The 56,703-nt window shown below is 64.5% G+C and carries 47 protein-coding genes (2 of these 47 cut by a window edge); 31 read left to right on the top strand and 16 right to left on the bottom strand.

The window, feature by feature from the left end:
- On the bottom strand, positions 1 to 205 hold the 5' portion of the coding sequence (locus tag BRA1253DRAFT_RS15545) for a LysR family transcriptional regulator (RefSeq protein ID WP_007595822.1). The gene continues 734 nt to the left of window position 1, outside the view; only the first 205 of its 939 coding nucleotides appear in the window; the start codon lies at positions 203 to 205; the stop codon falls past the left edge of the window.
- 212 nt (positions 206 to 417) lie between these two features.
- On the opposite strand from BRA1253DRAFT_RS15545, the gene BRA1253DRAFT_RS15540 reads away from it, so the two are divergent.
- The 12 genes from BRA1253DRAFT_RS15540 to BRA1253DRAFT_RS15485 all read left to right on the top strand — a co-directional run bounded on the left by BRA1253DRAFT_RS15540 (position 418) and on the right by BRA1253DRAFT_RS15485 (position 12,687).
- On the top strand, positions 418 to 1,500 hold the full coding sequence (locus tag BRA1253DRAFT_RS15540; protein WP_007595820.1) for an ABC transporter ATP-binding protein: 1,083 nt from the start codon (positions 418 to 420) through the stop codon (positions 1,498 to 1,500).
- Positions 1,501 to 1,535: 35 nt separating this feature from the next.
- Positions 1,536 to 2,252, top strand: a complete 717-nt coding sequence (locus tag BRA1253DRAFT_RS15535) for an HAD family hydrolase (RefSeq protein WP_007595813.1) — start codon at positions 1,536 to 1,538, stop codon at positions 2,250 to 2,252.
- 16 nt (positions 2,253 to 2,268) lie between these two features.
- Positions 2,269 to 3,576: an FAD-binding oxidoreductase gene (locus BRA1253DRAFT_RS15530; RefSeq protein ID WP_007595812.1), complete on the top strand. Its 1,308-nt coding sequence runs from the start codon at positions 2,269 to 2,271 to the stop codon at positions 3,574 to 3,576.
- Between the two features lie 28 nt (positions 3,577 to 3,604).
- Positions 3,605 to 4,663 carry an ABC transporter substrate-binding protein gene (locus BRA1253DRAFT_RS15525; RefSeq protein ID WP_007595811.1) on the top strand — a complete coding sequence of 353 codons (1,059 nt, stop codon included), beginning with the start codon at positions 3,605 to 3,607 and terminating at the stop codon, positions 4,661 to 4,663.
- 193 nt (positions 4,664 to 4,856) lie between these two features.
- Positions 4,857 to 5,729, top strand: coding sequence for an ABC transporter permease (locus BRA1253DRAFT_RS15520; RefSeq protein WP_007595810.1), 873 nt, complete (start codon positions 4,857 to 4,859; stop codon positions 5,727 to 5,729).
- On the top strand, positions 5,726 to 6,511 hold the full coding sequence (locus tag BRA1253DRAFT_RS15515) for an ABC transporter permease (RefSeq protein ID WP_007595803.1): 786 nt from the start codon (positions 5,726 to 5,728) through the stop codon (positions 6,509 to 6,511). Before BRA1253DRAFT_RS15520 ends, BRA1253DRAFT_RS15515 begins: the two co-directional genes overlap by 4 nt.
- Before the next feature lie 197 nt (positions 6,512 to 6,708).
- Positions 6,709 to 8,370: a thiamine pyrophosphate-binding protein gene (locus BRA1253DRAFT_RS15510; RefSeq protein WP_007595801.1), complete on the top strand. Its 1,662-nt coding sequence runs from the start codon at positions 6,709 to 6,711 to the stop codon at positions 8,368 to 8,370.
- Between the two features lie 3 nt (positions 8,371 to 8,373).
- On the top strand, positions 8,374 to 9,639 hold the full coding sequence (locus tag BRA1253DRAFT_RS15505) for an FAD-binding oxidoreductase (RefSeq protein WP_007595800.1): 1,266 nt from the start codon (positions 8,374 to 8,376) through the stop codon (positions 9,637 to 9,639).
- Positions 9,640 to 9,648: 9 nt separating this feature from the next.
- On the top strand, positions 9,649 to 10,392 hold the full coding sequence (locus BRA1253DRAFT_RS15500) for an aspartate/glutamate racemase family protein (protein ID WP_007595798.1): 744 nt from the start codon (positions 9,649 to 9,651) through the stop codon (positions 10,390 to 10,392).
- Between the two features lie 325 nt (positions 10,393 to 10,717).
- Complete coding sequence (locus tag BRA1253DRAFT_RS15495) at positions 10,718 to 11,257, top strand: thiamine pyrophosphate-binding protein (protein ID WP_007595796.1); 540 nt, start codon at positions 10,718 to 10,720, stop codon at positions 11,255 to 11,257.
- Positions 11,257 to 11,847 carry a thiamine pyrophosphate-dependent enzyme gene (locus BRA1253DRAFT_RS15490; RefSeq protein ID WP_007595794.1) on the top strand — a complete coding sequence of 197 codons (591 nt, stop codon included), beginning with the start codon at positions 11,257 to 11,259 and terminating at the stop codon, positions 11,845 to 11,847. The genes BRA1253DRAFT_RS15495 and BRA1253DRAFT_RS15490 overlap by 1 nt, the downstream gene beginning before the upstream one ends.
- A 57-nt stretch (positions 11,848 to 11,904) precedes the next feature.
- Complete coding sequence (locus BRA1253DRAFT_RS15485; protein WP_007595793.1) at positions 11,905 to 12,687, top strand: SDR family NAD(P)-dependent oxidoreductase; 783 nt, start codon at positions 11,905 to 11,907, stop codon at positions 12,685 to 12,687.
- Between the two features lie 148 nt (positions 12,688 to 12,835).
- Here BRA1253DRAFT_RS15485 and BRA1253DRAFT_RS15480 read toward each other — a convergent pair whose 3' ends face one another.
- Genes BRA1253DRAFT_RS15480 through BRA1253DRAFT_RS15470 form a run of 3 tightly spaced genes read right to left on the bottom strand, consistent with a single transcriptional unit; the run spans position 12,836 to position 16,603 of the window.
- Positions 12,836 to 13,630 (bottom strand): IclR family transcriptional regulator, encoded by a 795-nt coding sequence (locus BRA1253DRAFT_RS15480; protein ID WP_007595791.1) that lies wholly within the window; start codon positions 13,628 to 13,630, stop codon positions 12,836 to 12,838.
- A gap of 17 nt (positions 13,631 to 13,647) precedes the next feature.
- Positions 13,648 to 15,381, bottom strand: a complete 1,734-nt coding sequence (locus BRA1253DRAFT_RS15475; RefSeq protein ID WP_007595778.1) for an FAD-dependent oxidoreductase — start codon at positions 15,379 to 15,381, stop codon at positions 13,648 to 13,650.
- Between the two features lie 7 nt (positions 15,382 to 15,388).
- Entirely contained in the window at positions 15,389 to 16,603 is a 1,215-nt protein-coding gene (locus BRA1253DRAFT_RS15470; RefSeq protein ID WP_007595777.1) for an ABC transporter substrate-binding protein, read from the bottom strand.
- A gap of 367 nt (positions 16,604 to 16,970) precedes the next feature.
- On the opposite strand from BRA1253DRAFT_RS15470, the gene BRA1253DRAFT_RS15465 reads away from it, so the two are divergent.
- The 9 genes from BRA1253DRAFT_RS15465 (at position 16,971) to BRA1253DRAFT_RS15425 (ending at position 28,100) form a co-directional block, all read left to right on the top strand.
- The gene (locus tag BRA1253DRAFT_RS15465) at positions 16,971 to 18,272 is read left to right on the top strand and encodes an MFS transporter (RefSeq protein WP_007595774.1); all 1,302 of its coding nucleotides are present in this window, start codon (positions 16,971 to 16,973) and stop codon (positions 18,270 to 18,272) included.
- 263 nt (positions 18,273 to 18,535) lie between these two features.
- Entirely contained in the window at positions 18,536 to 19,885 is a 1,350-nt protein-coding gene (locus BRA1253DRAFT_RS15460; protein ID WP_007595773.1) for a PotD/PotF family extracellular solute-binding protein, read from the top strand.
- Positions 19,886 to 19,940: 55 nt separating this feature from the next.
- Positions 19,941 to 20,870 carry an ABC transporter permease gene (locus BRA1253DRAFT_RS15455; RefSeq protein WP_007595771.1) on the top strand — a complete coding sequence of 310 codons (930 nt, stop codon included), beginning with the start codon at positions 19,941 to 19,943 and terminating at the stop codon, positions 20,868 to 20,870.
- Positions 20,867 to 21,769 (top strand): ABC transporter permease, encoded by a 903-nt coding sequence (locus tag BRA1253DRAFT_RS15450; RefSeq protein WP_007595770.1) that lies wholly within the window; start codon positions 20,867 to 20,869, stop codon positions 21,767 to 21,769. Before BRA1253DRAFT_RS15455 ends, BRA1253DRAFT_RS15450 begins: the two co-directional genes overlap by 4 nt.
- A gap of 7 nt (positions 21,770 to 21,776) precedes the next feature.
- Positions 21,777 to 22,883 (top strand): ABC transporter ATP-binding protein, encoded by a 1,107-nt coding sequence (locus BRA1253DRAFT_RS15445; RefSeq protein ID WP_007595769.1) that lies wholly within the window; start codon positions 21,777 to 21,779, stop codon positions 22,881 to 22,883.
- 21 nt (positions 22,884 to 22,904) lie between these two features.
- Positions 22,905 to 23,396, top strand: coding sequence for a (2Fe-2S)-binding protein (locus BRA1253DRAFT_RS15440; protein WP_198288252.1), 492 nt, complete (start codon positions 22,905 to 22,907; stop codon positions 23,394 to 23,396).
- Positions 23,397 to 23,398: 2 nt separating this feature from the next.
- Positions 23,399 to 25,786, top strand: coding sequence for a xanthine dehydrogenase family protein molybdopterin-binding subunit (locus BRA1253DRAFT_RS15435; protein WP_007595767.1), 2,388 nt, complete (start codon positions 23,399 to 23,401; stop codon positions 25,784 to 25,786).
- An 11-nt stretch (positions 25,787 to 25,797) separates the two neighbouring features.
- Positions 25,798 to 26,595 carry a xanthine dehydrogenase family protein subunit M gene (locus BRA1253DRAFT_RS15430; RefSeq protein ID WP_007595766.1) on the top strand — a complete coding sequence of 266 codons (798 nt, stop codon included), beginning with the start codon at positions 25,798 to 25,800 and terminating at the stop codon, positions 26,593 to 26,595.
- 17 nt (positions 26,596 to 26,612) lie between these two features.
- Positions 26,613 to 28,100, top strand: a complete 1,488-nt coding sequence (locus tag BRA1253DRAFT_RS15425) for an amidase (RefSeq protein ID WP_007595765.1) — start codon at positions 26,613 to 26,615, stop codon at positions 28,098 to 28,100.
- Between the two features lie 3 nt (positions 28,101 to 28,103).
- On the opposite strand, the gene BRA1253DRAFT_RS15420 is transcribed toward BRA1253DRAFT_RS15425, so the two are convergent.
- The gene (locus BRA1253DRAFT_RS15420) at positions 28,104 to 29,003 is read right to left on the bottom strand and encodes a LysR substrate-binding domain-containing protein (protein WP_007595764.1); all 900 of its coding nucleotides are present in this window, start codon (positions 29,001 to 29,003) and stop codon (positions 28,104 to 28,106) included.
- A 202-nt stretch (positions 29,004 to 29,205) separates the two neighbouring features.
- On the opposite strand from BRA1253DRAFT_RS15420, the gene BRA1253DRAFT_RS15415 reads away from it, so the two are divergent.
- Positions 29,206 to 30,003: a fumarylacetoacetate hydrolase family protein gene (locus BRA1253DRAFT_RS15415; RefSeq protein ID WP_007595763.1), complete on the top strand. Its 798-nt coding sequence runs from the start codon at positions 29,206 to 29,208 to the stop codon at positions 30,001 to 30,003.
- A gap of 99 nt (positions 30,004 to 30,102) precedes the next feature.
- Here BRA1253DRAFT_RS15415 and BRA1253DRAFT_RS15410 read toward each other — a convergent pair whose 3' ends face one another.
- Positions 30,103 to 30,954 carry a CoA ester lyase gene (locus BRA1253DRAFT_RS15410; protein WP_007595762.1) on the bottom strand — a complete coding sequence of 284 codons (852 nt, stop codon included), beginning with the start codon at positions 30,952 to 30,954 and terminating at the stop codon, positions 30,103 to 30,105.
- Positions 30,954 to 31,406: a MaoC family dehydratase gene (locus BRA1253DRAFT_RS15405; RefSeq protein ID WP_007595761.1), complete on the bottom strand. Its 453-nt coding sequence runs from the start codon at positions 31,404 to 31,406 to the stop codon at positions 30,954 to 30,956. Before BRA1253DRAFT_RS15405 ends, BRA1253DRAFT_RS15410 begins: the two co-directional genes overlap by 1 nt.
- 229 nt (positions 31,407 to 31,635) lie before the next feature.
- On the opposite strand from BRA1253DRAFT_RS15405, the gene BRA1253DRAFT_RS15400 reads away from it, so the two are divergent.
- Positions 31,636 to 32,802, top strand: coding sequence for an acyl-CoA dehydrogenase family protein (locus BRA1253DRAFT_RS15400; RefSeq protein WP_007595760.1), 1,167 nt, complete (start codon positions 31,636 to 31,638; stop codon positions 32,800 to 32,802).
- A 61-nt stretch (positions 32,803 to 32,863) separates the two neighbouring features.
- On the opposite strand, the gene BRA1253DRAFT_RS15395 is transcribed toward BRA1253DRAFT_RS15400, so the two are convergent.
- The 3 genes from BRA1253DRAFT_RS15395 to BRA1253DRAFT_RS15385 form a co-directional block, all read right to left on the bottom strand.
- The gene (locus BRA1253DRAFT_RS15395) at positions 32,864 to 34,447 is read right to left on the bottom strand and encodes an AMP-binding protein (protein WP_007595759.1); all 1,584 of its coding nucleotides are present in this window, start codon (positions 34,445 to 34,447) and stop codon (positions 32,864 to 32,866) included.
- A gap of 33 nt (positions 34,448 to 34,480) precedes the next feature.
- Entirely contained in the window at positions 34,481 to 35,116 is a 636-nt protein-coding gene (gene upp / locus BRA1253DRAFT_RS15390; protein WP_007595758.1) for a uracil phosphoribosyltransferase, read from the bottom strand.
- Positions 35,117 to 35,308: 192 nt separating this feature from the next.
- A complete protein-coding gene (locus tag BRA1253DRAFT_RS15385) occupies positions 35,309 to 35,776 on the bottom strand; it encodes a hypothetical protein (protein ID WP_007595757.1) in 468 nt (155 codons plus the stop codon).
- 484 nt (positions 35,777 to 36,260) lie between these two features.
- On the opposite strand from BRA1253DRAFT_RS15385, the gene BRA1253DRAFT_RS15380 reads away from it, so the two are divergent.
- From BRA1253DRAFT_RS15380 to BRA1253DRAFT_RS15355, 6 genes are all read left to right on the top strand, one after another.
- The gene (locus BRA1253DRAFT_RS15380; RefSeq protein WP_007595755.1) at positions 36,261 to 36,350 is read left to right on the top strand and encodes a K(+)-transporting ATPase subunit F; all 90 of its coding nucleotides are present in this window, start codon (positions 36,261 to 36,263) and stop codon (positions 36,348 to 36,350) included.
- A gap of 31 nt (positions 36,351 to 36,381) precedes the next feature.
- The gene (kdpA, locus tag BRA1253DRAFT_RS15375; RefSeq protein ID WP_007595754.1) at positions 36,382 to 38,085 is read left to right on the top strand and encodes a potassium-transporting ATPase subunit KdpA; all 1,704 of its coding nucleotides are present in this window, start codon (positions 36,382 to 36,384) and stop codon (positions 38,083 to 38,085) included.
- A gap of 49 nt (positions 38,086 to 38,134) precedes the next feature.
- Entirely contained in the window at positions 38,135 to 40,249 is a 2,115-nt protein-coding gene (kdpB, locus tag BRA1253DRAFT_RS15370; RefSeq protein WP_007595753.1) for a potassium-transporting ATPase subunit KdpB, read from the top strand.
- A gap of 106 nt (positions 40,250 to 40,355) precedes the next feature.
- Positions 40,356 to 40,958: a K(+)-transporting ATPase subunit C gene (locus tag BRA1253DRAFT_RS15365; protein WP_007595748.1), complete on the top strand. Its 603-nt coding sequence runs from the start codon at positions 40,356 to 40,358 to the stop codon at positions 40,956 to 40,958.
- Between the two features lie 37 nt (positions 40,959 to 40,995).
- Positions 40,996 to 43,719: a sensor histidine kinase KdpD gene (locus tag BRA1253DRAFT_RS15360; RefSeq protein ID WP_007595747.1), complete on the top strand. Its 2,724-nt coding sequence runs from the start codon at positions 40,996 to 40,998 to the stop codon at positions 43,717 to 43,719.
- Positions 43,716 to 44,405 carry a response regulator gene (locus BRA1253DRAFT_RS15355; protein WP_007595746.1) on the top strand — a complete coding sequence of 230 codons (690 nt, stop codon included), beginning with the start codon at positions 43,716 to 43,718 and terminating at the stop codon, positions 44,403 to 44,405. Before BRA1253DRAFT_RS15360 ends, BRA1253DRAFT_RS15355 begins: the two co-directional genes overlap by 4 nt.
- Positions 44,406 to 44,533: 128 nt before the next feature.
- Here BRA1253DRAFT_RS15355 and BRA1253DRAFT_RS15350 read toward each other — a convergent pair whose 3' ends face one another.
- Positions 44,534 to 45,418 carry a Ku protein gene (locus tag BRA1253DRAFT_RS15350; RefSeq protein WP_007595745.1) on the bottom strand — a complete coding sequence of 295 codons (885 nt, stop codon included), beginning with the start codon at positions 45,416 to 45,418 and terminating at the stop codon, positions 44,534 to 44,536.
- A 117-nt stretch (positions 45,419 to 45,535) separates the two neighbouring features.
- On the opposite strand from BRA1253DRAFT_RS15350, the gene ligD reads away from it, so the two are divergent.
- Positions 45,536 to 48,214, top strand: a complete 2,679-nt coding sequence (gene ligD, locus BRA1253DRAFT_RS15345) for a DNA ligase D (RefSeq protein WP_035993445.1) — start codon at positions 45,536 to 45,538, stop codon at positions 48,212 to 48,214.
- A 94-nt stretch (positions 48,215 to 48,308) separates the two neighbouring features.
- Here the strand turns inward: ligD and BRA1253DRAFT_RS41530 are convergent, their stop codons facing one another.
- A complete protein-coding gene (locus BRA1253DRAFT_RS41530) occupies positions 48,309 to 48,473 on the bottom strand; it encodes a DUF3309 family protein (RefSeq protein ID WP_007595743.1) in 165 nt (54 codons plus the stop codon).
- A gap of 184 nt (positions 48,474 to 48,657) precedes the next feature.
- Here BRA1253DRAFT_RS41530 and BRA1253DRAFT_RS15340 point away from each other — a divergent pair, with 184 nt between their 5' ends.
- Positions 48,658 to 48,975, top strand: a complete 318-nt coding sequence (locus tag BRA1253DRAFT_RS15340; protein ID WP_007595734.1) for a polyhydroxyalkanoic acid system family protein — start codon at positions 48,658 to 48,660, stop codon at positions 48,973 to 48,975.
- Positions 48,976 to 48,978: 3 nt separating this feature from the next.
- Here BRA1253DRAFT_RS15340 and treY read toward each other — a convergent pair whose 3' ends face one another.
- The 4 genes in view from treY to glgB are tightly spaced (at most 3 nt apart) and all read right to left on the bottom strand, a layout consistent with a single transcriptional unit that may run on beyond the window.
- A complete protein-coding gene (gene treY / locus BRA1253DRAFT_RS15335) occupies positions 48,979 to 51,765 on the bottom strand; it encodes a malto-oligosyltrehalose synthase (RefSeq protein ID WP_007595732.1) in 2,787 nt (928 codons plus the stop codon).
- A gap of 1 nt (position 51,766) precedes the next feature.
- Positions 51,767 to 53,521 carry a malto-oligosyltrehalose trehalohydrolase gene (gene treZ / locus BRA1253DRAFT_RS15330; RefSeq protein ID WP_007595730.1) on the bottom strand — a complete coding sequence of 585 codons (1,755 nt, stop codon included), beginning with the start codon at positions 53,519 to 53,521 and terminating at the stop codon, positions 51,767 to 51,769.
- Positions 53,518 to 55,596, bottom strand: coding sequence for a glycogen debranching protein GlgX (gene glgX, locus BRA1253DRAFT_RS15325; RefSeq protein ID WP_007595729.1), 2,079 nt, complete (start codon positions 55,594 to 55,596; stop codon positions 53,518 to 53,520). The genes treZ and glgX overlap by 4 nt, the downstream gene beginning before the upstream one ends.
- A 3-nt stretch (positions 55,597 to 55,599) precedes the next feature.
- On the bottom strand, positions 55,600 to 56,703 hold the 3' portion of the coding sequence (gene glgB, locus BRA1253DRAFT_RS15320; RefSeq protein ID WP_007595727.1) for a 1,4-alpha-glucan branching protein GlgB. 1,035 nt of this gene lie beyond the right edge of the window; the window shows 1,104 of its 2,139 coding nt (coding positions 1,036-2,139); the start codon falls outside the window, past its right edge; the stop codon is at positions 55,600 to 55,602.

Genomic DNA, 56,703 nt, shown 5'->3' with positions numbered 1-56,703 from the left:
CTTCCTCGGTGAGCACCGCACGTCCTGCTGTTCGGTCGAACAGGCGAACGCCTAGGTGCTCCTCGAACTGTCCGAGCATCCGGCTCACCGCAGGCTGGGTGACGTTCAGTTCGGCGGCAGCCGCCGTGAAGCTGCCATTGCGCGCCGCTGCGTCGAAGACGAACAAGGCGTTACTTGAGGGCAGCATGCGGCGCAGCTCGGGCATAACACCATGTTATGAGCCAGGTGAGAATTTGGCAATTGCCGAGTTTTGCCAAGTCTGGTGTCATTGGCGTCACAGCCTAAAGACAGGGCTTGCGAGCGAAGATGTTGGTGCGGTGCACGCTTCGACCGTGAGTGCTCAAATTTCCTGTCTATAAAGCAGGCTTATGGCGTGCAGTGAGGCACGCCGTTGCAGGGACATGGCGAGGTCGATCGTTGGACAAACGAGCGGAAAGCGTCGAGATCAGATCCGCGAGCAAGGCCTATGGTGCCGTTCGCGCCCTCGACGACGTGTCCCTCAATGTCGCCGCCGGCGAGTTCGTCTCGCTGCTGGGCCCCTCCGGCTCCGGCAAGACCACGTTGCTCGGCATCCTCGGCGGCTTCATCCTGCCATCGAGCGGAACGATCCTGTTTGGCGGCCGCGACGTCACCTGGATGCCGCCGCACAAGCGCGACATCGGCGTCGTTTTCCAGAATTACGCGCTGTTCCCGCATATGAGCGTCGGCGAGAATGTCGCCTTTCCCTTGCGCGCGCGACGGCTGCCGAAGGCGGTCTGGCCGGACAAGGTGCGCACGGCACTTTCGATGGTTGGCCTTGCCGGCTACGAAGAGCGCGGTATCGCGCAGCTCTCCGGCGGCCAGCGCCAGCGCGTGGCGCTCGCACGCGCCATGATCTTCGAGCCGCGGCTGATCCTGATGGACGAACCGCTGTCCGCGCTCGACAAGCAGCTGCGCGAATCCATGCAGATCGAGCTGCGCGCGCTGCACAAGCGCATCGGCGCCACCATCATCTACGTCACCCACGATCAACGCGAAGCACTGACCATGAGCGACCGCGTCGCCGTGATGAAAGACGGCAGGCTGATCCAGATCGACGCGCCCGAGCGTCTGCACGATCATCCCGCGGATTCCTTCGTCGCAAGTTTCATCGGCGAAGCCACGATGCTTCCCGTGCGACGCGTCGATGCCTCCGGCGTTGCGCTCGGCAATGTGCTTCTGCGCAGCGCCCGCGCCATTCCCGACGGGGACGCGCTGATGCTCGCCGTGCATAGCGAAAAGCTGCTGATCGACGACGGCGCGCCGGACTCAGCCTGCAATCGGCTCACCGGCACGGTCACTGACATTGTCTATCAGGGCGAGAGCCTGCGCATCTTCCTGGCGCTCGCCGACGGCATCGTGCTCAGCCTGCGGCAGCCGAGCTACCACCAGGCCTACAGCCGCATCCCGCCACTCGGCGGCAGCCTCACCGTGACCCTTCACCCCGAGGACACCATCGTCGTACCCAGGGTGAGGGACTGAACCCAAGCCTTGTCCAACCGAGAGAAGAAGCCAAAATGTCGTCAGCAGCCTCGTTCAGCAATTTCAAGGTTCTCACCTTCGACGTCGTCGGCACCTTGATCGATTTCGAGACCGGCGTGCTCTCCGCGGTGCGCAGGATCTCGGGCAAGTCGCCGGCCGAGCTCAGCGACGACAAGATCTTCGAATCCTACAAGCGTGGCCGCGACAAGCACCATGAGCGTTCGAGCGAGGTGATGTTCCATGTCTATCGCTATCTCGCCAAGGAGCTCGGGCTGCAGGCCGATGACGCCTCCTGCGACGTGTTCCAACTCGCGGTGCTGCGCTGGGGACCGTTCCCGGATTCGGTCGAGGCTCTGAAGCGCCTGAGAACTAAATTCCGCCTGGTCGCGATGACCAACGCCGACCGCGTCGCGCTCTCCTGTTACGCGCATGCGCTCGGCAATCCCTTCGACGATACCGTTTGCGCCGACGAGACTGGCGTCGCCAAGCCGAACCCGGAATTCTTTGCCTACAACAAGGGCCGCCAGTCGGCGTTCGGCTACAAGCAGTCCGACATTCTGCACGTGGCGCAGAGCCAGTATCACGACATCGGGATCGCGCGGAAGCTCGGTTACAAGGTGTGCTGGATCGAGCGGCGTCAGGGCATGGCAGGCTTCGGCGGCACGCCGGCCGTGGAGACGCTGACCAAGCCGGACTTCCATTTCCCGACATTGAAGGCGCTCGCCGACGCGGCGATCGGGCCGGCGGTGTAACTTTGTGAGCGCGGAGATGACGCAGAACTGGGGCGCATTGCCGTCGGCCAACTCGCTGTGGGAAGCCACGGCGGAGCCGGCGCGCGCGTTTCCGGTCCTGTCCGGCGAGAGCCAGGCTGACGTGGTGATCATCGGTGCCGGCTATACCGGCCTGTCCGCGGCCCACCACATCGCCAAGAGCGGGCTCAGCCCCATCGTGCTCGAGGCCAACCGCCCGGGCTGGGGCGCCAGTGGGCGCAATGGCGGCGTGATCACCGCAAAATTCCGTCTCTCGTTCCGCGAGATCGACGCCGTGCACGGCCGCGCCATGGCGCGGCGAATGTACGAGATCGCGCATGAATCCACCGACATGGTCGAGGAGCTGGTCTCCGAATTCGGCATCACCAGCGCTCAGCTTGCCCGCACCGGCCAGGTCAAGGCCGCACACAATGAGACCACGCTGAAGGCCGCGATCGACGAAGCCAACTGGATGACGCGCGAGATGGGCTGCGCCGAGGTCCGTATTCTCGACAAGCGCGGCGTACGCGCCGAGACCGGCTCCGACAGCTTCGTTGGCGGCGTGCTCAATCCCGGCTCTGGCGGCATTCATCCGCTGAACTATTTGCGCGGTCTCGCCGACGGCGTCGCGCGCCGCGGGGTGCCGATCTTCCAGGAGTCGCCGGTCGTAAGACTCCGGCGCGACAACGGCGGCATCGTCGCGGAGACGCCGCAAGGCGCGGTGCGGGCGAAGCAGGCGATCATTGCCACCAACAGCTATTCGGACCTGACGGATGCCACCGCGCAGATGCAGCGCACCCTGATTCCCTTCCGCAGCGCCATGGTCGCTACCGAGCAGCTGCCGCGCAATCTCGCGGGCAAGCTGATGCTGACAGGCCGCACCTACACCGAGACCAAGCGCATGATGCGCTGGTTCCGCATGGTCGACAATCGCGTGATCTTCGGTGGCCGCGGTGCCTTCGGCAGGCAGGACTCGGAAGCCGCATTCGATGCGCTGCGCAAGGCGATGGTCGGCATCTTTCCGGACCTGGCCGATGTGCCGCTCGCGTACAAATGGTCGGGCCTCGTTGCCATGACGCTGGATTCGGTGCCGCATCTCGGCCGGCTCGACGACCGCACGCTGTTCTCGATGGGCTACAACGGCGCGGGCGTCGCGATGTCGAGCCTGATGGGCCGCTATCTTGCCGCCTTCGTCCGCGGCGAGACACCGGAGGTCGGGCTGCTCGACGCGCGGCGCCTGAGGGCGATTCCGTTCTATCCGCTGCGCGAGCCCGCCGTGCGCATGGTCGCCGGCTGGTACCAGTTTCTCGATGCGATCGGTCAATGACGTTTAATTGGTGACAGAGGAGGCGAGGATGACGACGAAACGAGATATTCGATTTGGCTACGCATTGTTGGGCGGATCGCTCGGATTGTTCGCAACAACCGGCACCGCCGCCGCTGCCGAACAGATCACCTTTGTCTCGCAAGGCGGCGCCTATCAGCAGGCGCAGACGGTGGCGATCCTCGATCCTTCCGCCAAGAAGCTCGGCATCACCATCAACCAGGATTCCATTCCCGATGCCTGGCCGGCGATCAAGACCCAGGTCGGCAGCGGCAAGCCGATCTGGGACGTCGTGGATACGCCGACCGGCAACTGCCTGCGTGGCGGCGAGCAGGGGCTGATCGAGAAGCTCGACTTCTCAAAGATTCCGAATGGCGCGGCGATGCCGGAATCCTATCGCAGCCCCTATTCGGTTTCCTACGAGTTCTATTCCAGCGTCCTGGCCTACAGTCAGAAGACCTTTCCGAAGGACGCGCCGAACAGCTGGGCCGATTTCTGGGACGTGAAGAAATTTCCCGGGCGCCGCGCACTGCGCAACCACCCGTTCGCCACACTCGAGGCGGCACTGATGGCCGACGGCGTCGCGCCCGATAAGCTCTATCCGCTCGACGTCGACCGCGCCTTCAAGAAGCTCGAAGAGATCAAGCCGAATATCACGGTGTGGTGGACCTCCGGCGCGCAGTCGGCGCAGCTGCTCAATGACGGCGAGGTCGACATGGAGATGGCCTGGAACGGCCGCGTCAGCGCGGTCGCGAAGGAAGGCGCCAAGGTCGCCTTCACCTACAACCAGGGCGTTTTGCAAAGCACCTCGCTCTGCATCCTCAAGGGCGCGCCGAATCTCGAGACGGCCGTCAAGTTTCTCAACGAGGCCGTCGATCCCGTGCACCAGGCCAATCTGCCGCTCCACATCGACTACGGCCCGGGCAACCCGAAGGCGTTCGAGACCAACGTGATCAAGCCCGAGCGCGCCGCGCAATTGCCGAGCGAGCCGGCCAATGCGGCCAAGCAGGCGCTGATGTCCTACGCGTGGTGGTCGTCGCCAGCCGGCGAAGCGGCGGAGAAGCGCTGGGCGTCGTTCATGCAGAAGTAAGCGAAATCGCGATGAGCGCAAGTCGTGCCAGAGCTGACACTGCGCTCCCTCCCCCGCTTGCGGGGAAGGGTTGGGGAGAGGGTATCTCCGCGAGAAAGACTCCCCAAGAGGACAGAACCCTCACCCGGATCGCTTTCGCGATCCGACCTCTCCCGCAAGCGGGAGAGGTGCACCACCCGAGATGAGCGAGCAAATGCCGACGACATCAATGCCAGATCCCTCCCAAAAGCATCAGCGCCGCGAGCATGCGCTGATGCTGGCATTGGTGTCGCCGGCGCTGCTGGTGATCCTGGCTCTGATCGTGCTGCCGGTCGGCTGGCTCGCCTGGCAGTCGATCTACCATGACGGCTTCACGCTGGAGAATTATCGCCGCGTCTTCACTGAAGACATCTACTGGCGCAGCTTTGCGCTGACCTTCGAGATCAGTCTCGCGGTCACGGCAATCGCGCTGCTGCTCGGCTATCCCGTGGCCTACCTCGCCAACTCGGTGCCGAAAGGATGGAGCATTCTCATCCTCTCGCTGGTCGTGCTGCCGTTCTGGACCAGCGTGTTGGTGCGAGCCTACGCGTGGCTGGCGCTGCTCCAGCGCACCGGTGTGATCAACCAGCTTTTGCGATATCTCGACGTGACGAGCGAACCGCTCGCGCTGGTGCACAACACCTTCGGCACGGTGGTTGCGACGGTACACATCCTCCTGCCGTTCATGGTGCTGCCGCTCTATGCCACCATGCAGAAGATTCCGAGCGATCTCATGCAGGCCGGCGCCAGCCTGGGGGCGAGCCCGTCGCTCACCTTCGTTCGCGTCTTTCTGCCGCTGTCTCTGCCCGGCGTGCTCGCAGGCTGCACCATGGTGTTCGTGCTCTGCCTCGGCTTCTACATCACGCCGGAACTGCTCGGCGGCGGCCGCACGGTGATGGTGTCGATGCTGGTGAGCCGCAATGTCGAGCTCTACAACCAGTTCGGCGCTGCGAGCGCGGTCGCCGTCGTGCTGCTCGTCAGCGTGCTCGCGATCTTTTTCGCCGTCAGCCGCTTCATCTCGCTCGATCGCATATTGGGGCAGAAATGACGCGATTGTCGCCCGCCCGCATTTCCCTTTATGTGATCAGCGCGCTGGTGCTGGTCTACCTGATCCTGCCGGTGCTGATCATCGCCCCGATCTCCTTCTCCAGCGCGCGCTTTCTGACCTTTCCGCCGCCGTCGTTCTCGCTGCGCTGGTATCAGCAGTATTTCTTCAACTCGGCCTGGATGCAGGCGACGCGGGTGACGCTGACGGTCGCGCTCCTGACGGTGGTTATCGCAACGCCGCTCGGCGTCGCCGCCGCCTATGGCATCAGCCAGTCGAAGCTGCGGATCATGCGGCTTATCCACATGATGCTGCTGTTGCCGCTGGTGGTGCCGATCATCATCACTGCGGTGGGCATCTTCTTCCTCTATGCGAAGGTCGGCTTGGTCGCGACGCTGCCGGGCCTGGTGCTGGCGAACGTCATGTTGGGCCTGCCATACGTCATCATCTCGGTGCTGGCGGGCCTGCAAAGCTTCGATCCGGCGCAGGAGATGGTCGCACGCAGCCTCGGCATGAACCGCCTGCGCAGCTTCTTCGCGGTGACCTTGCCGCAGATCAAGTCCAGCGTGGTCGCAGGCGGCATCTTCGCCTTCATCTCGGCGATGGACGAGACCATCGTCGCGCTGTTCATCTCCGGCGGCCAGTATCAGCCGCTGACCAAGCGTATGTTCACCGCGCTCCGCGACGAGATCGACCCGACCATCGCCGCCATCTCGACGCTGATGACGGCGGCCTCGTTCATGCTGGTGCTGCTGGCAAGCGCTCGGCAGCGCAAAGGGGCATGACGGCAAGGGGCCTGCTCCCCGGTCGACGTCCGAGAGAGGCATGGCTGCCGCCGCTATTTTCCGGAGAGGCATGACGAGGCCGTAATGCCGGGCAGCGGTTTCGGCCTTGCACCTTGTTTCCGGCTGTCCTACGCCAGCCCGGAACAAAATTTTCGCGAAGCTGCGAAACGCATCGCCAAAGCCTTGAGGGAGCCGTCATGACCATTCGCAACACCCGCACCGGGGGCCAGATACTGATCGATCAGCTGGTCGCGCAAGGCGTCGAGCGCGTCACCTGCGTGCCGGGCGAGAGCTACCTTGCGGCGCTCGATGCGCTGCACGACAGCCCGATCGACGTCATGATCTGCCGCGCCGAGGGCGGTGCCGCGATGATGGCGGAGGCCTATGGCAAGCTCACCGGCCGTCCCGGTATCTGCTTCGTCACCCGCGGCCCCGGCGCCACCAATGCCAGCCACGGCGTGCACATCGCGATGCAGGATTCCACGCCGATGATCCTGTTCGTCGGTCAGGTCGACACCGGCATGCGCGAGCGCGAGGCGTTCCAGGAGCTCGACTACAAGGCGGTGTTCGGCACCATGGCGAAATGGGCGGTCGAGATCGATCGTCCCGACCGCATTCCGGAGCTGGTCGCGCGCGCCTTCCGCGTCGCCATGCAGGGCCGTCCCGGTCCCGTGGTGATCTCGCTGCCCGAGAACATGCTGACCGAGACCGCAGTCGTTGCGGACGCCATGCGGATCGAGCCGGCGATGAGCTGGCCGGCGCCCGCAGATATCGAGCGCGTTGGCGCCATGCTTGCGGGCGCGAAGGCGCCGCTCGTCATTCTCGGCGGCTCGCGCTGGACCGATGAGGCGACCAGGAGCATCGCGCGCTTTGCCGAGCGGTTCGACCTGCCGGTCGCGACCTCGTTCCGCCGCGCGTCGCTGATCGACGCCGATCACTCGCATTATGCCGGCGACCTCGGCATCGGCCCGAGCCCGGGCCTGAAGGCGCGGATCGACGGCGCCGATGTCATTCTTCTCATCGGCGGCCGCATGTCGGAGATGCCGTCCTCATCCTACACGCTGCTCGACATTCCGACCCCGCGGCAGAAGCTGATCCACGTTCATCCCGGCTCCGAAGAGCTCGGCCGCATCTATCAGCCTGAGCTCGCGATCCAGGCCACACCCGCCGCGTTCGCGGCCGCGGTCGAGACGCTGAAGCCGGCCGGCGCCGTTGCCTGGAAGGGCGAGGCCGCCAAGGCGCATGCCGATTATCTCGCCTGGACCGACAAGGCGCGCGAGCTGCCGGGCACGTTCCAGTATGGCCAGGTCATGACCTGGCTGCGCGATCGCCTGCCCAAGGACGCGATCGTCTGCAACGGCGCCGGCAACTACGCCGGCTGGATCCATCGGCATCATCGCTTTCACAGCTTTGCCTCGCAGCTCGCGCCGACGTCGGGCTCGATGGGCTACGGTGTGCCGGCCGCGGTGCTCGCGAAGCGACAATATCCGGACCGTACTGTTATCGCCTTTGCCGGTGACGGCTGCTTCCTGATGAACGGGCAGGAATTCGCGACCGCCGTGCAGTACGACGCAGCCCTCGTCGTCATCGTCGTCGACAATGCGCAATACGGCACCATCCGCATGCACCAGGAGCGCGACTATCCCGGACGCGTGGTCGGCACCCAGCTCAAGAACCCGGATTTCGCGATGTACGCAAAAGCATTCGGCGGCCATGGCGAGCGCGTCGAGCGCACCGAAGAGTTCGCGCCGGCGTTCGAGCGTGCGCTCGCCTCGGGCAAGCCGTCGATCCTCCACTGCATCATCGATCCGCGTGCGATGTCGGTCGGCAAGGACTTTGCCCCTGCGGTGAAGGCATAGCCGATGCCGCAAGGCCGCCACGTCGCCATCATCGGTGCCGGCGCGGTCGGCGTGATCAGCGCGATCGAGGCGCTGCGCGAGGGCCATCGCGTCACGCTGATCGATCCGGGCGAGCCCGGTGGCGAACAGGCGGCGAGCTACGGCAATGCCGGCTGGCTCTCCTCGCATTCGGTGATCCCGCCGGCCGAGCCCGGTGTCTGGAAGAAGGTGCCGGGTTATCTGATGGATCCGCTCGGGCCACTCGCGATCCGCTGGTCTTATCTGCCGAAGGCGCTGCCCTGGTTGATCAAATATCTGCTCTCGGGCTGGACCGAGGCGCGGGTCGAGAAGACGGCATTTGCGCTGCGCGATCTCCTGAAGGACGCGCCGCTATTGCACAGGAAGCTCGCGGAGGAGGCGGGCGTTCCTGAATTGATCGAGCGTAACGGCGTGATGCATGTCTTCCCGTCACGCGGCAATTTCGACGATGATCTCGGCTGGCGCCTGCGCAAGCGCGTCGGTGTCGAATGGCTGGAGCTTTCGGCCGACGAGATGCGTCAGCGCGAGCCCGATCTGCATCCGCGCTACACGTTTGGCGTGGTGGTGGAGGAAGCCGGTCGCTGCCGCGACCCCGGTGCCTATGTCGCGGCCCTCGCGCAACATGCGCTGGCAAGCGGCGCCGAGCTCGTGCGGGCCAAGGCAATTGGGCTGAAACTATCCGGCAACAAGCTCGTGGCTGTCCTGTCCGAGGCCGGCGAGATTGCGTGCGATGCCGCGGTGATTGCCGCCGGTGCGCATTCGAAGCGGCTCACGGCGTCCATCGGCGATCCGCTGCCGCTGGAGACCGAGCGCGGCTATCACGTGATGATCGAGAATCCGGAAACGGGCCCGCGCAGCTCGATGATGGCCTCGGATGCGAAGATGGTGGTGAACTGGACCGACAAGGGTTTGCGCGCCGCCGGCACGGTCGAGATCGCAGGCCTCGAGGCCGCGCCGAACTGGAAACGTGCCGAGATTCTGCGCAACCATCTCGTCAGCATGTTCCCAAAACTGCCCAAGGACATTCCGGCCTCCCGCATCAAGACCTGGTTCGGTCATCGGCCGAGCATGCCAGACGGACGTCCCTGCATCGGTTACGCGCGGGCCTCGCGCGATATCGTCTATGCCTTCGGCCACGGCCATATCGGCCTGGTCGGCTCGGCCCGCACCGGTCGTCTCGTCGCCCAGCTTCTGAGCGGCAAGCCGCCGGAAATTCCGCTGGCACCGTTTTCGCCCGATCGTTTTCTCTGAGATCGTACCATGACCCATCCTGCCAACTCGCCTTCTCGTATCGCCCGCGGCGGCAAGGCCATCTATGGAGCACCGCTCGGCATCCTGATGTTGGAGGCGCGCTTTCCCCGCATTCCCGGCGACATGGGCAACGGCACCACCTGGCCTTTCCCCGTGCTCTATCGCGTGGTGAGCGGTGCCTCGCCCGAGAAAGTGGTGCTGAACGGTGCGGCCGGTCTGCTGCCTGATTTCATCGATGCGGCGAAGGATCTGGTGCGGCTCGGGGCGGAAGCCATCACCACCAATTGCGGCTTCCTCTCGCTGTTCCAGAAGGAGATCGCAGCCGCGGTCGGCGTTCCCGTCGCGACCTCGTCACTGATGCAGGTGCCGTGGGTGCAGGCGACCTTGCCGCCGGGCAAGCGCGTCGGCCTCGTCACGGTCTCAGGTTCATCCTTGACGCCGGCTCATCTCGAAGGTGCCGGCGTGCCGCTCGATACGCCGCTGGTCGGCACCGAGCACGGCAAGGAATTCTTCCGCGTCCTGATCAAGGCCGAGAAGGAGGACATGGATATCGCGCAGGCCGAACGTGACGTGGTCGAGGCCGGCAAGGAGCTGGTCGCCAGCAACCCGGATGTCGGCGCGATCGTGCTGGAATGCACCAACATGCCGCCTTATGCGGCGGCGCTTCAGGCCGAAGTCGGATTGCCCGTCTATGATATCTATTCCATGATCACCTGGTTTCATGCAGGACTGCGGCCGCGCCAGTTTGGCTAGAGGTCGAGAAGTTGCCTATGGCTCCTCTTCCTTCTACCCTTGTGGGAGAAGGTGGCGCGAAGCGCCGGATGAGGGGTATCTCTCCGCGCATATAGATGCGGATGAGTGCACGGAGAGATACCCCTCATCCAAATGAGTTTGTATCTGTCAGCGGTGATGCCCTCTCCCGCAAGGGGAGAGGGCGCAGCCATGCGCATCGTGCGCTGTCCCACCGGCAGCGGAAGAGGCAGCTATACAATCCCTCGATACCTGATCGCGCCAGACGGTCAGAGCTTTCGCGCCTGAACATCGTTAGAGTGCCGCTCGAAATCCACGGAGACATGCGGTGCACAGCCTTCAATCCAATCCCGACACGCGCGCAGACAATTGGCCGTCCGAGCTCTACCGCATCCTGAAAGCCGCCGACGTGCGGCAGATGTCATACGTCCCCGATGCCGGCCACAGCCAGCTCATCAGCCTGTTCTCGGCCGATCGCGACGTCACCACCAACGTGCTGACGACGGAAGAGGAGGGCGTCGCCATCGCCGCCGGCGCCTGGCTCGGCGGCCAGCGCAGCGTGCTCTTGATGCAGTCGAGCGGGGTCGGCAATTGCATCAACATGCTGTCGCTGTCGGCGATCGGACGATTTCCACTGCTGATGCTGGTGACGATGCGCGGCGAATGGGCCGAGTTCAATCCCTGGCAGGTGCCGATGAGCCGGGCGACGCAGCCCTCGCTGGAAGCGATTGGTTTGAAGGTGATGCGGGCGGAGACGGCGGAGGATCTGGTCGAGACGGTCGAATCGGCCGCAGCGCTCGCCTACGATTCCGATCAGCAGATCGCGGTGCTGATCGGGCAGCGCCTGATCGGCAAGAAGAAGTGGTGATGCCAATGCAAGCCCAACTCGACCGCCGCGCCGCCGTCGCCGCGCTCCTGAAGAATCGCAACGACACTCTGGTCGTCTCCGGCCTCGGCTCGCCGACCTATGACCTTCATTCGGTCGGCGACCACGACGGCAATTTCTATCTCTGGGGCGCCATGGGCGGCGCCGCGCTGATCGGGCTTGGCCTCGCGCAAGCCCAGCCGGGAAAACGCGTCCTCGCCTTGACCGGGGATGGCGAGCAATTGATGGGCCTCGGCGGCATCGCCACCATCGGAGTCGCGCGCCCGCGCAATCTCGACATCGTCGTGATCGACAACCAGCATTTTGGCGAGACCGGGATGCAGGCCAGCCACACCGGGCGCGGCGTCGATCTCACCGCAATCGCCGTGGCTTGCGGCTTTGCCGCTGCCGGAACCGTGCGGACGATCGAGGAGGTGCAGCGCCTCGCAACCCAAATCGCCGAGCCGGCCGATGGCCCGCGGCTGCTTGTCATCAAGGTTCTGGCGGAAAATCCACCGCGCTCGCTGCCCTCGCGCGATGCTGTCTTTATCAAGAACCGGTTCCGTGCTCATCTCGGCTTCGCGGCGGCCTGAGCCGGGTTTCTCACCCGGCGACAGTCTGCTGTGAAGCAGCTATCCTGGAGTGAGACCATGAAATTATCCGGCAAGGTCGCCGCCATCACCGGCGCGGCGCGCGGTATCGGCAAGGCTTGCGCAAAGCGATTTCTGGATGACGGCGTCAAGGTCGTCATTTCGGACGTCGATGCCGAGGGTTTGGCCGCGACGGCCGCCGAACTCGCGCGGCCGGATGCCTTGCGCACTGTCGTCGGCAATGTCGCCAAGCGTGTCGATGTCGACCAGCTGGTCGCAACGGCTGCAAGAGAGTTCGGCCGGCTCGACATCATGGTCAACAATGCCGGCGTCGCCCGCAACCGGGACCTCCTGGAGATATCCGAAGAAGAATTCGACGAGATCATCGGCATCAACCTGAAGGGCGCCTTCTTCGGCGTGCAGGCGGCGGCCAAGCAGATGATTGCGCAAGGTAGCGGCGGCGGGGTCATCATCAACATGTCGTCGGTCAATGCACTGCTGGCAATCCCGGCACTTGCGACCTACGCCATGTCCAAGGGCGGCATGAAGCAGCTCACCTCGGTTGCTGCCGTCGCACTCGCCCCGCATAACATCCGCGTGGTCGCGGTTGGGCCTGGCACGATTTTGACCGACATGGTGGCATCGTCCATCTACACCTCCGAGGATGCCCGCAAGACCGTGATGTCACGCACGCCGGCCGGCCGTGGCGGCGAGCCGAGCGAGGTGGCCTCTGTCGTCGCGTTTCTTGCGAGCGACGATGCGTCCTACATCACGGGACAGACGATCTATCCGGATGGCGGGCGGCTGATCCTGAACTACACGGTGCCGGTGAAGGAGAAGTAGGACTCGGAAGGTTGTCCCACACTCGCTGTCATCGCCCGGCTTGACCGGGCGATCCAGTACTCCGAGATAGCAGCGACAGGGCCGATGGGCCGCGGCGTACTGGATGCCCCGCCTTCGCGGGGCATGACAGTGGTAGTTGCAGGCAACCTCACTCCGCCGCAACCGTGATCCCGTAACCGAGCCGCTTCGAGATCCCGCCGGCGCAGTCGCGTAGCGCGTGGGCGATCGCGCTGTCCCAGCGGGCATCGAACGTGCCTTCCGGCCCCATCGCGGTGATCACCAGTGCGACATGGCCGGAATGGTCGAACACCGGCGCGGCGAACGCATTGACGCCGGGCAGGGGGTCGCCGAGCGCGCGGGCGAGGCCGTGCTTGCGCACTTCGGTGAGCATGTCGGCGAGCTTCGCGCCTTTCACAGCGCGCTTCGGATTATAGCCGACGCCGTGACGATCGAGGCCGCTTTCGAGTGCGGCGTCGATGGTTTTCTCCGGCAGGAAGGCGGCAAAGGCGCGGCCGGTCGCGGTCTCCAGCAGGGCCATCACCGAGCCGGCCCGCATCACGATGTGCACGGGCTGGCCGGGTTCTTCGAGCTGCACCACGGTCGGGCCATGCGTGCCCCAGACCGCCAGCGAGACCGCGTGCCCAATCTGGCTCGCAAGCGCCGCGATCTTCGGTCCGGCGATACGCACGCCGGAGAGGCGGCGCAGGCTGATCAGGCCGAGCTCCAGCGCCAGCGCGCCGATCTCGTAGCGGCCGGTGGTCTCGTCCTGCTCGATCAGGCCGATGCGGGAGAAGCTGGCGAGATAGGGATGCGCCTTGGCCGGCGTCATGCCGGCCTCGCGCGCGAGATCGCGCAGCATCATCGGCCCGCCGCTTCTCGCAAGCGCGCGGAGCAATTCTCCGCCGACCTCGATCGACTGGATGCCGCGGCTCTCTCTCTTCATGCGCCTCCTGGCGTGGCTTATGCCGCGTTGCGCTTGGCGGCGCTGTCGGCGAGATGACGGCCGGCAATGTAGCCGAAGGTCAGCGCCGGCCCAAGCGTGATGCCGGCACCGGGATAATTGCCGCCCATGATGCTCGCCATGTCGTTGCCGGCGGCATAGAGCCCCGGAATGACCCGTCCTTCTGCATCCAGCGCCCGCGCGTTCTCGTCGGTGACGATGCCGGCATAGGTGCCGAGATCGCCGACCACCATCTTGATGGCGTAGAACGGACCGTTCTCGATGGGCGCGACGCACGGGTTCGGGCCGTGCAGCGCATCGCCCTGGTAGCGGTTATAGGCCTTTGAGCCCTTGCCGAAGGCCGCATCATGCCCCTGTGGTGCGGTCGCATTGAACTGCTTGACGGTCTCGACGAACGCCATGCTGTCGATGCCCGCCTTTGCCGCGAGCGCCTCCAGCGTCTCGCCGCGCATGAGATAGCCGGTCTTGAGGTGATGACCTAGCGGCATCGGGAATGGCGGCACGCAGCCGAGGCCGTACTTCCGAAGCGTCTGGTGATCGCAGACGAGATAGGCCGCGATCTCCTCGCCGGGCTTCGCAGCCTTCACCATGGCCTGGACGAAGTCGTGATAGGAATTGCCCTCGTTGGCAAAGCGCTTGCCGTCACGCATCACCGCGATCACGCCGGGTTTGGCGCGGTCGATGAAATGCGGCATCACACCGCTTGAGCCGTCCTTGCGCTTGGTGACCGAGACCGGGACCCAGGCTGCCGCGTTCGGCAGCCGGTCCTCGACATGTCCGCCGGCGCTTTCCGCAAGGCGCAGGCCGTCGCCGGTATTGCCGGTCGGTCCCGGCGAAAAATGCTCGTTCCCAGTCGGCGCGTGCGGGAACAGCTTTTTGCGCCGTTCGACATCATGCGGGAAACCGCCGCAGGCGAGCACGACGCCTTGTCTGGCACGAATGCGGACGTCGCGTCCCTCGCGGGCGACGATGGCGCCGGTGACAGTGCCGTTCTCGACCCTCAGCTCGCGTACCGGCGCGGACAGCCACATCGGAATCTTCAAATCCTGTGCGGATTTCGCGAGGCGCCCGGCCAATGCGTTGCCGTTGGTCAGCGTCATGCCGCGGCCATAGCGCAGCACGTCCATCAGATGCCGCGACAGGCGCTTTGCGACATAGACCGCCGAATTCAGCGACTTCGTCGCACGCATGAAATGGACGATGTCCTTGCCGGATCCGAGCATCATGCCGAATACGGTGAGCTCGGGCAGGGGCGTGCCAAGGGTTTTGATCTGGTCGCCGAGCTCGCGGCCGTCGAACGGGCGTGCCACCATCGAACGACCACCCTGGGTGCCGCCGGGCGCCTCGGCGTGATAATCCGGGAATACCAGCGGCATGTCGAAACGGAGCGCCGTCTTGTTGGTGAAAAAATCGACCGCCTCGGGCCCGGCGCTCAGGAATGCATCGACGCGCGCGGCGTCAAAGTTGTTGCCGGCTTCGTGCCGCAGATAGGTGCGGGCCTGCTCAGGCGTCTCCTCGATGCCATAGGCTTTTGCCAGCGACGTCCCGGGAATCCACAACCAGCCGCCGGAGCGAGCGGTGGTGCCGCCGAAGCGCGGCTCCTTTTCGACGATCAGGACGTCGAGGCCGCGATAGCGCGCGGTGATCGCGGCCGACATGCCGGAGCAGCCCGATCCAGCCACGAGCACATCGCACTCGTAACTCTCAATTGCGTTGCGCTCGTTGCCGGTCATGCAGGCCTCACTTCTTGAGCAGCGGACATTTGGACTCGGAGACCGGGCGGAAGGCGTCCTCGCCCTTCACCGTCTTGATGATCTCAAGGTAATCCCACGGTTCTTTGGACTGCTCGGGTGTTTTCACCTTGGCGAGATACATGTCGCGAATGACGCGGCCGTCCTCGCGCAAGCGTCCGCCATGAACAAATGTATCCTCGATTGGCAGCTCGCGCATCTTGGCCATCGCCTTGGCGGGATCATCGGTGCCGGCGGCCTTGATGGCCTTGAGATAATGCAGCACCGAGCCGTAAACGCCGGTCTGGATCATGGTCGGCATCACCTTGGTGCGCTCGTAGAATTTCCGCGACCAAGCGCGGGTCGCCTCGTCCATGTTCCAGTACGACGCCGTGGTCATGTAGGTGCCCTGCGCGGCCTTGAGGCCGACCGCATGCACGTCGGTGTCGAACATCAGGAGGCCGACCAGCTTCTGACCACCCTGGACCAGGCCGAACTCGCCGGATTGTTTGATGGCATTGTCGGTGTCCTGGCCGGCATTCGCGAACGCGACGACCTCGGCTTTCGAGCTCTGCGCCTGCAGCGCGAAAGAGGAGAAATCGGCGGTGTTGGTCGGGTGCTTCACGCCGCCCAAGACCTTGCCGCCCATCTCGTTGATGAAGCGCGTGGCGTCCTTCTCGAGCTGCTGGCCGAAGGCGTAGTCGGCGGTGATGAAGTACCAGGATTTGCCGCCTTCCTTGATCACGGCGGAGGCCGTCACCTTCGACAGCGCGTAGGTATCATAGGTGAAGTGCACGGTGTTCGGGCTGCAAAGCTCGTCGGTCAACGAACTCGCGCCGGGGCCTGACAGCAGCGCGATCTTGTTGCGCTCGCGCACCATGTTGTGGACGGCGATCGCGATGCCGGAATTGGGAATGTCGACGACGGCATCGACCTTGCCGTTGTCGAACCAGCCGCGCACGATCTGCACGCCGACGTCGGTCTTCATCTGATGGTAGACGCTAATGATCTCGATCGGCTTGCCGAGCACGGTGGGCCCGAACTCCTCCACCGCCATTTTCGCGGCCTCCACGGAGCCTGGCCCGCTGTTGTCGCGGCCCCAGCTCGACAGATCCGTCAGCACGCCGATCCGCACAGCGTCGTCGGAGATTTGCGCGTTCGCAACGGTGGTTATGGCAGCCGAAGTCATGGCCCCGAGCATAGCGCAGGCCAAAAGCCCTCTCATCGTCGTTCCCTCTCGTTTATGGGCCGCTTGGCGCGGCCGGTTATTGTGAGAGCAAGTTAGATAATGTTAAATAAGTTTGTCAATGGCGAATAAAGGGATGCAGGTTCCGTGAAGGCCGCGAAGAGGTTGCGGAGCGGCGCACGCGACTGTTTCAACAACGTCATTGCGAGCGAAGCGAAGCAATCCAGGTTCTTTCCGCGGCGGGATTCTGGATTGCTTCGTCGCAAGGGCTCCTCGCAATGACGGTGCTGAAGCAGTAGCGCGCAATTGTCACCCACTGTGATCCTCGTCGACGATTATGCCCGGACAAGTTGCAACCGCCATCGCGATTGGCCATGATGGCGCCCAGGAATCTTGGGGCGCGGCAATGACGGCAGCATCGGGGGTCTCCACTGCGGCGGAGAAATCGACGACGGCGCATGTGGTGTGGGCGAGCGCGCTCGGCACGGCTATCGAGTGGTACGACTTCCTGATCTACGGCACGGCCGCCGCACTCGTCTTCAACAAGCTGTTCTTCCCGAGCTTCGATCCCTTCGTCGGCACGCTGGCGGCGTTCTCGACCTATGCGGTCGGCTTTGTCGCGCGGCCGATTGGCGGTGCCATCATCGGGCATTATGGTGACCGGGTCGGCCGCAAGAAGATGCTGGTCGCGACCATGATCGCGATGGGACTGGGCACGTTCCTGATCGGTTGCCTGCCAACCTACAGTCAGATCGGCGTCTGGGCGCCGATCTTCCTGGTCATTTTGCGCTTCGTCCAGGGCATCGGGCTCGGTGGCGAGTGGAGCGGGGCGGTGGTCATGGTGGCCGAGCACGCCGGCAACCGCCGCGGCTTCTACGGCAGTCTGGTGCAGATCGGCTTCCCCGTTGGCGTCGCCGCGTCCACCGGCATTTTCGGTCTGATGACGCAGCTGCCCGAAGCGGACTTCTTGAGCTGGGGCTGGCGCGTGCCGTTTCTGATCAGCATCCTGCTCGTCGGCGTCGGCTTCATCGTAAGGCTGAAACTCGCGGAGACACCACATTTCAAGGAGGTGCTCGAGCGCAAGGAGGTGCTGGCGCAGCCGGCGCTGGAAGTCCTGCGCCGCGACTGGCGCAGCTTCCTGCTCGCGATCGGCATCACGGTGTCCGAAGTCGGGCTTGCTTATCTCCTCACTGTTTTCACCGTGGTCTATGCCACGACGCAGCTCGGCCTGCCGCGGCAGGTGATCCTCAATGCGGTGGTCTATGCCGCGCTCGTCGAGCTCGCGACGTTGCCCCTCGCAGGCTGGCTGTCCGACATCTTCGGCCGCAAGGCGCTGTATCTCGCCGGCGGTGTGTTCTCGGTGGCGCTGGCGTTTCCGTTGTTCTGGTTCCTCGACACCAGGGAGCCGGCGCTGATCACGCTCGCGCTCGTCGTCACGATGACACTGACGCATGCGCTGCTGTTCGGGCCGAAGGCGGCCTTCATGCCGGAGCTGTTCCGCACCCAGGTGCGCTACAGCGGCGCATCGCTGGGAGCCAACGTCGCCGCGGCGCTCAGCGGCGGCTTTTCGCCGCTGATTGCGACGGCACTGCTGGCATGGGCCGGTTCTTATTGGGCCGTGTCGGTCTACATCATCGCCCTGTCGATCGTCACCATCATCGCCACACTGATGGCGCCGGAGACGGCGCGGGACCAGCTCAGGTCCTGAGGGCCGCCTTCATCACGTCTGCCGCGCGAACGGGCCCGCACGTTCGAAGCCATCGTTTTGTATGCACGTCTTGACGCCTTCTTATGCGCGCTGCCAAAAGCCGGTGCAGCGGGGCGAACCATTAGCCGCGTTTATGCAGCGAATTTTTACTTCCAATTTTACTTCACAACATCCCGCCCATAGCCTCCTGCGCAATTGGTCACATCCGCAGCCGGTCAATGGCGACCGGTGCGCAGCGTTCATCGTAGCCAACGAGGGTTGCCATGCTTGACAGGGACAAGGGGACATCCACTGCCAATCCGGCGGGGACGAGCGACAGGTCTGCGAAAAAGCTGAGCCGACGCACGCTGTTGAAGGGCGCTGCGGCGGTGGCCGGCGCTGCCGCAGGATCGGACGCGATCCGCGGCTTCCCGACCATCTGGGCGCAGGAGATCAAGGATATCGAGCTGCGCCATGTCGGCGTGTCCTATTCGGTGGTGAAGGCGATCGGCGACCAGGCCGCCAAGGATCTCGGCTTCAAGGTGACGATGCAGAACCTCGACACCTCCGCTGCCATCAACCGCTTCATAAGCCAGCCTAATACGGTCGATATCGCCGATCTCGAGGGCTGGCAGGCCAAGCTCGCCGCCAAGCGCGGCGTGATCCAGGGCATCGAGGTCAAGAAGATCAAGGAGTTCGACAACATCCTGCCGATCTTCACCAAGGGGGAGATCGACGGTCACAAGATCCCGCGCCAGGGCATCTCGCCCTACGAGGCCATGTATATCGCCAAGCCCGATTCGACCGATCTGAACGACGGCGTGACCGAATGGGCGACCTTCCTGCCGCAGGTCTACAACGCCGACTCCATCGGTTACCGCCCCGACCTCGTCGGCCATGAAGTCACGGAATGGAAGGATCTGATCGATCCGAAATTCAAAGGCAAGGCCGCGATCCTCGACGTGCCCGCGATCGGCATCATGGACGCCGCGCTCTGCTTCGAAAGCGCCGGGCTGATCAAGTACGGCAACAAGGGCAACATGACCAAGGAGGAGATCGACTTCACCTGCAACAAGCTGATCGAGCTCAAGAAGCAGGGCCAGTTCCGCGCGACCTGGACTACCTTCGACCAGTCGGTGCAGCTGATGGCGGCGGGCGAAGTGGTCATCCAGTCGATGTGGTCGCCGGCGGTTGCCGCGGTGCGCGTGAAAGAAATCCCCTGCGTCTACGCGCCGGTCAACATCAAGAACGGCAAGGAAGGCTATCGCGGCTGGTGCAACGGCATGGGCCTGATGAAGCATCTCTCCGGCAAGAAGCTGGACGCGGCCTACGAATATCTCAACTGGTATCTGTCGGGCTGGCAGGGCGGTTTCGTCGCGCGCTACGGCTATTACAGCCCGGTGCCTTCGACTGCGAAGAAATTCCTCACGCCGGCCGAATGGGCGTTCTGGTACGAGGGCCAGCCCGCGCCGGAGGTGGTCAACGATCCCTATGGCGTTGCGATGGAGAAGGCGGGCACCAAGCGCGACGGCGGTTCGTTCCTCGACCGCGTCAAGAACATCTCCTGCTGGAATACGCTGATGGACGAAGCCGCCTACATGAACAAGCGCTGGAACGACTTCAAGGTGGCCTGAAGCCTGCTTTTCCTGACGTGAACGAAGCGCCGGCGTGGCGATGCGCCGGTGCCAAATGACCGAGTTCGAGGCATTTGCCGACATGCAGCCAAGCCTTAGTCCAGCTCTTAGTCCAGCTCAAACCTCACCACGCGCAAATCTCGCCGGCTGGCTCTACGTGTCTCCGCTCGTGCTGGTGCTCGTGCCGTTCTTCGTGGCGCCGATCCTGGTCGTGCTGGCTGCGAGCTTCTTCGCCACCGACGGCTTTGGCGGGCTGACGCCGGGCTTCACGCTCGCAAGCTATGTCGAGGTGCTGCATTCGGCGCTGACGCTGAAGCTGTATCTCGCGACCATCAAATTCACGGTGCTGACCTGGATCTTCACACTGATCATCGGCTTCTTCGTCGCCTACTTCCTGGTTTTCCACGTCCGCAACCAGTTGCTGGCGATTGGCCTGTTCCTGCTCTGCACGGTGCCGTTCTGGACCTCGAACATCATCCGGATGATTTCCTGGATTCCGCTGCTCGGCAAGGAAGGCCTGATCAACCAGGCGCTGCTGGGGCTTGGCGTGATCCGCCAGCCGTTGGAAGTGCTGCTGTTCTCGGACCTGGCGGTCGTCATCGCCTATGTCCACCAGCTCACCATTTTCATGATTGTGCCGATCTTCAATTCCATGGCGCGGATCGACAAGAAGCTGATCGAGGCCGCGATCGATGCAGGCGCCAGCCGTTTCGACATCATGCGCCTGATCGTGGTGCCGATGTCCAAGAGCGGCATCGCCCTCGGCACCATCTTCGTCGTCTCGATCGTGATGGGCGATTTCTTCGTGGTCAAGGTGATGTCCGGCGGCGGCTCGGCTTCGGTGGTGAGCGCGTTCTACGAGGACGTCGGCGTGCTGCAATATCCGAGCGCGGCGGCCAGCGCAGTGTTGCTGACGCTGGTGCTGGTCGCGATCGTCTCGCTGATCCTGCGCACCGTCGACATCAGGCAGGAGATCACGCGATGAGCGCGGTTCTCGCCGACATGTCCAAAACCGATGTGTCAAAGACGATCGCGCCGGCGACAAAGGCGATTGCGCCGAGCAAGGGCGGCCGGCCGTGGACGTTCTACGTCCTGGCAACGCTGTTTGCGTTCTATGTGATCGCGCTCTACGGCCCGATGTTCTGCATCTACGTCCTGTCGTTCCAGGACATCCGCGGCGGCCTCGTGTTCCCGATGAAGGGCACTTCGCTGCACTGGTTCGTCGATCTCTTCACCCAGGTGCGGACCGGTGACGTCAAGGGCTCGTTCGACCGCTCGATCAAGCTCGCCGTCATTGTCACTGTTATCACGGTGGTGGTCTCGTTCCTCGCCGGGCTCGGTTTTCGCAAGCGCTTTCGCGGCGACACCGTCGTGTTCTACATGATGATCGGCAGCCTGGTCGCGCCGGGTCTCGTGCTCGGCCTCGGCACCGGTCTGTTGTTCCAGGCGCTCGGGCTCAATGCGAGCTGGTACACCTCGGCGCTCGGCGCGCAACTGTCCTGGACGCTGCCGTTCGGCGTGCTCGTGATGTTCGCGGTGATGTCGCGCTTCAACCATGTCTGGGAGGAGGCGGCCTACGACCTCGGCGCCAGCCGCTGGCAATCGATCCGGCTGGTGATGATTCCGGTGCTGGCGCCCGGCCTCGTCGCGGTCGCGCTGTTCGGCTTCACGCTCTCCTACGACGAGTTTGCGCGCAGCCTCCAGACCGCGGGCTCACTGAACACGCTGCCGCTGGAGATCTGGAGCATGACGCTGAACGTCACGTCCCCCTCACTCTATGCGCTCGGGACGGTGACGACGATCGTCTCCTTCATCGTGATCGGCGCAAGCCTGGGCAGCATCGTGCTGATCCAGAAAAAGCGCGGCAGCAGCACAAAGGGTTGAGCTCGGAATGAAGAGCGATCGCGGCGATATCGAACTGGCGGGCGTCTGCAAGAGCTTTGACGGCGTCACCAATGTGGTGGACGGTGTCAATCTCAAGATCGCCGACGGCGCCTATTGCTGCTTCATCGGTCCCTCCGGCTGCGGCAAGACCACGATTTTGCGCATGATCGCCGGCCACGAGGACCCGACCGCCGGCGAGATCGTGATCGGCGGGCAGAACGTCGTCGGTCTTGCGCCGGTGCAGCGGCGCACCGCGATGATGTTCCAGTCCTACGCGCTGTTCCCGCATCTCACCGTGCGCGACAACATCGCGTTCGCCTTGCGCGTGCGCGGCATGTCGAAGGCTGATCGCCTGCGCGCTGCGGATGCCATGATCGAGAAGGTGCGGCTGACGCAATTCGCCGACCGCCTGCCGGCGCAGCTCTCCGGCGGCCAGCAGCAGCGTGTGGCGCTGGCGCGCGCCGCGATCACCGAGCCGAGGGTACTCTTGCTCGACGAACCGCTGTCCGCCCTGGACGAGCAGCTCCGCGTGCAGATGCGCCAGGAGCTCAGGCGGATGCAGCAGGAGCTCGGTATCACCTTCATCCACGTCACCCATACCCAGCTCGAGGCGATCGCGCTCGCCGATCTGGTGGTGGTGATGGAGCAGGGCAGGATCAAGCAGGCGGGCGCGGCCCGCGACGTCTATGCCCATCCGCACGATCGTTACGTCGCTGAGTTCATGGGCGGGCAGAACGTGCTGTCGGGGCGGGTCGAGAAGGTCAACGGTTCGACCTTTACGCTCGCGCAGGCCGCGCCTGATGGCATCGAGGTCCCGCTTCAGGCGCGGTCCACGGTGAGCGTCGGTGACAAGATCGATATCGCCGTGCGCCGCGACGATGTCGCGCTGGTCCGGCCGGGCAGGGAACTACCGCCGGGCTGCACCACGTTGCTGCCGAGTCGTGTGCTCGCGATCGAATACCAGGGCTATTTCGTCAAGGTCATGCTGGACACCGTGCCGGACGACGCGTTCGTCGCCTACGTGCCGGAAAAGACTTTCTTCGCGGATCCGTTCACCGTCGGCGACGTCGTGATGGCCACATGGGCCACCGGCAGCGCGCTTCCACTCGCCTAAAGACCCGTCGCGCACAGGAGTATGATCGTGCAGATATCCTTCACACTCAACGGACGGCCAACCACTGTCGATGTCGAACCGGCGATGCTAGTCGTCGAGCTGCTGCGCGAGCGGCTCAACCTCACCGGTACCCATATCGGCTGCGACACCAGCCAGTGCGGCGCCTGCGTGGTGCACCTCGACGGCCTGCCGGTGAAGAGCTGCACACTGCTCGCGCCCGCGCTCGACGGCGCGACGCTCCTCACTATCGAGGGGCTTCATGGAGCGCCCGGTTCGAACCAGCTGCATCCGATGCAGGAAGCGTTTCGCGAGCATCACGGCCTGCAATGCGGCTTTTGCACGCCCGGTATGCTGATGACAGCGGTGGCGCTCGCGACCGAGAAGCCGGACCTGACGGAAGCCGACGTCCGTCACGGCCTCGAAGGCAATATCTGCCGCTGCACCGGCTATCAGAACATCGTCGTCTCGGTCATGGCTGGCGCTGCCGCCATGAACACCGCGAGGGGAGAGTGACCATGGGCAATGTGATCGGGATCGGCGCTTCACCCAAACGGAAAGAGGACCAGCGCTTCCTCACCGGCCGCGGCAATTACGTCTCCGACATCAAGCGTCCCGGTATGACGGCGGGTGTGTTCGTGCGCTCGCCGCACGGACACGCGATCGTGCGCGGCATCGACAAGAGTGCGGCGCTCGCATCGCCCGGCGTCATCGCGGTCCTGACCGGCGAGGATGCCGCCGCCGACAAGCTGGGCTCGCTGCCCTGCGGCTGGGGTATCTCGGATGCCAAGGGCGTGCCGATGAAGGAGCCGCCATTCCCGATGCTGGCGCAGGGCAAGGTGCGCTTCGTCGGCGACATGGTGGCCTTCGTCGTCGCGGAGACGCCGGCGCAGGCCAGCGCTGCAGCCGAGCTGCTGACGGTCGACTACGAGGTGCTGCCCTCGGTGGTCGGCGTGCTCGAAGCGGTGCGGCCCGGCGCGCCGCAACTGTTCGACGACGTGCCGAACAACCTCTGTTGCGATTGGGAGCTCGGCGACAAGGCCGCGGTCGAGACCGCGTTCCGGAAAGCGGCGCATGTCGCAAAGCTCAGTCTCGTCAACAACAGGCTGATCGGCAACCCGATGGAGCCGCGCGCGGCGATCGCCGAATACGAGCCCGGCACGGATCGCTTCACGTTGTGGACCACCAGCCAGTTCCCGCACGTCGTGCGCTTTCTGATGGGCGCGCTGGTGCTGAACATCCCGCAGCACAAATTGCGCGTGGTCGCGCCCGATGTCGGCGGCGGCTTTGGCGTCAAGCAGTTTCACTACGGCGAGGAGGCCGTGATCACCTGGGCCGCCAAGCGCGTAATGCGGCCGATCAAATGGGTTGCGAGCCGCTCCGAAGGCTACGTCTCCGATCGCCACGGCCGCGATCACGTCACCGAGGCCGAACTCGCGCTGGACGAGACCGGGAAGTTTCTGGCCTTCCGTGTCAACACGCTCGCCAATATGGGCGGCTATCTCTCGACCTTCGGGCCGAACATCCCGACCAATCTCTACGGGCCGCTGCTCGGCGGCGTCTACACCACGCCAGCAATCTACTGCAACGTGAAGGTGGTGTTCACCAACACCGTTCCGGTCGACGCCTATCGCGGCGCCGGCCGTCCCGAGGCGACCTTCGTGCTGGAGCGAATCGTCGACGTCGCAGCCAGCGAGATGGGGATCGACCGCGTCGAGATTCGCCGACGCAACATGATTCCGAAGGAGGCCTACCCGTATCAGACGCCGGTGCTGGTGCAATACGATTCCGGCGATCCGATGGGGTGTCTCGACGGCGCCCTTGTCGCGGCCGACGTCAAGAACTTCGGTATCCGCAAGGCGGAGTCGGCGCGCAGGGGCAAATTCCGCGGGCTCGGCTACTCGACCTATGTCGAGGCCTGCGGCCTCGCACCGTCGCGCTTCGCGGGACGATTGGGCGCGCGCGGCGGGCTCTATGAGAGCGCCACGGTGCGGGTGCATCCGACCGGCCAGGTCACGGTCATGATCGGCACCCACAATCACGGCCAGGGCCACGAGACGACGTTCGCGCAGATCGTCTCGGAAAAGCTCGGCGTCGCGTTTGACAACGTCGACATCGTGTTTGGCGATACCGATCGCGTGCAGTTCGGCATGGGTACCTATGGCTCGCGTTCGCTGGTGGTTGGCGGCGCGGCGCTGTCGAAGGCGACCGACAAGGTGGTCGCGAAAGGCAAGAAGATCGCGGCGCATCTGCTTGAAGCGGCCGAGATGGACATCCAGTTCGAGGCCGGAAAATTCTCGGTCGCAGGCACCGACCGCATGAAGACGTTCGAGGAGATCGCGGGCGCCGCTTACGTGCCGCACGACTATCCGCTCGAAGTGCTGGAGCCGGGACTGGAAGAGCAGGCTTATTATGATCCCGTCAACTTCACCTATCCCGGCGGCTGCCACATCGCCGAGGTCGAGATCGACCCGGAAACCGGCACGGTGACGCTGGTCAATTACACCGCGGTGGACGACGTCGGCACGGTCATCAACCCGATGATCGTCGAGGGCCAGTTGCACGGCGGCATCGTGCAGGGCGTCGGTCAGGCGCTGTACGAGAACGCGGTCTATGACGAGGGCTCGGGCCAGCTGCTATCGGGCTCGCTGATGGACTACTGCATGCCGCGCGCCGACCATATGCCGATGATGAACATCTCGACCCATTCGACGCTGTGCACGCACACGCCGATGGGCGTGAAGGGTTGCGGCGAGGTCGGCACCATCGGTTCGCCGGCTGCGGTCATCAATGCGGTGGTCGATGCGCTGTCGCATCTCGGCGTCGCCCATGTCGACATGCCGGCGACGCCGAACCGGATTTGGCGCCTGCTTCAGAATGCATCGCTGCCGGTCGCTGCGGAATAGGGAGGACAATCATGAAACCGTTTGCCTATCACCAGCCGGACCGGATTCCCGACGCTGCCAAACTGCTCACATCGATCGAGGACAGCAAGCTCGTCGCCGGCGGCATGACGCTGATCCCGACGCTGAAGCAGCGGCTGGCGAGCCCGCCTGCCTTGATCGACCTGTCGAAGCTCGGGAATCTGAAGGGCATCACCGACGGCGGCGCCACCATCACCATCGGTGCGATGACGCCACACGCGGTGGTGGCCGCCTCGAAGCTGGTGCAGGGAAAGATTCCCGGTCTCGCCGCGCTGGCGTCGATGATCGGCGATCCCGCCGTGCGCATCCGCGGCACGATCGGCGGTTCGGTCGCGAACAACGATCCGGCGGCCGATTACCCGGCAGGTGTGCTGGGCCTTGGCGCGACCGTCGTCACCAGCACGCGCGAGATCGCGGCCGACGGGTTCTTCCGCGGCCTGTTCGAGACCGCGCTCGAACCTGGCGAGATCATCACCGCGATCCGCTTTCCCGCACCGCTCAAGGCGGGCTACGCCAAGTTCAAGGCGCCGGCGTCGCGCTATGCGCTGGTCGGCGTGTTCGTGGCGAAATTCGCCGATGGCGTTCGCGTGGCCGTGACCGGAGCGGGCTCCGGCGTATTCCGCGTTCCCCCGATGGAAGAAGCGCTGTCTCGAAGTTTCGATCCGTCCGCGATCGCGGCGATCAAGATCGACACCGAGGGCCTCACTTCGGACATCCATGCCGAAGCCGACTACCGTGCGCATCTCGTCACGGTCATGGCCAAGCGCGCCGTCGACGCGGCGCTCAGCTAGCTCTTTTAGGGTTGATGATGACTGATGGTTCCGGCCGAACGGCCGTCCCGCCGGCGCCGACTGGTCTTGGCTCGCTTTCCGCAGCCGAGATCCTGGCCGGCTACCGGCGCAAGGCGTTCACTCCGCGCGATGTCGTCGACGACACCATTGCCGCGCTGGAGGCGACGAACGAGGCCTGCAACGCGGTGGTGACGCCGATGTACGAGCAGGCGAGAGCGGAGGCCGATCGTCTCACCAGGGAAATGCGTGCCGGCGAGGCCAAGGGGCCGCTCGCCGGTATACCTGTGACGATCAAGGACCTGGTCTTTGTCGCAGGCGTGCCGGCCTATGGCGGCTCGCCGATGAACAAGGCATTCGTGCCCGATGTCGACGCGGCCGTTGTCTTGGCGCTGAAGGAGGCGGGTGCAATCGTCACCTGCAAGACCACGACCTGCGAGTCCGGTTACAAGTTGACGGCGGACAGCCCGGTCACCGGCACCACGCGCAATCCCTGGAACCCCGGTCGCACCAGTGGCGGATCGAGCGGCGGCGCGGCGGCGGGCGTTGCCGCCGGCTGCGGTCCGATCGCGATCGGAACGGACGGCGTGGGCTCGATCCGCGTGCCTTCGTCTTTTTGCGGAGTGTTCGGCCTCAAGCCGACCTTTGGCCTGGTGCCGCGTTCACCCGGCTTCTCGCCACCGTCCTGGGGCTCGCTCGCGCATACCGGGCCGATCACGCGCACGGTCGCGGATGCCGCGCTGACGCTGGAGATCATCGCCGGCTACGATCTGCGCGATCCCGCGAGCCTGCCGGTGGCGGCGCGGCGGTTCGATACGAAGGCCGCGCCGTTGAACGGCATTCGTATCGGCGCCAGCGTCGATCTCGGCTACGCCGCTGTCAGCCCCGATGTGCGCGCGGCGTTCGGCAAGGCGTTGGCCATTCTCGATGCCTGCGGCGCGCAGGTCACCATGGATGGTCCGGGCCTCGATCCCGGCATCCTCGAGCACACGCTGAAGCCGATCGCCTTTACCGAACAGGCGGCGGCTGTCGCGAGCAAGACCACGGCCGATCTCGCCAGCTCCGAAGCAGATTATCTTGACGTCATCAGTGCCGGCCGGCGCTACAGCGGCACGGACTATATCGAAGCGGGGTATCGCCGCGGCCAGGCTCGCAGCGGCTTCCTGAAGCTTTTCGAGCGCGTCGATGCGCTGGTGACGCCGACCGTCGCGGTGACTGCGTTCGAGGCCGGCCGTCTCGGCGTCGAGACGATCGACGGCGGCAAGGTCGATCCGCATCTCGGCTGGTCGCCCTTCACCTGGCCGATCAACCTCGCCGGCCTACCGGCCGCGACGCTGCCCTGCGGCTTCGATCGCGAGGGAATGCCGATCGGCTTGCAGATCGTCGCTGCCTGGCTCGACGAGCCCACGATCTTCCGCATCGCCGCTGCGTTCGAAGCGGCGCAGCCCTGGGCAGCGTTCTGGCCGTCACTGGCGCTCCGCGAAAAGCCGGCGCGCGCGAAGGCATGAAGCTCAGGACAGCTCGATCGGATCGCCGCGGCCGCTGAGCTCCTCGTCGAGGCGCAGATAGTGCGCGAGATAATCGTGCAAGGCGGTTGCCGCCTTCGAGGTCGCGCCGCTCGACTTGTAGAGCAGCAGCTCGATCTTCGGCAGCGGCGGCAGGCCCTCGTTCGGGCCGATCTCGCGCATCGCCGGGACCAGCGCGCTGCGGCCGAGTACGGTCACGGCCATGCCGGCGAAGGCCGCCGCCTGAAGGCCGCCGACGCTTTCGCTGACGCAGGCGATGCGCCAGCGCAAATTCGCGCGCTCCAGCGTCTCGATCGCGTAGTCGCGATAGATGTTGCCGGGCGGCAGCAACGCCAGCGGAATGGGCCGCTCCTGGTGCGCGGTGGACTGCTCGCCGGTCATCCAGACCAGTTGCTCGCGCCGTACCACCTGGCCGCCCGTAAAATCATTCATGCGGGTGACGAGCGCGATGTCGACATCGCCGCGCTTGACGAGGCCCACCAGCGGCGTCGAGAGCGCGCAATTGAGCTCGACCTGGACGCGCGGGAAGGATTTTCGGAACACGCTGAGGATCTGCGGCAGCATGAAGGCGGCATAGAGGTCGGGCGTGCCGAGTACGACCTGACCCTCGATCTCCTGCGACGCCAGCTGCGAAATCAACTCGTCATGCAACCGCAGGATGGATTTGGCGTAGGTGAGAACCGTGGTGCCGTCCTCACTCAGCGTCAGCCGGCGGCCGGCATGCTCGAACAATTGTTTCCCGGTGAGCTCCTCCAGCCGCTGCAATTGCAGGGTGATCGCCGGCTGGGTGCGGCCCAGCCGCCGCGCGGTCTCGGTAATGCTGCCGGTCTCGACCACGGAGATCAGCGACCGGAGCATGCGGATATCGAGGCTGATGAGGTTCATGCGGCATCCATGTCGCCCAGAATTTATGCAAGTTCCATGCTAGTGGCGAAAGGGAGCCGGTTTGGAAGGCGCGGCTGCAGGTGGCCTGTTCTCGTCGATCAGAGGACGTGCCGGTGCAGCATTGGTGGCATACTGAATATTGATTATCAGGCGGGTCGGCGCGCATGATGCGCCCAACGAACATAAAAAGGGAGCACAAAACATGAAAGAGATCTCACCAACGCGACGAGAGCTGCTCGCAATTGCCGCGGCCGCAGGTGCTGTCTCGATCGCGGAAGTTGCGCCGGCTGCGGCGCAGACCGGGCCGAAGCCGATCTTTCCAGTGCCGATGGTCACCATCCCGATCGTCGGCGAAACCCAGGTGTTCCAGGTCCGACGCATCTACTGCATCGGGCGCAACTACGCGGCGCATGCGATCGAGCGCGGCTCGGACCCGAACCGCGAGCCGCCGTTCTTCTTCCAGAAGCCGACCGACGCGATCCAGAACGTCGCTGTGGGCGAGGTCGCCGATCATCCCTATCCGTCGCTGACCAAGAACTATCACCACGAGGTCGAGCTGGTCGCCGCGTTGAAATCCGGCGGCAGCAACATCCCGGCCGAGAAGGCGCTCGACCATGTCTATGGTTATGCGCTCGGCCTCGACATGACCCGGCGCGATCTCCAGAACGGCATGGCCGCGGAGAAGAAGCCGTGGGAGATCGGCAAGAGCTTTGACCACGCCGCGGTGATCGGTCCGATCCACCCGGCCAGCAAGACCGGCCATTTCGACAAGGGTGCCATCTCGCTCGCGATCAACGGCACAGTGAAGCAGAGCTCGGATCTCAGCAAGATGATCTGGAGTGTGGCCGAGCAGATCGCAAAGCTGTCGGAAGCGTTCGAGCTCAAGGCCGGCGACATCATCTATTCCGGCACGCCCGAGAATGTCGGTCCGGTCGTGAAGGGCGACGTGCTGTTGTGCAAGCTCGACGGCTTGCCGGACATGTCGATCAAGATCGTCTGATCTTGGCCTCTCCCCGCGTGCGGGGAGAGGCCGGAATTTGCGCGAGCAAATTCCGGGTGAGGGGGACTCTCCGCGAGTTCAGTTTATTCCGTTCCTGATCTAGCTCTGGCCGAGAATCTTCATCGCAGCACGAAGATGCGGCTTGTCGATCATCTGGCCGTCGAGGCGCAGCGTGCCGGAGTTCGGATTGCTCGCGAATGCTGCGATCACCTTCTCGGCCCAATTGCGCTCGGCCTCGGTCGGCTCGAACGCCGCGTTGACCACGTCGACGTGCTTGGGATGGATCAGCGCTTTCGCCGAAAAACCGTCACGCCGCGCCGCGCGCGTTTCTTGTTCGAGCCCCGCCAGATTGTCGATGTCGGTGTAGACGGTGTCGATCGGCGCGACCTCGGCCGCGGCGGCCGCCATCAGGCAGAGATCGCGCGCCAAGCGATAGGGGCTGTGGAACACGCCGCCTGAGGCCTTTTCAGTAGCGCCGAGCGAGGCCGAGAGATCCTCCGCGCCCCACATCAGGCCCGCGAGGCGAGGAGAGCAGCCCTTGTAGCTGCCGAGCCCGAAGATCGATCCTGCGGTTTCGGTCGCGACGCAGACGATGCGCGTTGAGCCGATGGCGATGCCAGCCGCAGCCTCCAAAGCTTCGAGCCAGGTCGCGACCTGCCGAACGTCGTCGCCGCCCTGCGATTTCGGCAGCACGATGCCGTCGGGCTTGCCTGGAATCACCGCGGCGAGGTCGGCGAGCGTCATGCCGGTGTCGAGCGCGTTGACGCGGACATAGAGCTGATGGGGTTTGTTGCGGCCCTTCAGCATCGCCAACGTCAACCCGCGCGCCTCCGGCTTCTTGTCGGTGACGACCGAATCCTCGAGGTCGATGATCAGCGCGTCGGCGTTGCCTTCGCTGGCCTTCTCGAATTTGCGCGGGGAGTCGCCCGGCACGAACAGCATCGAACGCATCAGACCGGCCTCTTGTGCATCATCGCCATGCGGCGGCATTTGCCGACGATTTCGTCGTTCTGGTTGAGAGCGTGGTGCTCGAACTCGACGATGCCCGCCTTGGGGCGCGATTTGGATTCCCGCAACGAAAGCACCTTCGTCGTCGCCCGCAAAGTGTCGCCATGGAAGACCGGTTTCGGAAAAGTGACGTCGGTCATGCCCAGGTTGGCAACGGTGGTTCCCATGGTCGTATCATAGACCGTCATGCCGATCATGATGCCGAGGGTGTAAAGGCTGTTGAAAATGCGCTGGCCGAACTCGGTCTGGGCCGAAAAATGCGCGTCGATGTGCAGCGGCTGCGGGTTGAGCGTCAGCAGACTGAACATGGTGTTATCCATCTCCGTGACGGTCCGCGTCAGGGGATGCCTGAACTCCTGGCCCACCGAAAACTCCTCGAAATAAAGTCCGGCCATCGCGGTCTTCCTCCCTGCGAAATAACGGCGCGTTCACACCGTGGCGCCGCATGATCCCATGCATGGTACACACAGTTGGCAGGCAAATTCACGTATCTGTACCCGGTTTTTCAAGCTAAAGAACGCAAGCGAGGGAACGTCCGGGTACAGTCATCGGCCACGGCCTTCGCATGGGAAACGCGAAGAGGCGGGAGATTGCGCGGGCGCGGCTCCCAGCAAGGAGACCATCATGGATTTCGCGCTCACGGATCAGCAGGAGGCCATTCGCGACGCTATCGCGAAGATCTGCGAAGACTTTCCCGATGCTTATTGGTTGAAGAAGGACCATGACGGCGGCTTCCCGCACGACTTCCACAAGGCGCTCGCCGACGCCGGCTGGCTCGGCATCTGCGTGCCGGAGGCCTACGGCGGTTCCGGGCTCGGCATCACCGAAGCCGCGATCATGATGCGCGCCATCGCGGAATCCGGCGCCGGCATGTCCGGCGCATCCGCGGTGCACATCAACGTGTTCGGCCTCAATCCCGTGGTCGTGTTCGGCACCGAGGAACAGCGCAAGCGCATGCTGCCGCCGATGGTCGAGGGCCGCGAGAAGGCGTGCTTTGCCGTGACCGAGCCCAACACCGGCCTCAACACCACCCAGCTCAAGACCCGCGCGGTGGCCAAGAACGACCGCTACATCGTCAACGGCCAGAAGGTGTGGATCTCGACCGCGCAGGTCGCGCACAAGATCCTGCTGCTGGCGCGCACCACGCCGTTGGAGGAGGTGCGCTCGCCGACGCATGGGTTGAGCCTGTTCTATACGGACTTCGATCGCAACAGGATCAAGGTCCACGAGATCGAGAAGATGGGCCGCAAGGTCGTCGATTCCAACGAGCTGTTCTTCGAGGATTTCGAGATCCCCATGGAAGACCGCATCGGCGAAGAAGGCAAAGGCTTCCAGTATATCCTCGAGGGCATGAACCCGGAGCGCATTCTGATCGCAGCGGAAGCCGTCGGTCTCGGCAAGCTCGCACTGTCGCGCGCGACCGAATACGCCAAGACCCGCGTGGTGTTCAACCGGCCCATCGGCAAGAACCAGGGCATTCAGCATCCGCTGGCCGTCAACTGGGTGGAGCTCGAGGCGGCCTGGCTGATGGTGATGTCGGCCGCCTGGCAATACGACAAGGGCATGCCTTGCGGTGGCGCCGCCAATGCCGCGAAATACATTGCGGGCGAAGCCGGATATCATGCCTGCGAGCAGGCGGTGATGACCCATGGCGGCTTCGGCTATGCCAAGGAGTTCCACGTCGAGCGCTATTTGCGCGAGGTGCTGATCCCGCGCATCGCGCCGGTCAGTCCGCAGCTTGCGCTCAGCTTCATTGCGGAAAAGGTGCTGGGGCTGGCCAAGTCATACTAGGCTTGAGCGCGCACCATTGTGGGGCGCTGCGATGGTCGCCTCCAAGCGAAGCCCATAGACGTTATTCGGCAGCGATCCGCTCCATCGCCATGGCTCGAAGCCGGGCGCGCTGGATCTTGACGCCGTTGGCGCTGTCGGTGACGGGGAAGGCCTCCACGACATAGATCCGCGCCGGGACCTTGTAGCCGGCGAGCCGCTCGCGCAGGCGCGCGATCAACGCGTCCTGCCGCGGCGGCTCGTGGGGTTGCTGGGCGGGGATCACGAAGGCAACGCAGCGGGCGCTTCCCTTCAAATCGACCGCGACGACCTGGGCGTCGGCCACACCAGCGCACGATTTGAGTTCGTCTTCGATCTCGCCGGGCGCGACCAGGAAGCCGCCGAGCCGCATGGCGTCGCCCGCGCGGGTTTCGTACACGAAGGAGCCGTCGCCGCGCAGCCGGCCGATATCGCCGGTGCGGAAGAAGCCATCCGCGGTGATGGCGTCGCGCGTCGCGTCGGGATTGTTGTAGTAGCCCAGGAAGCGCGACGGCGCGTTGATCTCGATCTCGCCTGAGACACCTGAAGCCGCGAGCTCGCCGGTCTCGGTGTCGCGCACACGGACCTTGGCCTCCGGCGACATCGGCCAGCCGCCGCCCTCGATGCGATCTGTGAAGGCGTCACTCGAGCGTGCGATCGAGAACAGCGCCTGAACCTCGCTCGAACCGTAGAGGCCGTGCAACGGCATGCCGCGCGCCTCGGCCTCGGCAGCGAACTCGCGCCAGCCGGGCTGGAACGCGGCAAAGCCGCAGACTTCGAGATGCGGAAACGGATGCGGCGCCTCGGTGAGGGCGAGGATGCGGCGGAACATCTCGTCCGAGCCAAAGGCATGCGTGATCCCGCACTGGCGGAGAAGCTTCAGCGCCGGCGCGGCCTCGAAGGCGTCGAGCACATGGACGGTCGCGCCCGCTGCGACGAAGCCGAGCAGGCTCGTCATGCCAAAAGTGCCGCAGAACGGCAGCATGGCCAGCAGCGCATGGCGCTGTGGCGAGAGTTTGAGCGCCTTGGCAACGGAGGCGGCGTGCGTGGCCAACGTTCGCTGCGAATGCGCGACAAGCTTCGGTCCCTTGGTGGTGCCCGATGTCGTGTAGAGCAGAACCGGCAGATCGAAATCATCCTGAGCAGGCGGGGCAGGCGGATAGCGCTTCTCGAAGGCATCGAGGCGCACGCAGGGCCATTGGGCGGGAATCTCATCCGCGCCGACCACCGCGATCTCTCGCAGCGCAGGCACCTCGTCCTTCGCAATGTCGGCGAGAATAGCGACAAAGTCGATCGAGCGGAACGCGGCTTCGATCACCATCAGACGGGCGCCGGACAGCTTCAGGAGATGCGCGACCTCCGCGCTGCGGTAGCGCGTATTGACGGCGGCGACGATTGCCCCAAGCCGGGCGGCGGCGAACAGCAGCGCGATCCATTCGATCCGGTTGACCAGCCAGACCGCTACGACGTCACCCTTGCCGATGCCCTGCGCGGCAAGCCAGGCGGCGGTCTGCTCGATCTTTTCCGAGAATTCCGCGCGCGAGACCGGCGTGCCGTCGAACACGAAGGCCGGGTCGGCGGCGGCTTCGGTCCGGATCAGCGATTGCAGCGAAAATTCGTTAGCGCTCATGGCAACCGGACTAACCCGATCGCGCGAACCTGTCTACTTGGTGCCGAACATCCGGTCGCCGGCGTCGCCCAGCCCCGGCACGATGTAGCCGTGGTCGTTGAGCCGCTCGTCGATCGCGGCGGTCCAGACCGGCACGTCGGGATGCTCGCTCTGGAACTGCGCGATGCCTTCAGGCGCGGCCAGAAGGCAGACGAAGCGGATGTCGCGGGCGCCGCGCGCCTTCAGCAGCGAGGCGCCGGCGCAGGCCGAGTTACCGGTCGCCAGCATGGGATCCATCAGGATCACGGTGCGGTCCGACAGGTCCTGCGGCGCCTTGAAGTAATATTCCACGGCCTGCAACGTCTCGGGATCGCGGTAGAGCCCGATATGGGCGATGCGCGCCGAGGGCATCAACGCCAGCATGCCGTCGAGGAAGCCGACGCCGGCGCGCAGGATCGGCGCCAGCGTGAGCTTCTTGCCGGCGATCTTGGGCGCCTGCATTGGCGAAATCGGCGTCTCGATATCGACCAGCTCCAGCGGCAGGTCGCGCGTCACCTCGTAGCCGAGCAGCATCCCGATCTCGTTCAGGATCTCGCGAAAGCTCTTGGTCGAGCGGTCCTTCTCCCGCATCAGGGAGAGCTTGTGCTGGACCAGGGGATGGGCGACCACGTTGACGTTGCTGATGCTCATGAAACCGATCTACACGGTTCCGTGAAACTGCGCCAGATCGGCCGAGTGTTTTTGGCCACGCCTTTTAGCCGTGCCTCTTGGCCACGGAGCCGGTTGCTCGCCCCGTAGGCAGCCATGGTCAATTCGCGGTCGATGCGCCTGAGGGCTTATGCTCCGAGGCTGCGCGCCCCGACTGTGATGACAAGCGGCGGACTAGCCGAAATTTTCGCAGCCGACCGGCTCATAGAGCGGGTCAGACGCGGGACGAACAGTGGGAACGCTCGGACGCGAAACTTCCAGGGCCAATGCCTCGACCTCGATGAAAGCCGACAGCAGCGCCAGCGAAAGATCGACGTGGCTGGCCTCGACCGCGGCGTCGAGCCAGTCCGGCAACTCGCGTTCGCGCGAGAGCGCACAGTGCCATTCGCCCTCGTCATAGGCGATGCGGCGGACCTGCCATAGCGGCAGCTCCAGCTCTACCAGCGCCAGCGTGGCATCGGCCCAGGCCTCGACATCGATCAGGCGCATGATGCGTGCGGTGCGTTCGCTTGGTCCAAGCGAAGGGAAGCGGCGGCAGGCGTGCGCGATGATGTCGAGCATCAACGGCCGCGTCATCGCCTGCATATGGCGCAAGCGGTCGCTGAGTGACGGCGGTCCGTGGTGTCGGCGTGCGGCGGTCATGTCAGGCCTCCTGGAATTGGCGTCGGTCAGTCGGCCGGCCTCTCCAAGATGGCGAAAATGGCATTTGAAAACGATATGGGGGCGGGGCGGGAGATATAGGGATTTCATAAGTGTGGGATGGGGCGGTGGCGCGCCATTCTTCGCCGGGACGACGATGTGATGTGCCTCGCGAGCGTTGTCCGACCACGCCGTCAGCCCCGGCCCTTTATGAGATTCCTATAACTTCGCCACGGCCTTCGTCTCGAAAACCTATGCCCGCGGTGGCACTTCAGCCCGGTCAAAAGTCCCGGTAGGCGCCGTGGAATGCACCGGCATTTCCTTTCACGCGCCGACCGGGTCTCCCGAGAAACGGTTGCGCCGAAATCGAGGGCGCGACGAGGAGTATCTCCATGATGGACATTCTGATGCTGGCGCTCGGCTTCGCCTTCTTCGCGCTCGCGATCGGTTACACCTACGCCTGCGAACGGCTTTGAGGGAGCGGACCATGATCTTCGATTATTCGCTCGCTGGCGTCGTCTCGCTCGGCCTCCTGTTCTACCTCACTTACGCGCTGCTGCGGCCCGAGCGATTCTGACCGTGCTCACGAAGCCTGAAGGGTTGATTTCATGACTATGATCGGTTGGCTCCAGATCATTCTCTTTTGCGTCATTATCGTCGCGCTCGTAAAGCCGCTCGGCTGGTACATGACGAGCGTGTTCAACGGCGAGCGGACCTTCCTGTCGCCGGTGCTGCGTCCGATCGAGGCCGGCATCTACTGGTTCTCCGGCGTCGACGAGAAGCGCGAGCAGCATTGGCTGACCTATACGGTCGCCATGCTGCTGTTCCATGTCGGTGGCTTCCTCATCATCTACGGCGTGATGCGTTTGCAGGCGATCCTGCCCTTCAATCCAGCAGGCCAGGTCGCGGTCGCCGAGGATATCTCCTTCAACACCGCGATCTCCTTTATCACCAACACCAACTGGCAGAACTACGGCGGCGAGAGCACGCTGTCCTATCTCGTGCAGATGCTCGGCCTGACGCACCAGAATTTCTTGTCGGCGGCGACCGGCATCGCGCTGGCGGTGGCGCTGATCCGTGGCTTCTCGCGTGCGTCGGCACGCACCGTCGGGAATTTCTGGGTCGATGTCACCCGCTGCACATTGTACGTCCTGCTGCCGATCTGCATCGTCTACACGCTGTTTCTGGTTTGGCAGGGCATACCGCAGACGCTTGGCGATTATGTCGATGCGACAACGCTCGAAGGCGCCAAGCAGACCATTGCGGTCGGCCCGGTCGCCTCGCAGGTCGCGATCAAGATGCTCGGCACCAATGGCGGCGGCTTCTTCAATGCCAACGCCGCGCACCCCTTCGAGAACCCGACCGCGCTGTCGAACTTCGTGCAAATGCTGTCGATCTTCGCGCTCGGCGCGGCGCTGACCAACGTGTTCGGCCGCATGGTCGGCAACCAGCGCCAGGGCTGGGCAATCCTGTCCGTGATGGGCGTGCTGTTTCTCGCTGGTGTCGCCGTGACTTATTGGGCGGAAGCCAGCGGTACTTCGACCCTGCATGCGCTCGGGCTGACCGGCGGCAATATGGAGGGCAAGGAGGTCCGCTTCGGCATCGTCGCGTCCTCGCTGTTCGCCGTGATCACGACGGCCGCCTCCTGCGGCGCGGTCAACGCCATGCATGACAGCTTCACCGCACTCGGCGGCATGATTCCGCTGATCAACATCGAGCTCGGCGAAGTCATTGTCGGCGGCGTCGGCGCCGGCATGTACGGCATGCTGCTGTTCGTCATCCTCGCGATCTTCGTGGCGGGCCTGATGGTCGGCCGCACGCCGGAATATGTCGGCAAGAAGATCGAGGCGCGCGAGGTCAAGATGGCGATGCTCGCGATCCTGGTGCTGCCGCTGATGATCCTCGGCTGGACCGGCGTCGGCGTGGTCTATCCGGCGGCGGTCGCCTCAATGGCGAATGCCGGGCCGCACGGCTTCACCGAGGTGCTCTACGCCTTCACCTCGGCGACCGGCAACAACGGCTCGGCCTTCGCAGGCCTCACCGGCAACACTTTCTTCTACAACCTCACGCTGGCAAGCGCGATGTTCGTCGGCCGCTTCTTCATGATCATCCCGGCGATGGCGATTGCGGGTTCGCTGGCCGCCAAGAAATCGATCCCGCCGTCCGCGGGCACCCTCCCGACCACGGGCGGGCTGTTCGTCGGCCTCGTTGTCGGCGTGATTCTGATCATCGGCGGCCTGACCTTCTTCCCGGCCCTCGCTCTCGGTCCCATCGTCGAGCATCTCGCGATGAACGCCGGCCAAGTGTTCTGACCAGCGAGTGTTCTGATCGACCGCCTTCTGACTGTTCGGAGTGACCTCCATGGATACCATGAAACTGCAAAAACGCGCGTCCGTCTCGGCGATGCTCGATCCCAAGATCGTCGTGCCTGCGATCCGCGCGTCCTTCGCCAAGCTCGATCCGCGCTTGATGATCAAGAATCCCGTGATGTTTGTGGTCGAGATCGTGGCCGCGCTCACCACTGTGATCTTCCTGCGCGATCTCGTCACGGACGGTGGGAATCTCGGCTTTACCTTCCAGATCATCGTCTGGCTCTGGTTCACGGTGCTGTTCGCCAACTTCGCCGAAGCGGTGGCCGAAGGCCGTGGCAAGGCGCAGGCGGAATCGCTGCGCAAGACCCGCACCGAGAGCCAGGCCAAGCTGCTGACCGGCGCCGGCCTGGCCTTCAATCTCGTGCCGGGGACCAGCCTCAAGGTTGGTGACATCGTGCTGGTCGAGGCCGGCGATACCATCCCCTCCGATGGCGAGGTGATCGAGGGCGTTGCTTCCGTCAACGAAGCCGCCATCACCGGCGAGTCCGCACCCGTGATCCGCGAATCCGGCGGCGACCGTTCGGCGGTGACCGGCGGCACCCAGGTGCTGTCCGACTGGATTCGCGTGCGGATCACGGCAGCGCAAGGTTCGACCTTCATCGACCGCATGATCAAGCTGGTCGAAGGCGCTGAACGAGCAAAGACCCCGAACGAGATCGCGCTCAACATCCTGCTGGCCGGCCTCACCATCATCTTCGTGTTCGCAACCGTCACCATCCCGAGCTACGCGGCGTATGCCGGCGGCTCGATCTCGGTGGTTGTGCTGGTCGCGCTGTTCGTGACGCTGATCCCGACCACGATCGGCGCGCTGCTGTCGGCAATCGGCATCGCCGGCATGGACCGCCTGGTCCGCTTCAACGTGCTGGCGATGTCCGGCCGCGCCGTCGAGGCCGCCGGAGACGTCGACACGCTGCTGCTCGACAAGACCGGAACGATTACACTCGGCAACCGCCAGGCGACCTCCTTCCGCCCGGTGCGCGGCGTCACCGAGCAGGAGCTCGCGGACGCGGCCCAGCTCGCCTCGCTTGCCGACGAGACCCCGGAGGGCCGTTCGATCGTGGTGCTGGCCAAGGAGAAATACGGCATCCGTGGCCGCGACATGGCCGAGTTGGGAGCCACCTTCATCCCGTTCACGGCGCAGACCCGCATGAGCGGCGTCGACGCCGGCGGCTCGTCAGTGCGCAAGGGTGCGGTCGATGCGATCCTCAACTATGTCGGTGGCGGTGCACCGCTGGTGGTCGCCTCAGGCAACACGGCTCGTTCCATCCAGCCCGCCGGGCTCTCGGACATCGGTCGCGAGATCCAGACCATTGCCGACGACATTTCGAAGGCCGGCGGTACGCCGCTGGCGGTCGCCAGGGACGGCAAGCTGCTCGGCGTCATCCAGCTCAAGGACATCGTCAAGGGCGGCATCCGGGAGCGCTTTGCCGAGCTGCGGCGCATGGGTATCCGCACCGTCATGATTACCGGCGACAATCCCATGACGGCCGCCGCGATCGCAGCGGAAGCCGGCGTCGACGACTTCCTGGCGCAGGCAACCCCCGAGGACAAGCTCAAGCTGATCCGCGACGAGCAGGCCAAGGGCAAGCTGGTAGCGATGTGCGGCGATGGCACCAACGACGCGCCGGCGCTCGCTCAGGCCGACGTCGGTGTCGCCATGAACACCGGCACGCAGGCAGCCCGCGAGGCCGGCAACATGGTCGACCTCGACTCCAACCCGACCAAGCTGATCGAGGTGGTCGAGATCGGCAAGCAGCTGCTGATGACGCGCGGCGCGCTGACCACGTTCTCGATCGCCAACGACGTCGCGAAATATTTCGCGATCATCCCGGCGATGTTCCTGGCGTTCTACCCCCAGCTCAACGTGCTCAATGTCATGAACCTGTCGAGCCCGCAGAGCGCTATCCTGTCGGCGATCATCTTCAACGCGCTTGTTATCATCGCGCTGATCCCGCTGGCGCTCAAGGGCGTCGCTTATCGCGCGGTCGGGGCCGGCGCATTGCTCCGGCGCAACCTGCTGATCTACGGCCTCGGCGGCATCGTCATTCCCTTCATCGGCATCAAGGCGATCGATCTCGTGGTCGTTGCCTTGCACCTGGCTTAACCCGTCATTGCGAGGAGCGAAGCGACGAAGCAATCCAGACTGCCTCTGCGGAAAGATACTGGATTGCTTCGCTTCGCTCGCAATGACGGAGAAATAGGAGAAACACATGCTCAGAGAAATCCGCCCCGCCATCGTCCTGCTGCTGGTGCTTACCGCCATCACCGGACTTGCCTATCCGCTCGCGATGACCGCTATTGCCGGCGCGATCTTCCCCGCGCAGGCGCAGGGCAGCCTGATCGAGAAGGACGGCAAGGTGGTCGGCTCCGCCCTGATCGGGCAGGAGTTCAAGGACGACAAATATTTCCACGGTCGCCTCTCGGCGACAGTGGCGTCGGACCCGAACGATTCGACCAAGACGGTACCGGCGCCCTACAACGCCGCCAATTCGGGTGGCTCCAATCTCGGTCCCACCAGCAAGGCGCTGGCCGACCGGCTGAAGGAAGATGTGGACAAGCTCAAGGGCGAGAACCCCAATGTCGCCGTGCCGGTCGACCTCGTGACGACCTCGGCCAGCGGCCTTGATCCGGATATCTCGCCGGAAGCGGCGGAATTCCAGGTGCCGCGCGTAGCGAAGGCGCGAAACGTGCCGGAGGATCAGGTCAAGCAAATGGTGGCTTCCAACATCCAGGGCCGCCTGCTCGGCCTGATCGGCGAGCCCCGGGTCAACGTGTTGGCTCTGAACCTCGCGCTCGATCGTGCCACGAAGTAGTCTAGGCTAGGTCCGCGCGGATGATTATATTGACCTGATGGTCCGAGAGCGCCGCGATCCCGAACAACGTCCTTCGCCCGAGGCGCTGCTGGAAGCCGCGCGCCGGGAGGAGGGCGGGAGGGGCAAGCTGAAGATCTTCGTCGGCGCCGCTCCCGGCGTGGGCAAGACCTACGAGATGCTGCAAAGCGCCCACGCCAGGCACAAGTCAGGCATCGACGTCGTGGTCGGCTTCGTGGAGACCCATGGCCGCGCCGAGACCGAGGCGCTGGTGCGCGGGCTGGAAGTGATCCCGCGCAAGAAGCTCGATTACCGCGGCCAGATGGTCGAGGAAATGGACCTCGACGCCGTGATCGCGCGCCGGCCGAAAATCGCGCTGGTCGACGAGCTCGCCCACACCAATGCCGCCGGCAGCCGCCATCCAAAACGCTATCTCGATGTCCAAGAACTGCTGTCCCATGGCATCGACGTCTACACCGCCGTCAATATTCAGCACATCGAGAGCCTGAACGACGTCGTTGCGCAGATCACCCATGTGCGGGTGCGGGAGACCGTGCCGGATTCGGTGTTCGACCGCGCAGACGCCATCGAACTGATCGATCTCACGCCGGACGACCTGATCCAGCGGCTGAAAGAGGGCAAGGTCTATGTCTCCAGGCAGGCCGAGCGGGCGCTGGAGCATTATTTCTCGCCGGGCAACCTGACCGCGCTGCGCGAACTCGCGCTGCGGCGCACGGCCGAGCGGGTCGACGAGCAGCTGCTCACCCACATGCAGGCGAATGCGATCGCGGGTCCCTGGGCCGCAGGCGAGCGCATCCTCGTCTGCGTCAGCGAAGATCCGCGTGCGGCCAGCCTCGTGCGCTACACCAAGCGGCTGGCCGACCGGCTGCACGCGCCGTTCATCGCGGTCTCGATCGAGACGCGACGCTCGCTCCAGCTGTCCGACGAGCAGCGCGACCGGCTGGCCGATACGCTGCGGCTCGCGGAATCGCTTGGCGGTGAGGCGCTGACGATTCCGGGCGTTGGCCGCCGCCTCGCCGACGACGTCGTCAACTTCGCGCAGGGCAACAACGTCACCCAGATCGTGATTGGCAAGTCGACACGCTCGCTCTGGTTCGAGATGACGCGCGGTTCCGTCGTGCACGATCTGGTGCGCCGCGCCGGCAATATCAGCGTGCATGTCATTCCTGGCGACGAGCTCACGAGCGAGCCGGCGCCAAAGACGGCGGTGCAGACCGCAACGCGATCGGACCCGTTCGACGCGCGGCCCTATCTGAAGGCACTCGGGATCACCGCGCTTGGCCTCGCTGCTGCCGTGGCCATCAAGCCGTATTTCGGCATTGAGAACGTCGACTTGATGTTTCTGACCGCCGTGGTGACGGTTGCCGTGCGCTACGGATTGTGGCCGTCGTTGCTTGCGAGTGTCGCGGCGTCGCTCGCCTACAATTTCTTCTTTCTGCCGCCGGTCTATACCTTCACCATCACCGATCCGACCAATGTCGCTGCGTTCTTTTTCTTCATGCTGATTGCGTTCGTGGTGTCGAACGTCGCGGGACGGGTCCGAACCCAGGCCGATGCTGCGATCGGCCGCATCCGAACCACCGAACAGCTCTATGCTTTCAGCCGCAAGCTCGCCGGCACCGGCACGCTCGACGACGTGCTGTGGGCGACCGCTTACCAGATCGCGCTGATGCTGAAAGTCCGCGTGGTGCTGCTGTTGCCGGAGGACGGCCTGCTCACGGTGAAGTCGGGCTATCCCCCCGAAGACGATCTCGATCAGGCCGACCTTGCCGCCGCCAACTGGGCCTGGAGCAACGACCGCCCTGCAGGCCGCGGCTCGGACACGCTGCCGGGTGCAAAACGGCTGTTCCTGCCGATGCGCACCGGGCGCGGCCCGATCGGGGTCATCGGCATCGACGACGACCGCACCGGTCCCTTGCTGACGCCGGACCAGCGCCGGCTGCTCGATGCGCTGGTCGACCAGGGCGCGCTGGCGATCGAGCGCGTGCTGCTGGTCGAGGACGTCGATCGCGTCAAGCGCTCCGTCGAATCCGAGCGGCTGCGTTCCGCATTGTTGACGTCGATTTCACACGACCTGAAGACGCCACTCGCATCCGTGCTAGGTGCGGCCTCGACCATGCGCGATCTCGCCAGCGCGCTCTCCGACACCGAGAAGCGCGACCTGCTCGCGACGGTCATCGACGAATCCGAACGGCTCAACCGCTTCATCGCCAATCTGCTCGACATGACCAAGCTCGAATCCGGGGCCATCGTGCCCAACACGGCGTTGCACGATCTCGGAGAGATCGTCGGCAGCGCGCTCCGGCGGGCAGCCAAGATCCTCACCGCCCACAAGGTGGAGCTGGAGTTGGCCGCAGACCTGCCTATGCTCCAGCTCGATGCGGTGCTGTTCGAGCAGGTGCTGTTCAACCTGCTCGACAACGCCGCCAAATATTCGCAGCCCCACGCGGTGGTCTCGATCCGCAGCCGGCGCGACAGCGATCATGTGGTGCTCCAGATTGCCGACGAGGGCGACGGCATTCCGTCGGAGGAGCTCGAGAGCGTGTTCGACAAGTTTTATCGCGCGCAGAAGGGCGACCATGTCCGTCCCGGCACCGGGCTCGGGCTCGCCATCTCCCGCGGCTTCGTCGAGGCGATGCATGGCACGATCTCGGCCGCGAATCGCAGCGACCGGAGCGGCGCGGTTCTGACCATCCGCCTGCCCATTCCGGCCCCGACCCACGCATTGGATACCGCCGCATGAGCGCAGCCCCGATCAAGGTGCTGGTCATCGACGACGAGCCGCCGATCCGCAAATTGCTGCGGATGGGGCTCTCGACGCAAGGCTATGAGATACTGGAGGCGTCGAACGGCAAGACCGCGCTGGAGAAGCTCAGCGAGGGCCCCGCGCTGATCATCCTCGATCTCGGCCTTCCCGACATCCAGGGCCATGAGCTGCTGCGCACCATCCGCGCCCGCAACGAAGCTGTGCCGATCGTGGTGCTGTCGAGCCGTGGCGACGAGGCCGGCAAGGTGGAGGCGCTGGATCTCGGGGCCGACGATTACCTGACAAAGCCGTTCGGCATGGACGAGCTGCTGGCGCGCCTGCGCGCCGCGCTGCGGCACCAGCTTCAGATCCAGGGCGAACGCCCGGTGTTTCGTGCCGGCGATCTCTCGGTCGATCTGGTGCGCCGGATCGTCAAAGTCGGCGAGCGCGACGTCAAACTGTCGCCGAAGGAATATGACCTCCTGCGTGTGCTGGTGCAGCACGCCGGCAAGGTGCTCACCCACCGCTTCCTGCTGAGGGAGCTCTGGGACGAGTTGACCGACGCGCAATATCTGCGCGTCTATGTCCGCCAGCTCCGGCAGAAGATCGAGGCCGATCCGGAACGGCCGCAATATGTGCTGACGGAGACGGGGATTGGGTACAGGCTGAAGGCGGGGGATTAGGCTGCCCACGTGCGACGGGCGGCGCAAGCCTGCATCAGCATCGTCATTGCGAGCGCAGCGAAGCAATCCAGACTGCCTCCGCGGAAAGATACTGGATTGCTTCGCTGCGCTCGCAATGACGGATTAAATCAACCCGCCTTCCTCTGCCGCGCCGTCGACCGATGCGTCTTCTTTGGGGCCCTGGTTCGCCCCGATGCTCGGCGCGCATGGGACTTCGCCGCCGTCTTCTTTCCGCCGCGTCCCTTCAAGCTCTGCTTCAGCGCATCCATCAGGCTGACGACGTTGCTTGGCTTCTCCTCAGGCTCCGGCAGCTCGATTGTCTTGCCGCTGGCCTTGCGCTTCACTAGGGCCTTCAGCGCGTTCTCGTAGTCGTCCTTGAACTTGCTGGGATCGAAATGGGAAGCCTTGGTCTGGAGGATATGGCCGGCGAGCTCAACCATGTCCTTGGTGATCTTCGGGCTCTTGATGTCGTCGAAGAACTGGTCCTCGTCGCGCAGTTCGTAGGGGAAGCGCAGCGTGGTGCCGAGCAGGCCCTTGCCGAGCGGCTCGATCGCGATGATGTGCTCGCGATTGGTGAGCACGATCTTGGCCAGCGCGACGCGATCCTGGTCCTTCATGGCGTCGCGGATCACGGCAAAAGCATCGACCGCGGCCTTGCCGTCGGGCGCGATGTAGTAGGGATGGTTGAGGTAGCGCTGGTCGATCTCGTCGCTCGGCACAAAGCTCTCGATGTCGATGGTGTGATTGCTCTCGATCTGGACCGCTTCGAGCTCCTCTGGCTCGATCTCGACATATTTGCCCTTGCGCAGCTCGTAGCCGCGGCCCTTCTGGTCGCTCTCGACGACGTCGCCGGTCTCGGCGTCGATCATCTGCTGCTTCAACCGGTTGCCGGTCTCGCGGTTGATCATGTGAAACCGCGTCTTCTCGGCCGCGGTGGTCGCCGGATAAAGCACAACGGGACAACTGACCAGCGAGAGCTTCAACGTTCCCTTCCAATAGGCGCGCGGTGCCATTCCGTTCTCCAGCGTCTGCGAGTCATTTTGGAACCCCAACCGTCCCGCGGGGTTTTGGTTCCGGGTGGGATGCGGGCCGTGATAGGCTTTCACGCCAAAGAGAATCCGGGACCAGTCGTGCTGCAAAAGCTCTCCAAGTATCGACAGAAACGTGATTTCGAGAAGACGCCGGAGCCGTCGGGCAAGACCGCGGTGGCGCCGTCGAAGCAGCGCCGCTTCGTGATCCAGAAGCATGACGCCACGCGGCTGCACTACGATCTGCGGCTCGAGTTCGACGGCGTCTTCAAGTCATGGGCAGTAACGAAAGGGCCCTCGCTTGATCCGCACGACAAGCGGCTGGCCGTCGAGGTCGAGGATCACCCGCTCGACTATGGCGACTTCGAGGGCACGATTCCGGAGGGCCAGTACGGCGGCGGCACGGTCATGCTGTGGGATCGCGGCACCTGGGAATCCGAAGATCCCGAACGCGGCTTCAAGAAGGGCGATCTGAAGTTCACCCTGCATGGCGAGAAGCTGCACGGCAGCTGGGTCCTGGTGCGCATGCGCAACGATCGCACCGGCGGCAAACGGACCAATTGGCTCTTGATCAAGCATCGCGACGAATATGTTCGCGAGGGCGCAGACAACGACATTCTCGAGCAGGACAAATCGGTCGCCTCCGGCCGCGCGATGGAGCAGATCGCCGGAGGCAAGGGGCGCGCGCCAAAACCGTTCATGCTGGCGAAGGGCACCAAGGCCAAGGCCGACGCGGTCTGGCAGTCCGATCGGGCGGACGAGGCGAAAGGGCGCACGGTCAAGCCGGCGCCGCGCGCGGCGTTGAAGGCCGGCAGGACGGCAAAGAAGAAAGCCACGACCGCAACGACCGCGAAGAACGCGGCGGAGATGCCGGACTTCGTCGCGCCGCAGCTCTGCACGTCGGTCGAGCGCCCGCCGGGCGGCGATGGCTGGTGCCACGAGATCAAGTTCGACGGCTACCGCGTGCAGCTGCGGGTCGAGGGCGGCCAGGCGACGTTGAAGACGCGCAAAGGCCTCGACTGGACCGAAAAATTCGCGAGCATCGCGAAAGAAGCAGGCGCGTTACCGGACATGATGATCGACGGCGAGATCGTCGCGCTCGACCATAATGGGGCACCGAACTTTTCATCGCTCCAGGCGGCGCTGTCGGACGGCAAGACCGAGGAGCTCATCTTTTTCGCGTTCGACCTGTTGTTTACGGAAGGTCTCGATTACCGCCGGCTGCCGCTCGGCGAGCGCAAGGCGCGGTTGAAGGAGCTGCTGGAGGCGCGCAAGCGCAAATCGAGCCAGATTCGCTATGTCGAGCATTTCGAAAGCGGCGGCGACGCCGTGCTGCAATCGGCCTGCAAGCTCGAGCTCGAGGGCGTGGTGTCGAAGAAGCTCGACGCGCCCTATCGCTCGGGGCGGACGGAAAGCTGGACCAAGGCCAAATGCCGTGCCGGCCATGAGGTCGTGATCGGCGGCTACAAGACCACCAATGGCAAATTCCGCTCGCTGATGGCCGGCGTGCACCGCGGTGATCATCTCGCGTTCGTCGGCATGGTCGGCACCGGTTTCGGCGCCGACAAGGTCAAGCGCATCATGCCGTCCTTGAAGGCCATGGAGGCGAAGCAAAGCCCCTTTGGCGGCAAGAACGCACCGAAAAAAGCGCGCGAGGTGCACTGGCTGAAGCCGGAGCTCGTGGCCGAGATCGAGTTCGCCGGCTTCACCGCCGACGGGAATATCCGCCAGGCCGCCTTCAAGGGTCTGCGGCAGGACAAGCCGGCGGAGGAGGTGGAGGCTGAGACACCGGTCGATACCGAGCTTGCCGAGCCCTCGACGAAGCCGCGCGCGAAAGCGAAGACCGGCGCACGAACGGCCCAGGCCGGCGGCAGTGCCGAAGTGATGGGAGTCGTCATCTCCAAGCCGGACAAGGAGCTCTGGCCGGACGATGGCAATGGCGATCCCGTCACCAAGCTGGACCTCGCGCGCTATCTCGAAGCCGTCGGCGAATGGATGATCGCGCATCTCAAGGGTCGGCCGTGCTCGCTGATCCGCGCCCCCGACGGCATCAAGGGCGAATGCTTTTTCCAGCGTCACGCCATGCAGGGGACATCGAATCTTCTGGAGCTCGCGCGGGTCTCCGGCGATCGCAAACCCTATTTGCAGATTGATCGAATCGAGGGGCTCGCCGCCGTAGCGCAGATCGGCGGTGTCGAGCTGCATCCCTGGAATTGTGCGCCCTACGCCTACGATACCCCGGGCCGGCTGGTGTTCGATCTCGATCCCGCGCCCGACGTCGTCTTCGCCGAGGTCGTCGAGGCCGCCAAGGAGATGCGGCAGCGGCTGACCGACATCGGCATGGAAAGCTTCTGCAAGACCACCGGCGGCAAGGGCCTGCACGTCGTGGTACCGCTGCGTCATGGCGCGCGCGATCAGGTGACCTGGAAAGAGGCCAAGGCCTTCGCACAAGGCGTTTGCCAGTGGATGGCGGACGACGCTCCCGAGCGCTATCTGCTCAACATGTCGAAGAAGCTGCGCAACGGAAAGATCTTCCTGGATTATCTGCGCAACGATCGCATGTCGACGGCGGTGGCCCCGCTGTCGCCGCGTGCGCGCGCCGGCGCCACCGTGTCGATGCCGCTCACCTGGGCGCAGGTGAAGACCGATCTCGATCCGAAGCGTTATACGCTGCGGACGGTGCCGGGGCTGCTGCCGCGGTCGAAGGCGTGGGATGGCTATGACGATGCGGCCGTGTCGATCAAGGCAGCGATCAAAAAGCTCGCGGGGAAAACGAAGTAGGGTGGGTTAGCGAAGCGTAACCCACCACTTCTGTTGACACGGAGAGAAAAAAGGTGGGTTACGCCTTGCGGCTAACCCACCCTACCGAACCCGGCTAGATCCGTCCCAGCAGGAGCAGGATCAGCAGGATCACGATGACGAGCCCGAGACCGCCGCCGCCGTAATAGCCGGTGCCGTAGAACGGGCCGCCGCCGATGCCGCTGAAGCCGCCGAGCAGCGCGATGACCAAAATGATCAGAATGATCGTACCGATAGACATGCCAAATCTCCTCCAGCCCTTCGTTGAAGGGTCTCTTGCAACCTGTCCCGTTGTGCGAGGGCAACTTGCCGCAGGTTTTATAGTTCCGCCTATGAAACACGGGGTGCACGCGCAACTTGCATGGAACCTTTGTGGCACCGGTGGGCATGATTATGTGAGGTTCAATCACTAACGGGGCAGAGCCATGTCAGCACCGCTTGTCGTCTCTATTCCCCACCGCCTCGGCCGCGAGGAGGCGGCACGCCGGCTCAAGACCGGGCTCGGCCGCGCTGCGGCCAGCATTCCGGTGCTGCAGGTCGAGGAGGAGCGCTGGAACGGCGACAGCATGAATTTCCGCATCCGCGCGCTCGGGCAGATTGCGAGCGGCCAGGTCGATGTCGCCGACGATCATGTCAAGGTGCAGGTGGTGTTGCCCTGGCTGTTGCAGCGCTTTGCCGAGATGGCGCAGGCCACGATCCGCAAACGCGGCCAGCTGCTGTTGGGCAAAGACGGGAAGAGCTAGCGTTCAAGCGCGGGTGCGCTGTCGCACCGGTTTCGCCGCGTCCACGGGCCGCGCCGGGATGACCGAAGCGGGAAAACCGCGAAGCGCCTGCGCGAGCGGCAGATCGTTGCCGGCGAAACCCGGCATGCTGTAGCTCGTGACGTCGATGGTGGCGTCGGCCTCATCGAGCGCCGGCCATTCGCGTCCTGCTTGCGTGAAAGGCGCGAAGTGGCGCCCGACAATGACGATCGCAGCAGTGCGGCCGTGGCGGCGGGCAAAGGCCACGACATGGTCGGCATGTGCGCCCCGCACCTGAAGCGGCTGGTAGTCGCCTCGCGCGAAGACGTCGGACAACTCGTTGCGCAGCTTGAGCAGGTGCCGCGCCCAGGCCAGCTTGAGCTGGCCGTCCGGCCAGCTCTTGATCAGGTGATTCCAATCCGGATTGTCCAGCGTGCCCAGCGCCGCGTGTCGCGCGGAAAAATCCACCGGGCGGCGGTTGTCGGGATCGACCAGCGACAGGTCCCAGAATTCGGTCCCCTGATAGAAATCGGGCACGCCCGGCAGAGTCGCCTTGAGCGTGAGCTGGCTCAGCGCGTTCAGCGCGCCGAGCAGCGCGACGCGGCGAGCCAGGGTTTGCAGCGCCTCCAGGAACTCGCCTGATTGCGCGGGATCGAGGATCTTCGCGATGAAGCTCTTGACGCCGTTCTCATAGGCCTCGTGCGGGTTGAGCCAGCTGGTTTCCTCCTTGCCCTCGCGCGCGGCCTTGAGCGCATAGGCTTGGATACGCGCGACGAAGCCGGCTTCGGCCGACTCCCCAAGCGGCCAGGCGCCGAGCAGGGTCTGGTAGAGCATGTATTCGAACGTGGCCGACGGAGCGCGCAGATTGCCGTCGAGCGCGAGGTGCGGCGCGTTCAGGACTTTCCAGCGTGCCACGGCGCTGGTCCATTCGCCGGGAATTTCACTTAAGGCAGCGATCCGCGCGCGGGCGTCCTCGCCACGTTTGGTGTCGTGCGTGGCAGTCGCCGTCATCCCTTGCGGCCATTCCCTGGCGCGGGCCTGCATGGTCTCGTGGAAAGCGGGAATGGTGAGGCCCTTGCTCGCGGGATCGCCGCCGACTTCGTTCAGGGCGAGCAGCCGGTGGAATTGATAGAAGGCAGTGTCCTCCAGCGACTTCGCCATCATCGGCCCGGTGAATTGCTGCACCTTCAGCGCAAAGCGGCGCACGCGCGGGGCGCTGTGCGGGGGACGGCCGGGCTTGAGCAGGTCCATGGTGAGGGCGTCGCGCAGGAAGTCGAAAATGCCTTCGTCTGCGGCGAACCATTCCTGGCGAGCGGCCTCGATGGTGTCGTCGATCAGCTTGCGATCGTTCGCGGTCGGCGCGCTTGTCGTCAAATAGGTGCGGTACACCGGGAAATGCAGCACGTAGAGCTCGAGCGCCTGCCGCAGGCTGTCGGCGGAAAAGTCGCGGGTGGAGTAGTGCCCGTTGGCGATGCGTGCAAGCAGGCGCGTCAGAACCGTGAATTCGCTGGTCAGTAGTGTCTCCAGCACGCGCCGTTTGGCGTCCTTGACGTAAGGCGCGAGCCGCGGCGGCCGGTTGCTGATCTGCCGCCAGGTCTCGTCCAGCGCCTCCAGCCCCTTGGGGTCGACCAGAACGTGGGTGATGGCATTCATCCACTCATAGCCGGTGGTGCCCTGGACGCCGGCGAAATGCGGCAGGCGCTCGTGCTCGCACAGGATTTTCTCGATCACCGTATAGAACGGCTTTGTGGTGCCCTGAGCGTCGCGCACCAGGCGGCGCAGCCGCTGGCAATATTGCGCGGGATCGCGCAGGCCGTCGATATGATCGAGCCGGATGCCCTGCAGTTTGCCGTCGGCAATGAGTTGCTTCACCAGCCGGTGCGTGGCGGCGAACGTGCCGGGATCCTCGACGCGCATGCCGGCGAGCCCGTTGACGTCGAAGAAGCGGCGATAATTGATGTCGCTGGAGGCAAGCCGCCAGTGCCCGAGCTTGTAGTGCTGGCGCTCCAGCAAATGATGCAGCGCCAGCGTCTGCGCGGGGCGGTCCTTGGCGGCGCGATAGGCGCCGAGGCCGCGCGCGATGATATCGGCGCTGCCTGCGATCTCTTTGAGCTCCGCCTTGAAGCCGGGCGCTTCCTTGCGGTTGGGGCGGCGCAGTCCCGTGTAGCGGGCCGCCAGCGACAGCAGGCGCTTGCCGGCCTCGGTTTCGGCGGCGTCGGCTTCCTTCACGATCATCCGCAGCATCTCGCCATAGCGCTCCGGCGCGATCGGCAATCGATGCTCGAAATACCAAGCGGAAAAACTACCTTCGTTGGGATCGTAGCGCAGCTCGATATCGCCGCTCTCGAGCGCTTCGCCATAGGACGCTCCGAGGATCGGCAGCAGCACGCCGCCACGGGCGCGGAAAGCCAGTTGATCCCAGTCGATATCGAAGGAGACGGCATGCGGCGAGGCCTGGCCCCATTCCAGCACGTCCAGCCACCAGGGATTGTCGGCAAAGTGAACGCCGACATGGTTCGGTACGAAATCGATGATGAGGCCGAGGTCGTGTCGCGTCAGCGCCTCGCTCAGCCGCGCGAAGCCGGCCTCGCCGCCGAGCTCCGGATTGAACTGGCTGTGATCGACGGTGTCATAGCCGTGGGTCGAGCCCTTGCGGGCCTTCATCACCGGCGAGGTGTAGAGATGCGTGATCCCCAGCGCCTTCAAGTAGGGCACGACTGCGGCGGCCCTGTCGAAATCGAAATCCGCGGTGAGCTGAAGCCGGTAGGTTGCGAGAGGAATGGCTGGAGGCATGTCAACCTCCGAGGCGCCAGACCACCGACCAGGGCGCAAGCCGATCGCCGGTCGCGCCGCCCCAGATCAGGGTCCCCACACCGTCGTCGGAATATGCGGCGTCCTTGTCGGAGAGATTGGCCACGAGGCGCAACGTCGCGCCATCCCCCATGTGCCAATGTGCGGTGAGCAGCCCGCTATCGGCCACGGCGGCATCACCGAAGCGCGCACCTTTCAGTCGTGGCGCGACCTCCTTGTGGCGGAGTGCGAGCAGCTCCCGCACCAGCGCGAGGCGTGCATCCTGCTCCGGCGTGTGGCCGCTCCAGTCGAGCACGGCCGATTGCAGCGTTGCCGGATCGAGCGGGTCGGGCACGTCGTCGCCGTACTTTTCATAGGCCCAGGCGTATTCCTGCCTGCGCCCCTTGCGGACGGCATCAGCCAGTCCGCCCTGGAAGTCACAGAAGAACGGGAAGGGCACGGTGGAGCCCCACTCCTCGCCCTGGAACAGCATGGGCACCATCGGCGCGAGCAGGGTCACCGCGAGTGCTGCTTCGATCTGCTTGGGCGATGCCAGGCTTTCGAGCCGGTCGCCGAGCGGCCGGTTGCCGATCTGGTCGTGGTTTTGCAGGAAATTGATGAAGGTTGCCGGCGGCAGCTCGCCGCTGTTCTCGCCGCGCGGCTTCTTGCCCCAGAATTCCGAGATCTCGCCCTGATAGACGAAGCCGGAGGCGAGCGCGCGTGCGAGATCGAGCCGCGGCGTTTGATAGTCCGCGTAATAGCCGGCGAGCTCGCCCGTCAGCATCACGTGCCAGACGTGGTGGTAGTCGTCGTTCCACTGGGCGCGATATTTGCCGTTCGGAGGCTCCTGCGCGGCGTCGAGCAGGCTCGCGCGATTGTCGCCGTTCTCCAGCACGAGATGGATATGCCGTCCCGTCGCCTTGGCAAGCTCGCCCGCGGCGACGCTGAGGTCCTGCAGCATCGATTGCTCGCCGGGGATCGCCATGATGTGATTGGCGGCATCCAGCCTCAGGCCGTCGAAGCGATAATCGCTGAGCCACGACAGCGCGTTCTCGACGGCAAAAGCGCGAACCTGCGGCACGCGATAATCGATCGCGCTGCCCCATGGCGTGTGCGCGTCGGTGAAGAAGGCCGGCGCGTAGCGGCCGAGGTAATTTCCCTCGGGGCCGAAATGATTGTAGACGACGTCGAGGAACATCATCAGCCCGCGCAGATGGGCTTCGTCGATCAGCGTCTTCAAATCATCGGGATGACCATAGGCGCTGTCGGGCGCGTACCACAGCACGCCATCATAACCCCAGCCGCGACGACCGGCGAAGTCGGCCAGCGGCATCAGCTCGACCGCGGTGATGCCGGTCGCGACGAGATGATCGAGCTTGTCGATCATGGCACGATAGGTACCTTCCGCAGTGAAGGTGCCGACATGCGTCTCGATCAGTACCGTCTCTTCCCAGGGACGCCCGCGCCAATCGGGCGTGCGCCAGGCGAAGGCGTCATGATCGATCACCTCGCTCGGGCCGAACACGTCGTCGGGCTGGAATGCAGACGCCGGATCGGGCACGTCGATCGCGTCGTCGATCCTGAATTTGTAGTTGCTGCCGACGGGCAAATTGGCAATCTCGGCGACATACCAGCCATCCTGCCGGCGCTGCATCGCGTGTCGTCTGTCGAGCAGGAGATCGACACGGCGCGCGGCAGGTGCCCATAGCCGGAACGACACGCCGTCCTTCGTCGGCCTCGCCCCGAAGGATGGCCTCATAGCGCCCCCGCGAAAGCGAGCACGGAGCGCGGCGGCGCCTTGCTGTCGCTTCCGGGCAGGAAGTCGACCGTGTTCAGCTTGGCGTCGGTCGTGTTCAGGATTTGCTGCCAGCTCTTGTATTCGGTCAATTTTGGCAATTTGAATGCGATCTCTTCGGGGGCTGCGTTGAGTACGATAAAGATCGCGGCGCTGCCCGGTTCCATCGGCCCCATCACGTAGGAGAGGAACCGCCCTTCCGGGAATTTCCAGTCGCTTTCCGTCATTTCGTCGCCGGCCGGCGTCAGCCACAGCGCGCCGTAGGAGATGCCGTCCTTGGGGCGGCCGTCGAGCCAGCGATGGCTGCGAAGCTGCGAGAACCGGCGGCGGATATCGGCGAGCTCGGCGACGAAATCGACCATGTCGTCGCCGTCCTTGCCGAGATTGTCCCAGCCGACCCAGCCAACCTCGTTGTCCTGGCAATAGGCGTTGTTGTTGCCTGATTGCGAATTCCCGACTTCGTCGCCGGCGAGGATCAGCGGAATGCCCTGCGCCAACATGAGGCAAGCCAGTACGTTCTTGCGAAGCTGCCGGCGCAAGCTGACGATTTGGGGATCGTCGGTCGGGCCCTCGACACCGCAATTGTTGCTGTGGTTGTCGTTGGAGCCGTCGCGATTGTCCTCGCCATTGGCCTCGTTGTGCTTCTCGTTGTAGCTGAAGAGATCGGCGAGGGTGAAACCGTCATGCACGGTGATGTGGTTGACGCTGGCGCGCGGCCGCCGTCCGTCGTGGTTGAACAGGTCGGAGGACGCCGTCATGCGGCTGGAGATGTCGCCGATCAGGCTGCCTTCGCCGCTCCAGTAGCGGCGCATAGCGCTGCGATAACGGTCGTTCCACTCCGACCATTGTGAAGGAAATGCGCCGACCTGATAGCCGCCAAGGCCGAGGTCCCAGGGTTCGGCGACGAGCTTGACGCTCGCCAGCACCGGGTCCTGGCGTATCGCGGTCAGGAACGAGCTGCCGCGATCATAACCGTTCGGCCCGCGCGCCAGCGTGGTGGCGAGGTCGAAACGGAAGCCGTCGACGTGGCAGACCTCGACCCAGTAGCGCAGGGAATCCATCACCATCTGCAGCACGCGCGGATGGGTGAGGTTCACCGACGAGCCGCAGCCGGTAAAATCGTCGTAGTAGCGCGGGTTCTCGCGGTTCAGCCAGTAATAGGAGGCGTTGTCGATGCCGCGGTAGCACAGCGTCGGGCCGAGATGATTGCCCTCGGCTGTGTGGTTGTAGACGACGTCGAGCATCACCTCGATGCCGGCATCGTGCAGGCGTGCGACGGTGGTGCGGAAGGAATCGAGGGCGTTGTCCTGGGCGTAGCGCTGCTCGGGCGCGAAGAAGGACAAGGTGTTGTAGCCCCAGTAATTGGCGAGCTTCTTCTCCACCAGGATGCGGTCATCGACGAAACTGTGCACCGGCAGGAGCTCAACGGTGGTGACGCCGAGCTTCTTCAGGTGCTCGATCATCGCCGGCGAGGACAGGCCGCCATAGGTGCCGCGCAAATTCGGCGGGACGTCGTCGCGCTTCTGTGTCAGTCCCTTGACGTGGGCCTCGTAGATGATGGTGTCTTCCCAGGGAATGTTGGGCCGGATCTCGCGGCGGCCCCAGTTGAAGGTCTCGTCGACGACGACAGCCTTGGGCATGCCGCGCGCGTTGTCGCGCCGGTCGAACGACAGATCCTCGCGCGGGCTTCCGGTGCGATAGGCGAAATGCGCGTCACTCCAGACCAGCCGCCCGGAAAGCCGCTTGGCATAGGGGTCTAGCAGGAGCTTGTTGGCGTTGAAGCGGTGGCCTTGTTCGGGCTCGTAGGGGCCATGCACGCGGTAGCCGTAGAGCTGGCCGGGCGAGACGTCGTTGAGATAGCCGTGCCAGACATCCTCGGTGCGCTCCGGCAGCTCGACGCGCTCGAGTTCGCGGCGGCCCTGCATGTCAAACAGGCACAGCTCGACCTTCTGCGCGTTGGCGGAGAACAGCGCGAAATTGGTGCCGCGTCCGTCCCAGCTTGCGCCGAGGCGTGCGGGCGATCCAGCAGTCAGGCGCATCGTTCAGCTTTCCGGAACGAGGAAGATCGCGGCGAGCGGCGGAATGGTGAGGCGGAGCTCGCCATTGACGGCGTGGACTTCGCCGATATTGCCGACATTGCTGCCGCCGTAATGGGCGGAGTCGGAGTTGAACACTTCCTTCCACTTGCCACTGAGGGGCGCGCGAACGCGGTAGTTGCGATAGACGTTGGGTGAGAAGTTGACGATCACCATGCACCGGGCGTGCTCGTCAAATCCCTTGCGCAGCCATGCGAACACGTTGCGGTTGGCGTCGTCCGTGATCAACCATTCGAAACCGGCCTGCTCGCAGTCCATCTGGTGCAGCGCGGGCACCGCGCGATAGAGCCGGTTGAGATCGCGGATCAGCGCCTGGATGCCTGAATGGAGCTTGTACTCGAGCAAGTGCCAGTCGAGCGACTGGTCGTGATTCCATTCGCGGCTTTGTGCGATCTCGGCGCCCATGAACAGCAGCTTCTTGCCGGGATGGCCGAACATGAAGCTGTAATAGGCGCGCAAATTCGCGAAGCGCTGCCATTCGTCGCCGGGCATGCGCCCCAGGATCGAGCGCTTACCGTGCACGACCTCGTCATGCGACAGCGGCAGGACGAAGTTCTCCGAGAAGGCGTAGTGCAGGCCGAACAGGATGTCGCCGTGATGATGCTTGCGGTGGATCGGATCCTTGCTGATGTAGTTCAGCGTGTCGTGCATCCAGCCCATGTTCCACTTGTAGCCGAAGCCGAGCCCGCCGAATTCGACCGGGCGCGAGACCTGCGGCCAGGCGGTGGACTCTTCGGCGGCCGTGGTCGCCTGCGGGAAACGTGCGAACAGCTCGGTGTTGAAGCGGCGCAGGAACGCGATCGCCTCGATGTTCTCCCGGCCGCCATGCTGGTTCGGAATCCACGCGCCGGGCGGACGGCTGTAGTCGAGGTAGAGCATGGACGCGACGGCATCGACGCGCAGTCCGTCGATCGCGTAGCGCTCGAGCCAGAACAGCGCGTTGGACACCAGGAAGTTCGTGACTTCGGTGCGGCCGTAATTGTAGATCAGCGTACCCCAATCGAGATGCCGGCCCTGGAGCGGATTGGCGTGCTCGTACAGCGCTGTGCC

This window comes from Bradyrhizobium sp. WSM1253, from assembly GCF_000244935.1.
GTDB classification, from domain to species: Bacteria; Pseudomonadota; Alphaproteobacteria; order Rhizobiales; family Xanthobacteraceae; genus Bradyrhizobium; species Bradyrhizobium canariense.
The sequence above is the reverse complement of the archived record's forward strand: the minus strand, read 5'-3'. Positions and strand labels throughout refer to the sequence as shown.

Excerpts from the sequence above, each read along its gene's own strand:
- BRA1253DRAFT_RS15360 (WP_007595747.1), top strand. The coding sequence starts at position 40,996 with ATGGTCCGAGAGCGCCGCGATCCCGAACAACGTCCTTCGCCCGAGGCG.
- BRA1253DRAFT_RS15535 (WP_007595813.1), top strand. The coding sequence starts at position 1,536 with ATGTCGTCAGCAGCCTCGTTCAGCAATTTCAAGGTTCTCACCTTCGAC.
- BRA1253DRAFT_RS15505 (WP_007595800.1), top strand. The coding sequence starts at position 8,374 with ATGCCGCAAGGCCGCCACGTCGCCATCATCGGTGCCGGCGCGGTCGGC.
- BRA1253DRAFT_RS15465 (WP_007595774.1), top strand. The coding sequence starts at position 16,971 with ATGACGGCAGCATCGGGGGTCTCCACTGCGGCGGAGAAATCGACGACG.
- BRA1253DRAFT_RS15410 (WP_007595762.1), bottom strand. The coding sequence starts at position 30,954 with ATGCGTTCGATGCTGTTCGTGCCGGGCGACTCCCCGCGCAAATTCGAG.
- BRA1253DRAFT_RS15525 (WP_007595811.1), top strand. The coding sequence starts at position 3,605 with ATGACGACGAAACGAGATATTCGATTTGGCTACGCATTGTTGGGCGGA.
- BRA1253DRAFT_RS15420 (WP_007595764.1), bottom strand. The coding sequence starts at position 29,003 with ATGAACCTCATCAGCCTCGATATCCGCATGCTCCGGTCGCTGATCTCC.
- BRA1253DRAFT_RS15510 (WP_007595801.1), top strand. The coding sequence starts at position 6,709 with ATGACCATTCGCAACACCCGCACCGGGGGCCAGATACTGATCGATCAG.
- BRA1253DRAFT_RS15385 (WP_007595757.1), bottom strand. The coding sequence starts at position 35,776 with ATGACCGCCGCACGCCGACACCACGGACCGCCGTCACTCAGCGACCGC.
- BRA1253DRAFT_RS15365 (WP_007595748.1), top strand. The coding sequence starts at position 40,356 with ATGCTCAGAGAAATCCGCCCCGCCATCGTCCTGCTGCTGGTGCTTACC.
- BRA1253DRAFT_RS15430 (WP_007595766.1), top strand. The coding sequence starts at position 25,798 with ATGAAACCGTTTGCCTATCACCAGCCGGACCGGATTCCCGACGCTGCC.
- BRA1253DRAFT_RS15355 (WP_007595746.1), top strand. The coding sequence starts at position 43,716 with ATGAGCGCAGCCCCGATCAAGGTGCTGGTCATCGACGACGAGCCGCCG.
- BRA1253DRAFT_RS15435 (WP_007595767.1), top strand. The coding sequence starts at position 23,399 with ATGGGCAATGTGATCGGGATCGGCGCTTCACCCAAACGGAAAGAGGAC.
- BRA1253DRAFT_RS15440 (WP_198288252.1), top strand. The coding sequence starts at position 22,905 with ATGATCGTGCAGATATCCTTCACACTCAACGGACGGCCAACCACTGTC.
- BRA1253DRAFT_RS41530 (WP_007595743.1), bottom strand. The coding sequence starts at position 48,473 with ATGTCTATCGGTACGATCATTCTGATCATTTTGGTCATCGCGCTGCTC.
- BRA1253DRAFT_RS15460 (WP_007595773.1), top strand. The coding sequence starts at position 18,536 with ATGCTTGACAGGGACAAGGGGACATCCACTGCCAATCCGGCGGGGACG.
- kdpA (WP_007595754.1), top strand. The coding sequence starts at position 36,382 with ATGACTATGATCGGTTGGCTCCAGATCATTCTCTTTTGCGTCATTATC.
- treZ (WP_007595730.1), bottom strand. The coding sequence starts at position 53,521 with ATGAGGCCATCCTTCGGGGCGAGGCCGACGAAGGACGGCGTGTCGTTC.
- BRA1253DRAFT_RS15350 (WP_007595745.1), bottom strand. The coding sequence starts at position 45,418 with ATGGCACCGCGCGCCTATTGGAAGGGAACGTTGAAGCTCTCGCTGGTC.
- BRA1253DRAFT_RS15485 (WP_007595793.1), top strand. The coding sequence starts at position 11,905 with ATGAAATTATCCGGCAAGGTCGCCGCCATCACCGGCGCGGCGCGCGGT.
- BRA1253DRAFT_RS15470 (WP_007595777.1), bottom strand. The coding sequence starts at position 16,603 with ATGAGAGGGCTTTTGGCCTGCGCTATGCTCGGGGCCATGACTTCGGCT.
- upp (WP_007595758.1), bottom strand. The coding sequence starts at position 35,116 with ATGAGCATCAGCAACGTCAACGTGGTCGCCCATCCCCTGGTCCAGCAC.
- BRA1253DRAFT_RS15340 (WP_007595734.1), top strand. The coding sequence starts at position 48,658 with ATGTCAGCACCGCTTGTCGTCTCTATTCCCCACCGCCTCGGCCGCGAG.
- BRA1253DRAFT_RS15455 (WP_007595771.1), top strand. The coding sequence starts at position 19,941 with ATGACCGAGTTCGAGGCATTTGCCGACATGCAGCCAAGCCTTAGTCCA.
- BRA1253DRAFT_RS15395 (WP_007595759.1), bottom strand. The coding sequence starts at position 34,447 with ATGAGCGCTAACGAATTTTCGCTGCAATCGCTGATCCGGACCGAAGCC.
- BRA1253DRAFT_RS15480 (WP_007595791.1), bottom strand. The coding sequence starts at position 13,630 with ATGAAGAGAGAGAGCCGCGGCATCCAGTCGATCGAGGTCGGCGGAGAA.
- glgX (WP_007595729.1), bottom strand. The coding sequence starts at position 55,596 with ATGCGCCTGACTGCTGGATCGCCCGCACGCCTCGGCGCAAGCTGGGAC.
- BRA1253DRAFT_RS15520 (WP_007595810.1), top strand. The coding sequence starts at position 4,857 with ATGCCGACGACATCAATGCCAGATCCCTCCCAAAAGCATCAGCGCCGC.
- BRA1253DRAFT_RS15490 (WP_007595794.1), top strand. The coding sequence starts at position 11,257 with ATGCCAATGCAAGCCCAACTCGACCGCCGCGCCGCCGTCGCCGCGCTC.
- BRA1253DRAFT_RS15450 (WP_007595770.1), top strand. The coding sequence starts at position 20,867 with ATGAGCGCGGTTCTCGCCGACATGTCCAAAACCGATGTGTCAAAGACG.
- BRA1253DRAFT_RS15415 (WP_007595763.1), top strand. The coding sequence starts at position 29,206 with ATGAAAGAGATCTCACCAACGCGACGAGAGCTGCTCGCAATTGCCGCG.
- BRA1253DRAFT_RS15475 (WP_007595778.1), bottom strand. The coding sequence starts at position 15,381 with ATGACCGGCAACGAGCGCAACGCAATTGAGAGTTACGAGTGCGATGTG.
- BRA1253DRAFT_RS15500 (WP_007595798.1), top strand. The coding sequence starts at position 9,649 with ATGACCCATCCTGCCAACTCGCCTTCTCGTATCGCCCGCGGCGGCAAG.
- BRA1253DRAFT_RS15445 (WP_007595769.1), top strand. The coding sequence starts at position 21,777 with ATGAAGAGCGATCGCGGCGATATCGAACTGGCGGGCGTCTGCAAGAGC.
- BRA1253DRAFT_RS15515 (WP_007595803.1), top strand. The coding sequence starts at position 5,726 with ATGACGCGATTGTCGCCCGCCCGCATTTCCCTTTATGTGATCAGCGCG.
- BRA1253DRAFT_RS15425 (WP_007595765.1), top strand. The coding sequence starts at position 26,613 with ATGACTGATGGTTCCGGCCGAACGGCCGTCCCGCCGGCGCCGACTGGT.
- BRA1253DRAFT_RS15405 (WP_007595761.1), bottom strand. The coding sequence starts at position 31,406 with ATGGCCGGACTTTATTTCGAGGAGTTTTCGGTGGGCCAGGAGTTCAGG.
- BRA1253DRAFT_RS15400 (WP_007595760.1), top strand. The coding sequence starts at position 31,636 with ATGGATTTCGCGCTCACGGATCAGCAGGAGGCCATTCGCGACGCTATC.
- kdpB (WP_007595753.1), top strand. The coding sequence starts at position 38,135 with ATGGATACCATGAAACTGCAAAAACGCGCGTCCGTCTCGGCGATGCTC.
- treY (WP_007595732.1), bottom strand. The coding sequence starts at position 51,765 with ATGCCTCCAGCCATTCCTCTCGCAACCTACCGGCTTCAGCTCACCGCG.
- BRA1253DRAFT_RS15530 (WP_007595812.1), top strand. The coding sequence starts at position 2,269 with ATGACGCAGAACTGGGGCGCATTGCCGTCGGCCAACTCGCTGTGGGAA.
- BRA1253DRAFT_RS15380 (WP_007595755.1), top strand. The coding sequence starts at position 36,261 with ATGATCTTCGATTATTCGCTCGCTGGCGTCGTCTCGCTCGGCCTCCTG.